Consider the following 57,671-nt stretch of genomic DNA (forward strand, 5'->3'; position numbering starts at 1 on the left):
GCCCCGACGGCGGGCAGGGCTTACCGTCGGCGCCGGTGGGCGGGGGCAGCGGCTTGCCGTCCACACCCCGCGGCGGCGGCAGCGGGCGACCGTCCGGGCCGGTCGGCGGCGGCGGGCAGCCGTTCTGAGCAGCCGACGGGTCGAGAGCCTGATGCTGTGCCGGAGCGAGCGGAGCCGCCGCCGCCCGACCGGCCGTCAGGCCGAAGCCCGCGATCGCGGCGCAGGCGAGAAGTGTGGCCGTAGTGCGTGTCATGGGCGAATCCTTGTCTCGAAAGATGTTGTCCGTCATGGGTTTGGACGCTCCCGAGTCGACGCAGTTCCACCGCACCGGCGATGTGAGTCAGCTCACAGCCGAGCGGTGGTGAGGACCATGGTGGCGTACGGCATCGTGAAGCCGCCCCCCATCGCGTCGATGGCCTCGCCGACGCCTGCGAGCACCTGATCCACCACCTCGGCCGGAGCTCGCGTCAGCGCGCCCTGGGTGGGCATCTGATCCAGCCACTCGTCACGGGTATAGCGGTGTTCCCAATCGAAGCGCCACCGCTGTACGTCGCCGAATCCGCCGGCATCGCGAATTCCGTTGGCGGAGTTGACGAGTATCGGCTCGTAGGGGTCCACCGCCCGGTCGGGACGGGCCGGCGGACGGAAGGGCGAATCCGGGAGCAGCCGGCGGTAGACCTCGGCGAAGGCCTCGGCCACGGCGGGCGGCAGTTCGAAAACGTGCCAGAACAATGCCAACCGCCCGGACGGGCGCAACGCTTGTGCCGCCTTGCGCGCACCCTCGACCGGATCGATCCAATGCCACGCCGTACCGGACACCACCGCATCGAAGACGCGCCCGGCCGGATCCCACTCCTCCAGCCGGGCCACCTCCACCTGCAGTCCGTCGCGGCGCGCGAATTCGGCCATCCGGGCGTCGGGTTCGACACCCAGCACGGTGCAGCCCGCGGCACGGAACTGCCGCGCTTCGATGCCGGTGCCGCAGCCGGCGTTCAGGTAGTTCGCGCCCGGGCTCGACGCGACGATGCGGTCGATCATCGCTTGCGGATAGGGCGGGCGGGTGCGGTCGTATCGGGCCGGATCGATGCCGAAGGATTCGCCGGTCGACCGGCGCTGGGCGGGCGTGATCGCGGGTGCGGTGGGTTCGGTGGAGGACATGCGGCAACGGTAGGTCCGGCGATGTCATTCGTCAACCATCGGTTGACGATGTTCTAATCGTCAATGCATGATTGACGCGACGGTCGTATCGTTGCTCGTGTCTGCGGTCCTCACCGTCCCCACGCGAGGGTTATCCGCGTCGTCGCGAGGAAGTCCGCCGTCAGTTCGCGCAATGCCAGGAACTGCCCGCCCGTCCCGTATTTCCTTCGCAGACTTCCGAAATCGGTGAACGCGGCCGCGGCGGCGATCTGATTGGAGTCGGGAATGCGGGTCGGGAACAATCGCGGCAGGGTGCGATTGGCCTGCAGAATCTCCAGGGTGGTGCGGTGGACCGCGGACGAACGGCGGTACTTGGTGACGACGACGCCGAGCTCCTCCAGCGGATCGCCCCAGCGTGCGGCGAGGTGGCGCAGATGCGCCTGCACCGGCGGAATTCCATAGGTGGACATGATGTCCGGGATGGTGGGGATCAGATAACCGTCGGACAGCCGCAGGCCGTTCTGGGTGATCGGGCCGAGATTCGGCGGACAGTCGACGAGGACGTAGTCGTAGTCCTCGAGTACGCCCGACAGCGCCCGGGCCAGCACCGTGGTGGGTTCGCCCTGCCGCAGCGCGGGCATCTCGTCCTGCAGCGCAATCAGTTTCGGCGAGGCGGGCAGCAGATCGACGGTGGTGACCGCATGCATGGGCGACACCTCGTGCTGAATCAGCGCGCGCACATCGGGAGCGGGGCGCCCGCCCAGAGCGGCGGCGAAGATCGCGGCCAGCGTACGGTCACCGGAATCCAGTTCCATCGCCCGGTTTTCGCCGACCATCATCGCGGTGAGATTGGCCTGGGGATCCAAATCGATCAGCAGGACCCGCTTGTCGAATTCGGCGGACAGGATTTCGGCCAGCGCGGCCGTGGTGGTGGTCTTACCCACCCCGCCCTTCAAGTTGAACGTCGCCACCACGTACGGCCGTGAGCGCCCCGGCGTGCGCTCGGCCTCCCAGATCCGTTGCGGCCGTTCCAACCGCAGAACACGGCCGGCCCGGGTGCGCCCCAGCCAGTCGAATCCGTCCTCGTCGGCCGCCGCATTCGCCGGCTGCGCCGCACCGAGCGAATCCACCTCGACCGATCCCGTGCGCTGCCCGGATGTTGTCTCGCTTCGTAACTCCACCAGCCCGAGACCCTCCATTCACACAACCGTCGGCACGGTGCGCTACACCTTAATGATCGACACCCGCTGCGGCACTGCACGACACCGGCCCGCGAGGCGGATATTCGATGACTTTTCCTGCGATATTGCACGTTCGGCCCGGCGGGCGGCGAAGATACCAGAGTGCGAACGAAATTCTCCTCCGAACTCGCGGCGCTCTCCGACGAGCTCGCTCATATGGCTCGGTTGGCACACGAGGCGGCCGAACGCGCCGCGGTGGCGATCGAGAACGCCGATCTGACCGCTGCCTACGAGGTGTTCGCGCTGGAGGAGAGAATCCAGACCGAGCACGCCAAATGCGAGGACCGGTCGGTGATCCTGCTCGCCCTCGAGGCGCCCGTCGCGCGGGATCTGCGCAATGTGGTGACCGCCATCCAGATCGCGGAGGATCTGTCCGGCATCGCGGGCGGGCTCAGCCGGGTGGCCGACGGTGTGGTGCGGAAATTCCCGGAACCCGTGGCGCCCGAGGACATCACGCATCAACTCTCGGCGATGGCCGCGGCGCTGGTCGACCTCACGGCCGCGGCCATCGCGGTGATCTCGGCCCAGCAGGTGGAACCGGACACCACCCTGATTCCGCCGGATCCGGCGATCGAACAGCTCCAGCAGCAACTGCTGCGCGCGGTCGCCGACGACGGCTGGCAGCACGGCAATGCGATGGCGGTCGAAACAGCGCTGCTGGCACACCATTTCGAACGCTGCGCCGCGCACTGCGTGCGGATCGGGCGGCTGATCCGGTTCTTCCACACCGGCGTACCGCTGTCGGCGCAGACCGACGAGGAGTGAGCGGAACGTACACGCGGGCAGGAGTACGCACGCCACATCGGGCTCCGACGCAGCGGTTTCGAATTCAGTCGGCGGAATGTCGCATCGCGAGATATTGCGGCAGGACCGCATCCACCAGCCAGACTCCGTTGCCGGTGCGGTAGAACGACTGCCCGTCGCGATACATCCGCTCGGCCGCGACGTCGAAGACCACCGGGCGGCCGTGCCGGCCACCCACCGTGCGTGCGGTTTCCACATCCGCCGACAGGTGGACCGCATGCCGCCACATCGGGCGCAGCCCCTCCGCCATGATCACATCGACCAGGTGCTCGGCCGTGCCATGGAACAGGATCGACGGCGGTTCCGTCGCGGTGTAGCCCAGATCGACGGGGATGGAATGTCCCTGCCGGGCGCGGATCGACGCCCCGGTCTCGTCGAATTCATAGCGCTGCTTGTTGTTCCGCGCGACCACCGCGTCCAGGTCCTCGCGGGTGATCGTGGTTCCGGCCCCGTTCGCCTGCCGCAGCAGTACGTCCACCCGCACCCAACCCGCGGCGTCCAGTTCCAAGCCGATCCCCTGCGGATCGTGCCGCAACCACTTCGACAGGCGCTTCGACAAGCGCACCAGTTCTCGATCGTTCATAGTCATCCACCACCACGATCGCACGGCGCCCGGCGCGGCACCAGCGAATTCCGGCCGCGTCGCTCCCGCCGATGGCCCCGAACCCCACCCCAGTAACCTGGGCGCATGACAGCTGTTGCAGATCGTTCACTCGGCCCGGAACTGGCACGTACCGAGAGCATCGGCCCCGATACCGATGTTCTCGTGGTGGGACTTCTGTCCACCGACGACGGGCCCGTGATCGCCGCGGCCGACGTATTCGACGCGGTGCTCGATGCCGGCACCCGGGAGCAGTTGCTGGCATCGCTGCTGGCCGTCGGCGCGAAGGGTAAGGCCGAGGAACTCACGCGGATCCCGGCGCCGGACGGGCTCGGCGCGACCAGCGTGCTGGCGGTCGGACTCGGCGGGCGCGACGCGCTGGACGCCGAGCAGATCCGCAAGTCCGCCGGTGTGGCCGCCCGCTCGCTCGCCGGCACCGCCACGGCCGTCACGACGCTGTCCGGACTGGATCTGGGCGCCGCCGCCGAAGGTTTCTATCTGGGCGCCTACACCTTCACCACGTTCAAGTCCGACAAGTCCGCACCCAAGCCGGCCGAACAGCCGCTGCAGCGCGTCGAATTCCTCGTCCCGACAGCCGATTCCGGCGAGGACGAACTGTTCCGCGCCCAGGCCGTCGCCGAGGCGGTGGCGACCGCGCGCGATTTCGTCAACACTCCCCCGAACGCCCTGTTCCCGGCCGAATTCGCCGAGCGCGCAGCCGAATTGGCGCGGGCGGCCGGACTCGACGTGGAGATCCTCGACGAGAAGCAGCTGGAGGCGGGCGGTTACGGCGGCATCGTCGGCGTCGGCAAGGGCTCCTCGCGCCCGCCGCGACTGATCCGCATCACCTATTCCGGCGGCGATACGAAGGTCGCGCTGATCGGCAAGGGCATCACCTTCGACACCGGCGGTATCTCCATCAAGCCGGCGGCCAATATGGAGAATATGACCTCCGATATGGGCGGCGCCGCGGCGGTCATCGCGACCACCCTGGTCGCGGCGCGACTCGGACTGCCGATCACGGTCACCGCAACGGTGCCGATGGCTGAGAACATGCCCTCGGCAACCGCCCAGCGTCCCGGCGATGTGCTCACCCAGTACGGCGGCACCACGATCGAGGTCATCAACACCGACGCCGAGGGCCGGCTGATCCTGGCCGATGCGATCGTGCGCGCGGGCGAGGACAACCCGGACTACCTGATCGACGTCGCGACGCTGACCGGAGCGCAGATGGTCGCCCTCGGCACCCGCACCCCGGGCGTGATGGGCACCGAGGAATTCCGCGACCGGGTGGCGCGGCTGTCGCAGGAGGTCGGCGAGAACGGCTGGCCGATGCCGCTGCCCGCCGAATTGCGCGCCGACCTGAATTCGAAGGTCGCCGATATGGCCAACGTATCCCCGCACCGCTGGGGCGGCATGCTGGTCGCGGGGACCTATCTCAAGGAATTCGTGCCCGAGGGTGTGCAGTGGGCGCATCTGGATGTGGCGGGCCCGGCCTACAACACCGGCGGGCCGTTCGGCTACATCGGCAAGGGCGGCACCGGTGTTCCTGTGCGCACGCTGGTCGCGGTGTTGACCGATATCGCGGGAAAGTAAGCGGCACAACAGCATTCGGGATCCCGGTCGGCGGCGCTCATAGTGGCCGACCGGGACCTACTCCGCGGGCAGATCCCGGAGATCGGCCTCCAGTGCCCGCTTGCGCTCGATGCGTTTGCGGGCGTCGTAGTCGCGCATGCGCTGTGGGTAGCCGGTGCGGCCGACGTCGTAGACGGGAACCCCGAGGCGGCTCGACAATTGGCGCGCGCCGCGCTCGCCCACGACTCGGCGCGTCCATTCCCCATCGGCGGCGATAAGAATCGCTGTGACATCGGTCACTGTCGTCTTGGGTTCGATATACGCCTCGACACCCCCGTGGGTGCGCACCCAGTCGGCCAGATAACGAATATCGGAGGCGTCGGCGCCTCTGCCCGCGCGGCCGCCGCGGAAACGATCGAGCAACCCCACGGCCGCCTACCTCCTGGTCGAATGTCGGGTGCGTGCGCTCCCGATCTATCGATAGTGCCAGCTGTCGGGCATTTCGGGCGCACGCCCAGCTCCCTGGAGGACACCGTGTCCGAACCCCGCGGCTCCGCGCGGGGTGTCGAACCAGACACGCCGAGCCGGACGCTCGACATCGAGGCAGCTCTCCGCAGCGGCGCGGATGCTGTGATGTCGCCACGGGCCCGCCGACCGCCCGCCCTGTGGTACGTATCGCAACGGCGAGTGCAAGGATGGAGAACCGGAACAAGAACCGCACGGATCTCCGGTGCCACAGGAATGTTCGGTGGCAGTCGGGTGCTCGCCGCGACCCGCGGCGCGTCCCGCCGAGAGACGAACTGTTGTGAACCCGTCGAGCAGTTAGAGGAGTCAACGGACATGGCCTTCTCCGTCCAGATGCCAGCTCTTGGTGAGAGCGTCACCGAGGGCACTGTGACCAGGTGGCTGAAGCAGGAAGGAGACACGGTCGAGGTCGACGAGCCCCTGCTCGAAGTGTCCACCGACAAGGTCGACACCGAAATCCCGTCCCCCGCAGCGGGTGTGCTCACCAAGATCGTGGCCCAGGAAGACGACGTCATCGAGGTCGGCGGCGAACTGGGCGTGATCGGCGACGCCGGCGAGGCGTCCGCGTCCGCACCCGCCCCGGCACAGGAGGCACCGGCCGAATCCGCGCCCGCGCAGGAAGCGCCCGCCCAGCAGACCCCCGCGCAGGAGGCTCCCGCGCAGCAGCCCGCGCCCGCCGCGCAGTCCGGCGGTGCCGCCGACGGCACTCCGGTGAAGATGCCGGAACTGGGTGAATCCGTCACCGAGGGCACCGTCACCCGCTGGCTCAAGCAGGTCGGTGACCAGGTCGAGGTCGACGAGCCGCTGCTCGAGGTCTCCACCGACAAGGTCGATACCGAAATCCCGTCGCCGGTGGCCGGCACGCTGCTGGAGATCAGCGCGAACGAGGACGATGTGGTGTCGGTCGGCGGTCAGCTCGGCGTGATCGGCAGCGGCTCGCCCGCCGCCGCGCAGTCCGCGCCCGCCCCGGCTCCGGCGCCCGAGCAGCAGCAGGCCCCCGCCCAGGAAGCGCCCGCGCAACAAGCCCCCGCCCAGCAGGCGCCGCAGCAGCAGGCTCCTCAGCAGGCGCCGGCCAAGCAGGAAGCGCCCGCGCAGCCGGCCCCGGCCCAGCAAGCTCCTGCCCAGCAAGCTCCGGCGCAGCCCGCGCCCGCCGCCACATCCGGCAACGGCGAATCCCCCTACGTCACCCCGCTGGTCCGCAAGCTGGCCCAGGAGAACAACGTCGATCTGTCGACGCTGAAGGGTTCCGGCGTCGGCGGCCGCATCCGCAAGCAGGATGTGCTCGCGGCGGCGGAGGCCAACAAGGCCCCGGCCGCTCCGCAGCCCGCCGCCGCGCCGGCCGCTGCCGCTGCCCCCGCCGCGCCGTCGGCTCCCGCCGGCGCCCGTCCGCAGCTGCAGGCACTGCGCGGCACGGTCCAGAAGGCCAACCGCATCCGGCAGATCACCGCCACCAAGACCCGCGAATCGCTGCAGACCACCGCGCAGCTGACCCAGACCCACGAGGTCGACGTCACCAAGATCGCGGCGCTGCGGGCCAAGGCCAAGAGCGCATTCGCCGATCGTGAGGGCGTCAACCTGACGTTCCTGCCGTTCTTCGCGAAGGCCGCCGTGGAGGCGCTGGGCGTGCACCCCAACGTCAACGCCTCCTACAACGAGGACACCAAGGAGATCACCTACCACTCCTCGGTGCACCTGGGCATCGCCGTCGACACCGAGCAGGGTCTGCTGTCGCCGATCATCCACAACGCCAGCGACCTGTCGCTGGCCGGGCTGGCCCGCGCCATCGCCGATATCGCCAACCGCGCCCGCACCGGCGGCCTCAAGCCGGACGAGCTGGCCGGTGGCACGTTCACGATCACCAACATCGGCAGTCAGGGCGCCCTGTTCGACACCCCGATCCTGGTTCCGCCGCAGGCGGCGATGCTGGGCACGGGTGCGATCGTCAAGCGCCCGATCGTGATCTCCGACAACGGCAGCGAGTTCATCGGCATCCGCTCGATGTGCTACCTGCCGCTGACCTACGATCACCGCCTCATCGACGGCGCCGACGCCGGCCGCTTCCTGACCACCATCAGGCACCGGCTGGAGGAGGCTGCGTTCGAGGCCGATCTCGGTCTGTAAAACGCTGCGCGACACGACGATTCGGTGACGACATGAAAGTTGTGATCGCCGGTTCGTCCGGACTCGTCGGGACGGCGCTGGTCGCCGCGCTGCGCCGGGACGGGCACGAGGTGGCCCGCCTGGTGCGCCGTCCCGCCGCGGCCGAGGACGAGTTCAGCTGGGATCCGGTGCGGGCGCAGGTGCCCGCACCGGCTCTGCGCGCGGCGGATGCCGTGGTCAACCTGTGCGGCGCCGGACTCGGCGCGCGGCGCTGGAACGGCAGTTACAAACAGCAATTGCGCGACAGCCGCATCGGCCCGACCGATGTGCTGGCCACCGCGGTCGCCGCCGCCGGCGTGCCGACGCTGGTGAACGCCAGCGGCGTACATTTCTACGGCGGTGACACCGGCGACCGGGTGATCACCGAATCCGATTCCGCCGGAACGGGTTTCCTGGCGACGCTGTGCCGGGACTGGGAGGCCGCCACCCAGCCCGCGGTCGACGCCGGGGTACGGGTGGTGCAGGTGCGCAGCGCGGTGGTGCTGTCGCGCCACGGCGGCATGCTGGCCCTGTTGCGGCCGCTGTATTCGATCGGCCTGGGCGGGCGGCTGGGCAGCGGGCGCCAATATCAGCCGTGGATCTCACTCGATGACGAGGTCGCCGGCATCTCGTTCGTCCTGACGAATTCGTCGGTGCGCGGACCGGTCAACATGGTCGGCCCGGCGCCGGTGACCAATGCCGAATTCAACCGCGCGCTGGCGCGGGCGCTGCGTCGTCCGGCGCCGTTCATCGTGCCCGCCGTCGCCTTGCACGCCGCGGTCGGCGAACTGGCCCAGGAGGCGATCCTGCGCGGCCCGCGCGCGATTCCCACCGTGCTCGAGGACGCGGGCTACACCTTCCGCCACGAAACCATCGGACAGGCGCTGGCGTCGGTGATCGGCGACGACCGCTGATCGACCGCCGGCCGCGCTGGTGTTCCCCGGCCACGCCGCCGTACGCTCGAATGGCGTAATCGGCTCGGTCGCTGTCCGGCCTCCGGCACCTCGCGAGAAGTCGCACAACGCAAGCCGGCGGCAATCGGGTCATCGCGCGAAGAAGGTGACCGGTGGTGGCACAGACGGCTCCCCAGGCTTCGCCCGGGCCGCAGACGCGCTCGGCTTTCGTCCCGGCGGCGGCCCGGCAGGCCCTGCTGCACGACGGTGTTCACCTCATGCCCGCCGCCGTCACCATGTCGTGTCTGGGCGTGGGCGAACGAGCATGGGCCCACTTCCGCACACACTGGGACTCCCTGAGCCCGGACGGGTACGCCTCCGAGCGGGGAACCCGCAGACTGCGGCGTTACGGCCGGTTCTCCTTCTCGGCAGCGACCGGGCAATTCCGTCGGCTTCCGCAGGAATACTTCGTGCAGCCGGAGGCCACCAATCCGCTCTACATCGGCAGAGACCGCATCTTCGAGCCCCTGACGGATTCGTTCGTCGCCGCACCGGTTTTCGGGGCTGTGCTGCGGCTGCTCGGGCGATTCGCGACGACACTGGACGGCCCGCCGGAGTGGACCGTGAGGGTGCACCCCTTCCGAGTCGTCGCCTCGACCGACGCGCGGGGGCTGCCCACGCCGGAGGGCCGGCACCGCGACGGTGTCACCCTGGTCGCGTCGCTGCTGATCGGGCGGCAGAACGCCACGGGCGGGGCGAGTTCGGTCTTCGACACCGACGGCGGCCAGTTGGTGACGACGACGCTGAGAGAGCCCGGAGATCTGCTGCTGGGAGACGACCGCCGCACTCTGCACAGCGTGTCGCCCCTGTCTCCGGTGGACCCGAGCCGGCCTGCCTACCGCGACGTGCTGGTCGTGACGTTCGCCCCGAGACCGCACGGGAGGTGAGGCGATGGTGCCGCCACGGTCAGCGACGGATACGAAGATCCTGCCGATCATCGTCGGACTGGCCTTCGCCTTCACCATCACGGTGGTGGACCCGCTGGTGCTCAGCCTGAACCTGCCGCAGGTGAGCCGCGCTCTCCACGTTCCGCCGCATCTGGTCGGGCTGCTGGGCGGAACCGCGACGCTGGTGATGGCCGCCGCCGTCCTCGCCGCGGGCAACCTCGGCGACGCCTTCGGACTCGAGCGGCTGCTCACGCTGGGGCTGATCGTCGTCACGGTCGCCGACGTGTTGTCCGTCTTCTCCCTCAGCTTCGGATTCCTGCTGGGGATGCGAGCTCTGGCCGGACTCGGCATGGCCACGCTGCTGGGCGGGCCCCTGGCCATACTGAAAACGTCGGTGCCGGAAAGCAAGCGGGCGGCGGCCATCGGCATGCTCATGGCCGTCGAAATGGTCCTGTGTGGCGTCACCCCCGCACTCACGGGCTGGGTGGTCGCGACCGCGGGCTGGCGGTTGCTGTTCCTACTCACTCCGCTGCTGGCCGTGGTCTCGCTCGTGCTGACCGCGCGCTACGTCCCGGAGGCTTCTCGGACCCAGCGCCGACGGCTCGACGTCGTCGGGATCAGCCTGTTCGGGATGACACTGACGACCCTCGTCATCGGCCTGGCGGCAGCGCAGAACGGGATCACCCGCCCGCAGACCTGGCTGACACTGGGGATCAGCGCGACCGCCGCCCTGCTCTTCGTCCGCCACGAACGCCGTGCCCGCGAGCCCGCTCTGGACCTGGCACTGTTCGGCAGCTCCGGATTCTGCGTGGCATTGACGGCGGCCCTCACGCTGAATCTGCTTGCCGCCGGGCTCGGTTTCGTCCTCGGGCAATTCGGCAGTGTGGTGCTGGCGTTGTCCCCCGAAGCCATCGGCCTGCTGTATCTGCCCGGCACCCTGCTGATCGCCGGGGCGGTCGTTTTCGCGGGCCGCGTGGTCGGCAAGACCACGCCGTGGCCGGCGATGATCACGGGTCTGTTGCTGCTGGCGGCGAGCGGATTGTTGCTGGCGGCTACCGCGAGCCCCACGATGGCGCTGTGGCTGCTGGTGGCGGTCGTCTGGCTGTGCAACCTGGGATCTCTGGTCACGTCCGTCTCGGTGTCGGAGGCGGTCCTCGCCGAAGCGCCACCCGGGCACTCCGGGACGGTCGCCTCCACACAGCTGGCCTTCGGCATGATCGGCTGCGCGTTCGGGCCCACCGTCTATCTGCTGTTGTTCCAGGTCTTCTTCCGGCAGGCGTGGTCGGCCGACGCCGAGGCCCGTGGCATGGCGGTAACGCGCGCCGAGCAGGCCGTCGACGCGGTCCGCAGCGGCATGGCGCTCAGCCCGGGCAGTACCTACGATCCGAATCTGCTGCGGCAGACCAGCGGCCTGGAGTTGGGACTCGACGTCGCCGGCGGATTGCGACTGACCATGCTGACCGTCAGCATCCTGCCGCTCGTGGTGGCGGGTCTGACCTGTCTGCTGCCGCTGCGCCGGAAGCCGCGGAGGTAGACGCACGTCACCCCGCACCCGCGACCGAGTCGGCTCGCCGCCGCCGCTGGTTGCGGATAGTTTGAGGCGGTGACCGATATCCCATCGGGTGGACCGCGCATTCGCGATGCCGAGGAACGCGACATCCCCACCATCCTCGCCATCCACAACGACGCCGTGGCCGAGACGACCGCCATCTGGGACACCCAGCCGGTCGACCTCGACGATCGCCTGCAGTGGTGGCGTGACCGGGTGGCTGCCGGATATCCGGTGCTCGTCGCCATCATCGACGGTCAGGTGGCAGGATATGCCAGCTACTCGCAGTGGCGGCCCAAATCCGGCTATCGGTACTGCGTGGAGAATTCGGTGTACGTCTCGGAGCGGTTCCAGCGCCGCGGCGCGGCGACCGCGCTGCTGACGGCCCTGCTGGGGCGGGCCGAGGAGTCCGGGCGGGTGCACACCGTGATCGCGGCGATCGAAACCTCCAACAAGACCTCGATTCTGCTGCACGAGAAGTTCGGCTTCCGGATCGTCGGCCAGCTGCCCGAGGTGGGTCACAAGTTCGGCGGCTGGATGGATCTGACCTTGATGCAGCGCACGCTGCCGGGCCCGATTTCGGCGGGCGTAGAGTCGTTCGAGTGACCTCCGTCGATACCCCGACATCGAACAGCGGCCCGGCACACACCGCCGCGCCGGCCACGTCGTCCTCCGATTCCCTGGTACGGGAATCGGGCGGTCGCAAATTGCTTCGCATCGAGGCCCGCAACGCGCAGACCCCGATCGAACGCAAGCCGAAGTGGATCCGCACCCGCGCCACCATGGGCCCCGAGTACTCCGAGCTCAAGGGCCTGGTCAAACGCGAAGGGCTGCACACGGTCTGCGAGGAAGCGGGCTGTCCCAACATCTTCGAGTGCTGGGAGGATCGCGAGGCCACCTTCCTCATCGGCGGCGAACAGTGCACCCGCCGCTGCGATTTCTGCCAGATCGACACCGGTAAGCCCGCCGCGCTCGACCGCGACGAACCGCGCCGGGTGGCCGAGAGTGTGCAGGCGATGGGCCTGCGGTATTCGACGATCACCGGTGTCGCGCGCGACGACCTCGAAGACGGCGGCGCCTGGCTGTACGCCGAAACCGTGCGCGCCATCAAGCAACTCAACCCGCACACCGGCGTGGAGTTGCTGATTCCCGATTTCAACGCCGAACCCGATCAGCTGGCCGAGGTGTTCTCCTCGCGGCCGGAGGTGCTGGCGCACAACGTCGAGACCGTGCCGCGCATCTTCAAGCGGATCCGCCCGGCATTCCGCTACGAGCGTTCGCTGGCGGTGCTGACCGCGGCCCGCGAGGCCGGTCTGGTCACCAAGTCGAATCTGATCCTCGGCATGGGCGAGACCCCCGAAGAGGTCACCCAGGCGATGCGTGACCTGCACGAGGCCGGTTGCGACATCCTCACCATCACCCAGTACCTGCGGCCCTCACCGCGCCACCATCCGGTGGACCGCTGGGTGAAGCCGGAGGAATTCGTCGAACATTCCCGCGTCGCAACCGAACTCGGCTTCGCCGGCGTGATGGCGGGGCCGCTGGTGCGCTCCTCCTACCGCGCCGGCCGGTTGTACGCGCAGGCGATGGCGCATCACGGGCGGGAGATCGCACCGGAGATGGCGCATCTGGCCCAGGAGGGCTCCGCGAGCCAGGAGGCGAGCTCGGTCCTCGCCCGATTCGGCAGCTGAACCGAACCTCAGCCACCTCGTAGCGACCGGCCGAATTCTCCTTCGGCCGGTCGTTCGTCGCATACGGGGTGCGGATTCACCACGGATGGGGTGCGGATCCCCGGAACGGGTGACACAGCCGCGCGCCGGTGGGAAGCTCGAAGCAACCGCACGTGTCGACTCCGGGAAGTGAAGAGACATGGCCGAGAAAGCGAGCACCGCCGCCCGTAACAGTTCCGCCGGGAGAGTCATCGAGGCGTCCCGGCCGGACGGTATCCGCAATGTGGTCCTGGTCGGGCACACCGGCTCCGGCAAGACTACGGTGGTGGAGGCACTGGCCATGGAGGCCGGGGCGCTCACCCGAGCCGGCCGCGTAGAGGACGGCACCTGTGTGTCGGATTACGACGATATCGAGCAGCGCCAACACCGCTCGGTCCAGTTGTCGGTGGTGCCGGTCGCCTGGAACGGCGTCAAGGTCAATCTGATCGATACGCCAGGATATGCCGATTTCGTCGGCGAACTACGGGCCGGTCTGCGAGCTGCGGATGCGGCCCTTTTCGTGGTCTCGGCCGCCGCGGGCGCCGACAGTGTGGACGGGCAGACGCTGGCGCTGTGGGAGGAGTGCGCGAGCGTCGGGATGCCGCGGGCGCTGGTGATCACCCATCTGGACGCGGCCCGCGCCGATTTCGACCTGATGGCCCAGACCTGCGCGGATCTGCTCGGCGACGGCGATTCCGACGCGATCCTGCCACTGCAACTGCCGGTGTACGGCCCGAAGGGCCCCGACGGGCACCGTCCGGTCACCGGTGTGATCGACCTGCTCACCGAGCAGGTCTTCGATTGTTCCGGCGGGGCGCACACCCGCACCGACGCCACCGCCGAACAGACCGCGCAGATCGAGACCGCGCGCAACCGGCTCATCGAGGGCATCATCGCCGAGAGCGAAGACGAAACCCTGATGGACCGCTACCTCGAGGGCGAACGGATCGACCTCACCACCTTGATCGCGGATCTGGAACGCGCGGTGGCGCACGACCGCTTCCACCCCATCCTCATCGCGGCGCCGCCCCCCGAGGGCACCCGCGAGGGTCTGGGCATGGTCGAGATCCTGGAGTTGATCACCCGCGGCTTTCCCACGCCCGCCGAACACGCGGTCGCGGCGCGCTGCCCGAGCAACGGGGCGGCGCCGCAGGCACTGTCCTGTGATCCGGATGCGCCGCTGGCCGCCGAGGTGATCCGCACCGCCTCCGATCCGTACGTGGGCCGGGTGTCGCTGGTGCGGGTGTTCTCCGGCACCCTGCACGCCGACGACACCGTGCACATCTGCGGGCACAACGACGGCAACGGGCACGATGTCGACGAACGGGTCGGCGCGGTGACGGCGCCGTTCGGTAGACAACAGTTCCCGATCGGCCAGGCCATCGCCGGCGATATCGCCTATGTCACCAAACTGGGGCACGCCGAGACCGGAGATACCGTGTCGGCCAAGGATTCTCCGCTGTTGATCGAGCCGTGGGCGCTGCCCGAACCGCTGCTGCCGGTGGCGGTGCGAGCCCACGGCAAGGCCGACGAGGACAAACTGTCGCAGGGCCTGTCCCGCCTGGTCGCCGAGGATCCGACAGTGCGCCTGGAGCAGAATCCGCGCACCCATCAGCTGGTGCTGTGGTGCCTGGGCGAGGCCCATCGCGATGTCGCGCTGGAACGGCTGCGGTCCCGGTTCGGCGTCCAGGTCGATGTCGACGAGTATCGGGTGGCATTGCGAGAAACGTTCGCGGGCAAGGCTTCCGGGCACGGGCGGCACGTGAAGCAGTCCGGCGGCCACGGCCAGTACGCGATCTGCGATATCGAGGTGGAACCGCTGCCGGAGGGCTCCGGGATCGAATTCGTCGACAAGGTGGTCGGCGGCGCGGTGCCACGCCAGTTCATCGGCTCGGTGGAAAAGGGCGTGCGCGCACAGGCCGAGCGCGGGGTCGCCGCCGGATATCCGCTGGTCGATGTGCGGGTGACCCTGCTCGACGGTAAGGCGCATTCGGTCGACTCCTCCGATGCCGCGTTCCAGACCGCGGGGGCGCTGGCCCTGCGGGAGGCGGCCGCGGCCGCCCGGATCGATCTGCTCGAACCGATCGCCGAGGTGCGGGTGACCGTCGCCGACGATTTCGTCGGCACCATCCTCGGCGATCTCGCCGGCCGGCGCGGCCGCGTGCTGGGCACCGAACCGGCCACCGCCGGGCGTACCGTCATCCGCGCCGAGGTGCCGGAACTGGAATTGAGCCGCTACGCCATCGACCTGCGCTCACTCTCGCGCGGGGCCGCCCACTTCGACCGCAGCTATGTGCGCCACGAACCGATGCCGAGCCAGATCGCCGCAGACCTGCGCAGTCGCAGCGAAGCCACCGTCTGAGGCGAGCGTCGCACCTGTTCCCGGCCCGTGCGGGGTATGTCCCGCTCGACCACTATCCTGAGAGGTATGGCAGCAGGTAAGGGCGGCACACCGTCGAAGGAAGCGAAGGCCGCGGCGAAGGCGGCGCGCAGGCAGGCGTCGAAGGAGCGGCGTCAGCAGCTCTGGCAGACGTTCCAGATGGTGCGCAAAGAGGACAAACTGCTGCTGCCGCTGATGATCGGCGCGCTGGTCGGCATCACCGTCGTGCTGTTCCTCATCGGCTTCCTTTTCGACATGCAGTGGTTCCTGCTGCCGGTCGGCATTCTGCTGGGCGCGCTGGTCGCGTTCATCATCTTCGGACGCCGGGTGCAGAAGAACGTCTACGCCAAGGCCGAGGGGCAAGCGGGTGCGGCCTGGTGGGTGCTGGACAACCTGCAGGGCAAGTGGCGCGCCACCCAGGCCGTCGCCGCCACCACCCAGCTCGACGCCGTCCACCGCGTGATCGGCCTGCCCGGTGTGATCCTGGTGGCCGAGGGTTCGCCGCAGCGAGTGAAGTCGCTGCTGGCGCAGGAGAAGAAGAAGACCGCCCGCCTGGTCGGTGACACCCCGATCTACGACATCGTGATCGGCAACGAGGAGGGGCAGGTTCCGCTGAAGGGCCTGCAGCGTCACCTCACCAAACTCCCCCGCAATATCGACGCCAAGCGGATGGACCTCATCGAGGGCCGCCTCACCGCCCTGGCCACCCGCGGCGGACCGGCCCTGCCGAAGGGCCCGCTGCCCGCCGGCGCCAAGATGCGCGGCGTGCAGCGCACCATCCGCCGCCGCTGACATACGCACGACAGCACCGCCGCATGCGGGGAGGCTGCCGCACAGCCGCATCTCCGTCACCCCGACCATCGGCGCGCCTGCCTCGGTTACGTCGAGCGGTGGGCCGCCGAGCGTCAGCTGATCGAGGTACCGCCCACGTAGGATCTCCGCCATGCCGGCTCCCGACACCTCGCAGACCCTGAGCCGCGGACTCGACGTGCTGAAGTTGCTCGCCAGCAGCCCCCATGCCCGTACCCCCGCGCAACTGGCGCAGGAGCTCGGACTGTCCCGCACGATCATCTACCGCCTGGTCGGCACGCTGGTCGAACATGGGCTGGTGCGCCGCGCCGAGGACGGCACGGTCAGCGTCTCCGCGGGCGCGCTCGTGCTGACCCAGCACGTACTCGGATCGGTGCGCGAGGCCACCCGCGAGATACTCGAGGATCTGGCCCGCGAGGTGGAGGCCACGGCCCATTTCTGCGTCGCCGACGGGGACGACGTTCTCGCGGTCGCGGTCGTCGAACCGCCGTTCACCACCTTCCATGTCGCCTATCGGGTCGGCGCCCGCACCGCGCGCGGACAGGGCGCCCTCGGTGAGGCGATCGAGGCGTCCCGGCGGGGCGAGCGCGGGATCTTCGAGAGCGAGGGAAAGCTGGTGCCCGGCGCGCACGGCGTGGTCGCCTCGCTGCCCGGACTGCCCGGTCCTCCCGCCGCCGTCGGCGTGGTGACCCTGATCGGGCAGGAGACTCCGGCGATGGCCGACGCGGTGTGCCGGGCCGCCGAGCGGTTGTACGCCGCACTGGGCTGAACGCTCCGCGTAACCTCCGAGCCGATGATCGGACATGACCACACCGTCGGACGGGCGGGCCGGAAGCGGTATCGGCCTGGCGGTATCGAGGCCTGCACCAAGGAGAAGACGGTACAGATGATGTTCTGAGCCGCCGCTCAGGCCCGGCTGTCGAGCGCGGCGAGCATTCCGGCATCCAGCTCGACCTCTCGCGCCGCCATATTCTGCTCGAGATGGTCGATACTGCGGGTCCCGGGGATCAGCAGGACACGCGGATCGCGGGCCAGCAGCCATGCCAGACCCACCTGACTCGGCGTCGCCCCGAGGCGGCCGGCGATATCGCGCACCACGTCGTCGTCGGCGACCTTGGACCGACCCGGAAATCCCGATCCGAGCGGGAAGTACGGCACGAAAGCGATTCCCCGCGAGCAACATTCGGCCAACAGCGGCTCCTCGTACCGCTCCAGCAGGTTGTAGAGATTCTGCACGCACGCGATCCCCGCGGGAGCGGCGTGCCGGAGCTGGTCGACGCTGACATTGCTCAGCCCGATCGCCCCGATCTTGCCCTCGTCCCGCAACGAGACCAGTTCGGCCAGCTGGTCGTCGAGGTCCACGATCTGATCACCGGTCGCCACGATTCCGGGCGGACCGTCGACCCGGCGCAGGTTGACCACCGCCAGTTGTTCCGCGTCCAGCGCCCGCAGGTCCGCTTCCACCGCGGCCCGAAGTTGCCCGGGCTGCTGCGCGGGCACGAGTCCGCCGGCCGTATGCGCGGCGCCGACCTTGTCGACCAGCAGCAGACCGTCCGGGTACGGATGCAGCGCCTCGCGCAGGAGGGCGTTCACCGCACCGTTGCCGTAGAAGCCGGCCGTATCGATATGGCCGACGCCGAGCTCCACCGCCCGCCGCAGCACCGCGACCCCGTCCGCGCCGGATTCCAGCTGCATCGCGCCATAGCCGATCCGGCCGACCGCACGTCCCGCCAGTTCGCCGTCGCGCGGTTGCGTCATGACCGTCATTCGGTCTCCCTTGTTATCCTGCAGATAAACGGAGGATCCTCCGCTTACTTCCAGGGTAGTACAGAAACGGAGGACCCTCCACTTTGTCCGGACAGCCGCGCGGACGCCGCGACGCCCAGCGCAATCGCCAACTACTCCTCGACGCCGCGCTCACCGCGTTCACCGGCGAAGAAGGCACCGTCAGCCTGGAATCGATCGCGAAATCCGCCGGGGTGGGCATCGGCACGCTGTATCGGCACTTCCCGTCACGGGAAGCGCTCATCGAAGCCGTCTACCGCAGCGAACTGGAACAGCTGTGTGATCAGGCCGCGAACCTGCTCGGCCACCACACCCCGGAGGTCGCACTGCGGATCTGGCTCGGCCGCTACGCCGACTTCGTGGCGACCAAGCGCGGCATGGCCGAGGCATTGCGCGAGGTGATCGCCTCCGGGGCGGTGACATCGGCACAGACGCGCGAAAGACTCAGTGCCGCAATCGGTTCCGTGCTCGCTGCGGGAGTCGCGGCCCGCACGCTGCGCGACGACGCCCGGCCCGAGGATGTGACGGCGGCGATGGCGGGCGCGACGCTGGCGGGTATCGACCGCGAGCAGATCGATCGCCTCCTCGACCTTCTGCTCGACGGTCTGCGCTCAGGCACCGCTCGGCCGGGCGCGGCGGCGACCGTTACCGAGCGCGGATGAGCGCCGTCCCGGTCGCCCGGTCGTGCATACCGCGGCGATCCCCGTCGGTGAACAACGCGGGCACCACGAAGGTCAGCAACACCTGCCGCGCCACCGAGCGCACGAAGCCGACCGGCGCCGACGCGTCGATCCGCACGGTGCGCATGCCCAGGAAGTACTGCCCGGGCGTGAACCCGAACAGCATGACCGTCACCACGCCGATCACGAACCAGATCAGATAGGTGACGGTGTTGAGCGAGCCGGCGCCGCGCACGATCAGCGCGGCGATACCCATGGCGATGAAGTAGTCGACGAACAGCGCGACGATGCGGCGCGACATGGGCGCCAGCGACCCCACACCCTCCTGCGGCAGGCCGAGCAGCTTGCCGGGATAGTCGTCGGGCTGCGGCTCGCCGGGGTGGGCCGCATTCGGGCCGGACAGCCAGGAACCGGTAATTCGCGCCATGCTCCCAGCGTAGGCGTAACGGCGGTGAGGATTACGTCACACCCGGACGGCGCATGCACCCGCGCGTAACACCGGCGATCGGACGCCGCCGTCCGCGGGCGGCATCGCTCCCTCGGCTTCGCGGGCCCGCCGTGGCGGCAGCACGATGCCCCGCCGGGGCTATGCACCAAAGCGGTTGCGGGCGGGAAACTCTCGGGGTCGCGCGCACCGATCGGCGACGATGCGCGGTCCTCGAATCGAGCGCCGGATGCCGTGGTGGCAGGATAACGGTGCTGGTCCGGCACCGCATCGTGAACGAACCGTCGAGTGGTGTTGCCCGGGGAGGCCGCCGACCCGTCCAGCAGCACGTGTAACACTGGCGAAACACAGCCTTGATTGCGGGGAAACACCGCATCCATACCGTTCAGCGCTGAAACCCAGCAATCGGCACAGGCTGGGAACCGATCCGTAAGGAGTACTAAGTGGCGTTCAGCACGGCCGACGAGGTCATCAAGTACATCAAGGAGGAGGACGTCGAGTACGTCGACGTACGCTTCTCGGACCTTCCTGGCGTTCAGCAGCACTTCTCCATCCCGGCGAAGTCGTTCACTTCCGACCTGGCCGAAGAGGGCCTGGCGTTCGACGGCTCCTCGGTGCGCGGTTTCCAGTCGATCGACGAGTCGGACATGCTGCTGCTGCCCGACTTCTCCACCGCCCGGATCGACCCGTTCCGTGCCGCGAAGACGCTGAACCTGAACTTCTTCGTGCACGACCCGTTCACCCGTGAGGCCTACTCCCGCGACCCGCGCAACATCGCGCGCAAGGCGGAGGAGTACCTGCGTTCGACCGGTATCGCCGACACCGCGTTCTTCGGCGCCGAGGCCGAGTTCTACATCTTCGACGGCGTGCGCTACGGATCGGGCATGAACGGCTCGTTCTACGAGATCGAGTCCGTCTCGGGTTCGTGGAACACCGGCAAGGAGTTCAACCCCGACGGTTCCCGCAACCTGGGTTACAAGGTTCGCAACAAGGGTGGCTACTTCCCTGTCGCGCCCTACGACCACTACGTGGACCTGCGCGACAAGATCTCGACCAACCTGCAGAACGCGGGCTTCGAGCTCGAGCGCGGCCACCACGAGGTCGGCACCGCCGGTCAGGCCGAGATCAACTACAAGTTCGGCACCCTGCTCTCGGCAGCCGACGACCTGCAGCTGTTCAAGTACATCGTGAAGAACACCGCGTGGCAGGAAGGCAAGTCGGTCACCTTCATGCCGAAGCCGCTGTTCGGCGACAACGGCTCGGGCATGCACGTGCACCAGTCGCTGTGGAAGGACGGCAAGCCGCTGTTCCACGACGAGGCCGGCTACGGTGGCCTGTCCGACCTGGCCCGCCACTACATCGGCGGCATCCTGCACCACGCGCCGTCGCTGCTGGCGTTCACCAACCCCACGGTGAACTCCTACCACCGTCTGGTGCCGGGCTACGAGGCCCCGATCAACCTGGTGTACTCGCAGCGCAACCGCTCGGCCGCGGTCCGCATCCCGGTCACCGGCAACAACCCGAAGGCCAAGCGCATCGAGTTCCGCGCGCCGGACTCCTCGGGTAACCCGTACCTGGCCTTCGCCGCCATGATGATGGCCGGCCTGGACGGCATCAAGAAGAAGATCGAGCCCAAGGCCCCGGTCGACAAGGACCTCTACGAGCTCCCGCCGGAGGAGGCCAAGAACATCCCGCAGGCCCCCACCTCGCTGGCCTCGGTCATCGACCGCCTCGAGCAGGACCACGAGTACCTCACCGAGGGCAACGTCTTCACCGACGACCTCATCGAGACCTGGATCCAGCTCAAGCGTGACAACGAGATCGCGCCGGTGAACCTGCGTCCGCACCCCTACGAGTTCGAGCTGTACTACGACGTGTAAGTCGTTACAGCACAGTCGAATTCACGAAGCCCCAGCCGAATCCGGCTGGGGCTTCGGCTTTTTCGCCTGGCTTGTCCAAGCACTCCTGGCGACCATCCTCAAACTGCATCCCCTAAGGTCGCGCAAGCCATGACGTGATGGGGTACGATTCGCCGCTGGTGGCGAATGCCGTTGCCAGACAAGACGCTAACCATCCCGGGGGTATCGTGAGTTCAACATCCAGCCCAGACTGGTTGAACGCTTTCAGGACCATGCAAGACGACCACAGCCTGACCGACGACGCCATTGGGGTGTTCGCCATCAATCTTCGGTTCGGTGTAGACGACATACAGTCGGTCGCCACCGAAGCGATTACAGGCGGCGGCGATGACAAAAAATGCGATGTACTGTATGTAGATAAAGAACTACAAGCAGCTGTTATAGCGCAATGCTACGTTTCGCAGAAACCCCGGGCCCAAGCGCCCGCAAACAAGGCATCGGACCTGAATACCGCGCTCACCTGGCTTCTGGGCACCGAACTCGAACGGTTGCCGGTATCTCTCCGGGGACGAGCAGATGAGCTGCGATCAGCGATTTCCGGTGGGGAAATTAAACAATTCTATATCTGGTATGTACATAACCTTCCGACTTCCAATAATGTAAACAATGAGTTGCGAGCCGTGGAAGGAACCGCAAAAGCCCTTCTCAGCAAATTCGAATCCAGTCGAGAAATCAATATCTTCGCCGAGGAGATAGGCGACTCTCAATTCGAAAGGCTATACGCGCAGGCGGAGCGGACAGTTATCGTAACGGACACGTTCCAGGTGACCGTCCCCGGCACTGTAGAGATTGTCCAGAGCGATTGGAAGTCACTCGTCACCACAGTGAGCGGCGCATGGCTTCACGAGCTCTACTCCACATACCGAACCGACCTGTTTTCAGCGAATCTGCGCGGCTATCTCGGCTCGCGAGAGAGCGACTCGAACATTAATAACGGAATCAAGAAGACAGCTTTAGAGCAGCCCAAGAACTTTTACGTTTTCAACAACGGAATCACAGCGCTGGTCCTCGACTATAAGATCAGCAGAAAAGCACGAGGGAGTCAATCCGTCACAATTACAGGCATCTCGATCGTCAACGGCGCCCAGACAACTGGGTCCATAGGAAGCTTGCCGACAGCTCCTCCGCCGGACCTCCAGATCCCAATTCGGTTCGTGAAGGCAGCAAGCGATGCCATCATCGCTAATGTCGTGCGGTTCAACAACTCTCAGAATCGCATTCAAGCCGCCGATTTCAGAAGTACGGATCAAATTCAGCAAAGGCTTAGAATACAGTTCGAAAGCATTCCTGACGCCGAATATGAGGGGGGACGAAGAGGAGGTGCCAGTGACGCAATCCGTCGGAGCCGGTTCACAGTACCATCGTACACGGTAGGCCAATCGCTCGCTGCGTTCCACGGGGACCCGGTGACTGCATACGATAAAAAGTCCGAAATTTGGACCGATGAAAGTAAGTATCGCCGAATATTTACCGACCGAACCAGCGCTCGCCATGTTGTCTTCTGCTACGGGCTTCTCAGCGCGATCAACGAGCGAAAATTGGATCTAACGCGAAAGCAGCGACAAGATCCGAGCTCCCTGACAGAGGAAGAGGTTAGCAGTCTTGAGTTCCTGAACAACAAGGGATCGAACTATCTTCTCGTATACGTAATATCACAATGCATCGAAGCGATTGTGGGAAAACCGATACCAAACCGATTCGATTTGGAGTTTAAAGATAATCTGAGTCCGGCGGCAGCAGGCGACCTGTGGACTCCAATTATCACTTTGGTCTTAGCCCTCTCCAATCAACTGGCCGATGCGTTCTCGAAGAACAGAATATCGAACGAAAGCGTAGCCAGAGCTGTGCCGACGTTCGTAGGGGTATTCAACTCGTTGAAGACGCTATACAAGAACACGTTCGACACCTTCGCTGAGCAAGTGAATATTTAGCACCAGATCTCTCGCGGTTTGCGGGCGCTATCTGCCGATGGGCTGCAGGCTTTGCCACCGGCCCGATCGCGGAGTGGTGGGCAGTGCCGAGTTATCATCCTGACGAATTTGAGGCGCGACCGACTGGCGGCCCAACGGCTTGCGGCCATGTAACGGGCGTCGCCCGCCGTCGCATGCAGGCAATAGCGACTCACGGGCATCAACAATGTCCGTGAGTTCAACCGCCAGGTCTTCTCACCGTTCCGCCTACGCGCAAGCTCTCGTATGCGTTCCGGGCTCGTCACAGATGCGGGTGGCTACCCAGGGAGGCGCTGTAGACGGCCGGATGAGCTTGGGCGGCAGCGAGATTGCGGCGTTCCTCGGCGGTCAGGGTATGGCGGGCCAGCGCCCGGCGGGCGTAGGTACGCAAGGTCCCCAAAAACGAGGGGTGGGCGTGAGTGTGGATCATGGCTGGATCCCTCCTCCCTGAACTTTCGATGTGGCGAGGACCCCATTCTTCCATCAGTTCACCGAGATTTCAGGTTGTGTTCACTTCCGGTTGCCCGGCGAGTCGGCGGCGAGCACCCGGTTGCCAAGATCGAAAGATGATGAGATGATTCGCATGTAATCCTCTCATTATATCGAGTGGTCAAAGGAGATCACGGATGACCGCCTCCGTCGCCCGCGCCGAGCGCACCGAACACGAACTCGGCCCCCGGAAGCCGATCGAGCCCGGAACCCGTATGTGGGACCAGGTCGGACTGATCACCTTCTCCCTCACCGCCGGGTCGGCGTTCCTGCTGCAGACCATGGAACCGACGATTTCCGCGGTCGTCGACGAGCACTCCACCTTCCGCACCGACCCGATGGGCCGCGCGATGCGCAGTCTCGCGGCGGTGATGACCTGGACCTACGGCGGTGACGAGGCCGTCGCCGAGGCCGATCGCCTGCGGCATATGCACGCCTCGCTCAACACCGTCGACGCCCAGGGCAAACGCCATTCCGCGCTCGCCTCCGGCCCGTGGGCCTGGGTGCTGCACACCGGCACCTACGCCTTCAACGAGGGTTCGAAGTACTTCGGCCGCACCCCGCTCACGTATGCGGAGAAGGAGCAGTACTACCAGGAGGTGCTGCAACTGCTGCGCATGTTCTCGGTGGCCCCCAAGGAGATTCCGCCGACCTACGCCGAGTTCGAGGTCTTCTTCGCCGACACCGTGGAGAACCACCTGGTCGCCACCGACACCGCGCGCGACTACCTGAAGACGATCCGCCACGTGGCCCCGCCCAAGTCGCTGCCCACACCGCTGGTGCCGCTGTGGAAGCTGGCCGCCTCCCCGATCGGCCGCATGCAGTACTTTTGCACGGTCGGCACCACCCCCGAACCTGCGCGCCGCAAACTCGGACTGACCTGGACCGCGCAGGACGAGCGCAACCTGCGCATCCTGGGCTGGGTGCTGGCGCGGCTGGTTCCGCTGCTGCCGGAACGGATCCGCTACTTCCCCATCGCCTACGAGGCGCGCAAACTCGAGCGCGACCGGGCCCGGCTGCGCAAGGTGCTGGATCTGCGCCCGATGTGATCGAGGCGCCGGGGCCGGGTGACCGGGCGGTTTCCCGACCCCGGTTCTGAGGTCTGGACGGGTGGCGGTGCAGACTCGATAGTCCTATGGTGCTCGAGAATTCATCGCCACGCGCCCGGCGCGTGCTCACGCGTGTGCTGTGCGGGCTGGTCCTCCTGATCGCCGCGGCCGCGCCGGTCACCGCGACCGCCGCACCGGCCCCGGCGTATCAGTGGCGCCAGGAGTTCCTGACCACCCCCGACGGCGTGCGGTTGCACGCGGATATCCTGCGACCCGCGGGCATGGCCGACGACGTGCGCACCCCCGTCGTCATGACGGTGAGCCCCTACCGCAATCACCTGGCGTTTCTCACCGAGATCTATCCGGAGGGCGGGCCGTCGCTGCGCGATCTGTATCCGGAACTGTTTCTCGATGCCGGCTACACCTATGTGATCGTGGATCTGCGCGGATTCGGCGGGTCCAGCGGCTGCCCCGACTTCGGCGGTCCCGGCGAGCAGAGCGATGTCCGTACCGCCGTGGAATGGGCTGCGGCACAACCGTGGTCGACCGGCCGAGTGGGTCTGACCGGCACCTCCTACGAGGCGTGGACCGGCATCATGGGCCTGGCCACCAACCCGAAGGGGCTGGCCGCGGTGGCCGCGTTCGAACCCGATGTCGATCCCTACAGCTATCTGTACATGCAGGGCATCGCGTGGAAGTTCTCCGGAAAACCGGTGACCGAGGACGGAATTCGCCCCGGCGATATGGCGGGATTCGAACATCTGCTGATCTCCTCCACCCCCGCGCATCCCTCCGATTCCCCGGAGTACAAGGCCAACGCCGCGCGGTTGCCGATCGAATGCGCACAGCCGTATCTGGCCGGTATCACCGACCACGACGGCGGCACGCAGTTCTGGCGCGACCGCGATCTCACCGATCGCGTGCGCGGCAGCAGGATTCCGCTGTTCCTGGGCCAGGGCTTCCTCGACTACAACACCCGCGCCTACCGGGTCTTCGACGTCTGGAACAACCACGATCTGCCCGAGGACAAGGGCTGGTTCGGCCAATGGGGTCACCAGAACTGCCACGAGGGCTGCGGCACACCGCAATTCGACAGTGAGCTGCTCGCATTCTTCGACAAGTACGTGGCCCGGCGCGACGTCACCGTTCCGGGCCCGCGGGTGACGGTCGGCAGCTTCGACGGCCGCTGGCGCGGCGAAAAGGCGTGGCCGCCCGCCGATTCCGCACGGGTGGCGATGCCGGTCCGACCCGGCGAGTACACCGATCGCGGCCTGCTCCCCGGGCCGGATCGCGAGTACTGGTCGCTGTCGCAGCCATTGCCCGCCGATCAGCATCTGTCCGGAATCCCCACCGCCACCCTGGCATTGAGCGGCCCGCCGAACGCCACGGTCGCCGCGGAACTCTACGATGTGGCGCCCGACGGCTTCAGCACCGTGATCACCCGCGGCATCGCCCAGGTCGCCGAGACCGCGACCATCCGGCTGCTGGCCCAGGACTGGACCGTGCCGGCCGGACACCGGATCGGCGTGCGGATCACCGATGTGGTCGACTCCGTGTGGGCGCACCCCCCGGCGAATGCGCGGGTGAGCGTGCGTTCCGGCACCGTCGAGCTGCCGTTGCTCACCGGCATCCGGAATTTCGATCTGACCGGCGGCAGCAGTGAGGCGCTGGGCAAATGGCGCGCCCGCCGGGTGACCACGATCGCGCCGGAGATCCTGCGCGATTCCGGTGTGACCGTGGACTTCCCGCAACGACGAGGAGATCGATGACAGCGACCGGTACGACCACGACCACCGTCGACGACGCGACCGCGCAGCGGCTCGCGGCCGCCCTGCGCTGCGTCACCGTCTCGCGTGACGACGCCGATGCCGACGAGGTCGAATTCGACCGGCTCGCAAGCCTTCTCGACAACGAATTCCCCCTGGTGCACGAACACCTGGAACTGGAGCGATTCGGCCACAGCCGGTTGTATCGCTGGCCGGGAACCGAACCCGGGACGGCGGCCGTGCTGCTCGCCCACCAGGATGTGGTTCCGGTCGACGACGAGCAACGCTGGACCCATCCGCCGTTCGCCGGTGTGGTCGACGACGAATTCATCTGGGGCCGTGGCGCGATCGATGACAAGAGCCGGGTGCTGGCGATCCTGGAGGCGGCCGAATCGCTGGTCGCCGAGGGCCGCCGTCCGCGCCGCACCGTCTATTTCGCCTTCGGCCACGACGAGGAGATCTTCGGCCGCGCCGGCGCCACCCGGATGGCGGCCCGGCTGCGCGAGCTCGAGGTGCGCGCCGACCTGCTGCTCGACGAGGGCGGGGTGATCACCCAGGGCGTCGCCGACGGCGCCACCGCACCCGTCGCCTCCATCATGATCGGCGAAAAAGGCTGGGCCACCGTACAACTGCGCACCACCGACACCGGCGGCCACTCCTCGATGCCCGGCCGCGAAACCGCCGTGGGCCGGATCGCGCGGGCGGTCGCGCGGATCCAGGACCATCCGATGCCGCTGCGCATGACGCCGGTGATCGCCGACATGCTGGCCCGGATGCGGCCCGCCATGGCCGAACCACGCCGGTCCGCCCTGCGCCTCGCACCGATCGCGGGCCGGCTGAGCACCCGCATGATGGCGGCGCGGCCGCAGACCGAGGCCCTGGTCCGCACCACCACCGCACCGACCGTGATCCGCGGCGGGGTGAAGGCGAACGTACTGCCGCAGCGCGCCGAGGCGCTGGTGAATTTCCGTATCCTGCCCGGTGATTCGGTGTCCGATGTGCTCGATCACTGCCGCCGCGTGGTCGCCGACCCGCGCGTCGCGATCGAGGTGCTCGGCACGGCCTCCGAACCCTCGCGGATCACCGGCCCCGGACCGGCCTTCGACGTGATCGCCGACATCACCCGGGCCGTGGTGCCCGACGCGGTGGTCACCACGGGCATCGTGCCCGGCGCCACCGACTCCCGCCACTACGACGGGCTGGCCACCACCCGATGCAACTTCGCTCCGATCGTGGTCGACGCGGCGGATCTGGAGCGCATCCACGGCACCGACGAACGGCTCTCCCGGGCCAACTACGCGCGGCTGATCGAATTCAACCGCCGCGTCCTCGCGCACTACACCAGCGCCGGCGGCTGATGCCGGGAATGTCGGTGTTCGCCGCTACGCTCAGCGGGTGCGAGCTACAGCAACGTTCACCGTCAAATCCTTCGTCGCCACGGACGTCCTTCCCGATCCGGACATCCCCACCGCGACGCCGGTCGGAATCGCCCGGCTGGAAAAGCATTTCGAGGGTGAGGCGGTCGGACGCTCGGCCACGTTGTTCACCGCCGCGTTCGACCAGCTGTCGGGCCGGGGCACCTATGTGGCGATGGAGTCGTTCGAAGGTTCGCTCAACGGTTTGGCCGGCACGTTCAACTTCGCCCATTCGGCGACCACCGCGGGTGCGGACCGCAGTGCGGAATTCTTCACCATCGTGCCCAGCAGCGGCACCGGGGAGCTGAGCGAGATCACCGGGACCGGCGGACTGGCGGTCGACGCCGACGGCACCCACCGGATCTGGTTCGACTACGACCTGGGCTGACCGCCGATCACGGCGCGGCGGGCCGATGCGCGACGCTGCGGCCCGCCGTGCGCGACAATGGCGGCGCAGCGACGGCGCAGACGGAGGCAGCGATGACAACAGGCGATACCGGCGAATTCGACGCCCACGGCGGACAGGTCTTCTGGCGGGCCTGGCTGCCCGACCGGGCGCGAGCCGTCGTGGTGCTGGTGCACGGCGTCGCCGAACACTCCGGGCGCTACGACCATGTGGGAAAACGATTGGCCGACAGCGATTTCGCGGTCTACGCCTTCGACCACATCGGGCACGGCCGCTCCGGCGGCGGGCGGTCGAATATCGAATCGCTCGACGCGGCCGCCGACAATGTGAACACCATGCTCGATATCGTGAGCGCGAAGCATCCGGGCCTGCCCCGGTTCGTCCTCGCCCACAGCATGGGCAGCCTGATCACGCTGTATCTGGCGACACGAGCGCCGCTGGACGTCGCGGGGATCGCCGTATCGGCGCCGCCGGTGGTGATCGAGGCCGGTAACCCGGTGCAGCGGCTGCTCGCCCCGGCCCTGAGCCGCTGGGCACCGAATCTGGGTGTGCTGCAACTGGATTCGGCGCAGATCAGCCGCGATCCGGAGGTGGTGCGCGCCTACGATCAGGATCCGCTGGTCTACCGCGGCAAACTGCCGGCCCGCACGGCGACCGAAATTCTGCGCGGCGCGGACTTCGTGCTGGGCCACCTCGACGCGCTGCGGGTGCCGACGCTGGTGCTGCACGGCGGCGACGATGCCCTGGCCGCCCCGGTGGGCGCCGATCGGATCGAGGCCGGAGCCACCGCGACCGATCTCACGGTGCTGCGTTATCCGGGCCTCTACCACGAGATATTCAACGAACCCGAGCGTGAGAAGGTACTCGGCGACCTGGTGCGCTGGTTGGAGGAGCACACCGGCGCGCAGTAGCATCCGAGGATGAGCAATACCGACCAGGGACGCATCGCATTCATCCGGGCCAACTGGCACCAGTCCATCGTCACCCAGGCCCACGAGGGTTTCCTGGCCGAGTACGGCGATCTGGGGTATTCGGCGGATGCCGTCGAGGTGTTCGACGTGCCCGGCGCGTTCGAGATCCCGCTGCACGCGCAGCGACTGGCCCGCACCGGCCGGTACGCGGCGGTGGTGGCCGCGGCGCTGGTCGTCGACGGAGGCATCTACCGGCACGATTTCGTCGCCTCGGCCGTGGTCGACGGGCTCATGCGGGTACAGCTCGAGACCGACGTCCCGGTGTTCTCCGTGGTGCTGACCCCGCATCACTTCCACGAGCACAGCGAGCACGTGGACTACTTCACCAAGCACTTCCACACCAAGGGCGCCGAGGCCGCCCGCGCGGTCGCGACCACGCTCAGCTCCCTGCGCACCCTCCCCACCGGCGCTGTCTGAGCGAACGTGCGAGATGGGCGACCGGATGTCCGGTCGCCCATCGGCCTCACTTGTAGTTGTTCAGACAGGCGGCTTCGCCGTCGAGCACGCCGGTGCGGTAGGCGTCGAGTCGCTGATAACCGCTGGGCACGACCTTGCCGTCGGTATCGCTGGCGGCCAGTCCGTCGGCGAGCAGGCCGGATACCGCCGCGTCCAGATCACCGGCGGTCAAGCGGGGATCGCTGACCGGGTCGCTGAGCTTGGTGGTGATCACCCCGGACAGACAGGCCGTCCGCAGACCGGCGGTCTCCGGGCCCGACAGTGACAGATGCCGCTCGTTCTCCACCGCGAGCGCATAGCGGGAAATGAAGACCACGTAGGCGTTGTAGTTGCCGTCCACGACCGCCGACAGCGGTTCGTCGTCACCGGGTTGGGCGCCGGCGCGTTTGGCCAGCTCCGGCACATCGGTTCCGATCCGGTTCATCCACGGGCAGTACGAAACCGGTTCCACCGCTTGGTTTTTCAGGCACAGTTTCACGATGCCGGAGTAGTCGAAGGCCGGCGGGTGCTGGAGCGGATAAATCCGCCCGAGCGCGGCGGCGACGGCAGTGAGACCGTCGACGTCGACACCCATCTGGTTCTCCTCGTCGCCCGGTTCGAAGGTCGTCGGAAGACCGCCGCGGCGCTCCTGAATCTCCTTCTTGGTGATGCTCTTACATCCGGCCGCACCGTCGGACCAGCCGATCTGCACCGCCGTCACGCGCTCGAACGCCGACCCGTGCACATTCTTCGGATTGTCGGGGTCGCGGTCGCGCACGGCGACCGCCGCACCCAGAACACCGTTGAGCCCGTCGGTCATGTTCAGCGTGAAATGCGCCGAACCGCCCTCGGCCACATGTCGCAGGAACACCCCGGCGAAGCAGTCGGCCTGCTGTTCGAGCACGATTCCGGGCGTGAAGAATCCGTTGAGCCGGGCCTGATCCTGCAGTGAGTGGCCGTACTCGTGCGCGAGCACCATCACCACGGCCATCTTCCCGTACTTGTCCGAGATCAGCGGTAACAGTTTGCCGCGGTCCCAGCCGACGGTCTTGTCGATCTTGCAGTAGGCCGCGTTCACCACGTGGTAGGTGCTGGAGCGGCAGAAGGTGACCGATTGCTCCTTGGGCGCGTTGGCATCCCAGGAAATGAAGTGGTCGACCGGCTTGAAGGTGCCCGGGAAGTTCTTGCCGTATTCGCCACCCCAGTAGTCCTGCAGATCCGACAGCGTGTTGAGTGCCAGCCGGTCCATCTCGCCGCCGTCGCCGTTGTCGGCATGCAGCGGCGCGTCGGGCACGCCCGGTCGCGGACCGCTGGGCCCCGAGGCATTGGGCGCGGCGCCGCTCAGCGCCCACGGATTCTCGTTCGTCGCGGCAACATCATGTGCCACAGTCGTTTTCGCATCGGTGCCGCATCCGGCCGATACCGCACCGAGCGCCAGCAGCGCGGCCGTCGCGGCCAGCCGCAGCCGCCTGTCGTATTTCATCTCGCATCCTCCCCGAATACCACTGTCCACGCCCGGACCGACGACGATCCGGATTCCGCACAGCGGTCCCCCCGTCTCCCCGAGCGCTCACATCGTAATCGGGCGCCCGCGCGAATGCGCAACGTATATCTCGATATCGGCACGGATGGCGCACGGTGACGACCACGACATGGCGCGCACACCGTTCGTTCAACTACTATTTACCTACGTAGATAGTAGATGCTCAACGGCGAGCAGAGAGGCCGATACCATGCCCCGGCACCCCCGCGCATCGTTCACCCTTCCCGCCCTGGCGGCGCTCACCGCCGCGGGTCTCGGCTTCACCGCGGCGCCCGCCGAAGCCGAATCCAGGCGATCGGCCGACCGACCCGCCACCGGCTGCCTGTGGGCCGGAACCACCCACCCCGCCGGCGCCACGGTCGTCGCAGGTGGACGCGGCTACACCTGCGGCGTCGACGGCCGCGGTACTCCGATGTGGTCGGCCGGCGCGACGTCGGACCGGCCCGATACCGTCGCCAACCCCGGTTCGGCCGGCGACCCCGCCGCCCACTTCAGTTTGGGCGCACGCCAACCCGGCACCGCCTACAACGACTACTGCGTCGGCAACCAACTGATCGAGGGCACCGACGACGTCTATCAGGTGGTGCGCGGCCACGACGGCCGGTTGTTCTGGAAGGCCGCCGAACCGGTCAGCGCGTGGCGCTTCGATCGCGGAACCGTTGCCCCGCAACCGACCTGGCGCGGAACCGGCCTGTGCTACGAGGGCAATCTGGCGTGATCGCAGCTCAGCCGTGTTTGCGGTGCGGAACGAATTCCAGGGTCAGCAGCGCGAGTGCGGTGAAGACGATCTCACGCCAGCGGATGAGAACGAAGCGCTGATTGCCGAAGGAGTTGAACTTGCGCAGGAACCGATACAGCGATTCCAGCCGGATCAACGGGTCCAGCGTGCGGGCCAGCACATAGATGGCCTGTTTGGAGCGCGACCTTTCCTTGTCGGCGAACAGTTCGGGGAACGCCGCGAACGCCAGCGAGATGCGGTGCACGTCGTTGTCGCGGCCGTAGTCGACGAGGTCGACGATCATCCGCTCGTCCAAGCCGTTCGGGGCGTCCTTGCGCCGCCACGGCACATCGAGGCTCAGTTCGCTGCCGTGATTGGAGGACCCGTAGCGCTGGAATCCGGCGACCCGGCCCTCACCGTCGCGGGCGATCACCACGAGCATGCCCGGATTCCGGCCGTCGAGCAGATGGTCCAGGATCATCGAGAAGCCGCGGGTCTGATGACCGCTCCCCCACTCGTCGACGATGCCCAGCAGCGTGTCGCGCATCTCGCGGTCGAGTTCGCGTTCGGGGATCACCTCGGTCTTGACGCCGAAGTTGCGGGTGCGGCTCACCGCCTGGCGCAGGTTGCGGAATTTGCGGCCGACCATATCGAAGGAGTCGACCTCGACCACCACGTCGCGACCGATCGGAATGGCATGCAGGCCATGGTGATCGGCCGCGCGGGTGCGCCACAGTTCGGTGACCGCGGGGCTGGCGCCCAGCACCGCGATCCGCCAGCCGCGGGCGGAGGCGAATTCGGAGAACTCGGCGATGAGCCGGCCGAATTCGGCGCAGCTGCCGACCGGGTCGCCCGCGACGACCGCGATGCCGAAGCGGGCGCGATATCCGATCGCGGCGTTCGAATCCGCGCTGAAGAAATAGGATTTCGCCGAGTGCAGGGCGAACGGGGCCAGCGGATCCTCGACCGTGCGGTCGACCAGTGCGGCGATGCGATGCTGCTGATCCGGTTGCGGGCGCGATGCCTGCGGCAACATCAGGATCAGGCCGGTCGAGGCGAGGCAGACGAAGCCGACCGTGCCGTGGTCGCTGCGGTAGGCGATGTTGGAGACCCCGAGCACGATCACCGCGACGGTGAAGTGCGGCAGTGTGATCGGCCGCCGCAGATGCAGACCGCGCGCCACGAACAGGCCCGACAGCGACACCGCCACGAACCAGCCGCGATTGACACCTTCGCGGGAGGCACGGTCGGCCGCGTAGAGCAGCACCACCCCGACCAGCAACAGCACCGCGATCAACGGAACCCGCACGGCGCGGGTCGGATTCAGGGCGGCGTGCCGATAGGTGCGGTAACCGGTGACGGCCGAATTGAGTTCAGCCATCACGGTCTCCGCTCACACAGCGCATCGCGTGTGCCGTCGAGCAGGTGGGCGTACCGCACGTCCACGAACATCCTCACCATGGTGGTCCTCCCGAATGGTCGCGTACGGATACAGTATGCGGAACGCTCGTTCCGGCTCTGCGGGGCCCCTCGCACAGTGACGACGGCACACCACACTCCGTACCAACCGATATCGCGCACGGTCTGTTCCCCGCAACACGTTTTCGGCCCGCAGATCCGCAGGTATCGCGGGAATTCATCGCCGGTCCACGAAAACGTCGCCCATCACCCCCGGTGAGTCCCGCGACCACGGCAACCGCCGCGATCACGCATCGGTGTCATCCGTCGCCTACCCGGCCGCGACGGATCTACGCCCCGCTCACCCGCCGAAGACGCGCTCGACGACCGTCTTCGCCCGCCGTGTGACGCGCATGTAGTGGTCGAGGAATTCGCTGCCGTCGTCGGTCGGCCAGCCCGCGACCCTGGCCACGGCCGAGAGCAACGGCCCGGGCCCGGGCAGCTGGTCGGCGGGTTTGCCGCGCACCAGCACCAGCGCGTTGCGGGCCTTGGTCGCGGTGAGCCAGGCATCGCGCAGCAGCTGCACATCGAGGGCGTCGAGCAATTTCTCGCGCTCGATCACCGCGAGGCATTCGAGAGTGGAGGTGTTGTGCAGATCGGGACACTCGTGCGCGTGCTGCAGTTGCAGCAGTTGCACGGTCCACTCGATATCGGCGAGACCACCGCGGCCCAGTTTGGTGTGCGTGGCCGGATTCGCACCGCGTGGCAGGCGCTCGGAGTCGACCCGCGCCTTGATCCGCCGGATCTCGCGCACGGCGTCCTCGGAGACACCGCCCTTGGGATAGCGGACCGGATCGATGGAATGCAGGAACCGCAGACCCAGCTCCTCATTGCCGGCGACCTGATGCGCGCGCAGCAGCGCCTGCACTTCCCACGGCTGCGCCCACTGCTGGTAGTAGGCGCGATACGCGGCCAGGGTGCGGACCAGCGCACCGTTGCGGCCCTCCGGCCGCAGCCCGGCGTCGACCTGCAGCGGCGGATCGGTACTGGGCGCGCCGAGGAGCCGCTGCACCTGTTCGGCCACGCCGATCGCCCACTTCACCGCGACCGTCTCGTCCGCGCCGGGACGCGGATCGCAGACGAACAGCACGTCGGCGTCGGATCCGTAGCCCAGTTCCATCCCGCCGAGCCGCCCCATGCCGATCACCGCGAAATCCGCGGGCGCGGGCGCGGCGTGTTCGGCCTCCCAGGCCCGGATCACCGCCTGCAGCGACGCCTCGAGCACCGCGACCCACACCCAAGACAGCGCCCGGCACACCCGCGGCACCTCCAGCATGCCGAGCACATCGGCGGAGGCGATGCGGGCCAGCTCGTGGCGGCGTAGCGAGCGGGCGGTGGCGACGGCGCGCCGGGGCTCGTCGTAGCGGGCGGCACCGGCCAGGATGCTGGCACGCACGTCCTCGGCCTTCGGGCTCAGCAGCAGCGGCCCGTCGGGTCCGTCGGCGAACATCCGGATGGTCTCGGGCGCGTTGATCAGCAGATCCGGCAGATAGGCCGAGGAGCCGAGCACGATCATCAGCCGCTGCGCGATCGCGCCCTCGTCGCGCAGTTCGCGCAGGAACCAGATCTGGTCGTCGAGGCCCTCCGACACCCGCCGATAGGCCAGCAACCCGGCATCGGGATTCGGTGTGTCACCGAGCCATTCGAGCAGGGTCGGCAACAGCAGCGCCTGGATGCGACCCTTGCGCCCCACCTCGCCGGTGAGTGCCTTGAGATGGCCGAGGGCGTTCTCCGGGGCGGCGTAGCCGAGGGCGGCGAGCTGACGGACCGCGGCCTGCGGACTCAGCCGCAACGCGGCGGCGTCGAGGCGGGCCACCGATTCCAGCAGCGGGCGGTAGAACAGCTTCGCGTGCAGCCGGCGCACCCGCAGCGTGTTGCGCTTGATCTCGCTGCGCAGCACCCCGACCGCGTCCTGGCGGCCGTCGGGACGCATATGCGCGGCGCGGGCGAGCCAGCGCATCCCCTCCTCGTCGTCGGGTGCGGGCAGGGTGTGCGTGCGCTTGAGCCGCTGCAGTTGCAGGCGATGCTCGAGCAGGCGCAGGAATTCGTAGGAGGCGGTGAGGTTGGCGGCATCGTCGCGGCCCACATAGCCGCGCGTGGCCAGCGCGGTCAGCGCCTCGACCGTACCCGGGACGTGCAGCGATTCATCGGCCTTACCGTGCACCAACTGCAGCAGTTGCACCGCGAATTCGACGTCGCGCAGGCTGCCGTGGCCGAGCTTCAGTTCGCGCTCGCGCATGTCCTCGGGCACCAGGCTCTCGACCCGGCGCCGCATCGCCTGCACGTCGGAGACGAAATCCGGTCGTTCCGAGGCGCTCCACACCATCGGCATCAGCGCCTCGCCGTACCGCCTGCCGAGTTCCAGATCGCCGGTGGCGGGGCGGTTCTTCAGCAGCGCCTGGAATTCCCAGGTGCGCGCCCAGCGCTTGTAGTAGGTGATGTGCGAATCCAGGGTGCGCACCAGCGCGCCGGCCTTGCCTTCCGGGCGCAACGCGGCATCGACGTCGAAGAACGCGCTGCCGGCGATGCCCATCATCTCCGCGGCCAGCCGGGTCGCGGTGGTGTCGGCGGGTTCGGCGACGAACACCACATCCACATCCGAGACGTAATTGAGTTCGCGCGCACCGCATTTGCCCATCGCGACCACCGCCAGCCGGACCGGAACCGGCTCGTCGGGGCAGATCCGCGCCACCGCCACCGAGAGCGCGGCGGTGAGTGCGGCATCGGCGAGATCGGTGAGATGGTTGCCGACCTGCTGATACGGCAGCACCGGCTCGTTCTCGACGGTGGCGGCCAGATCGTGGGCGGCCAGCACCATCAGTTGATCGCGATATCGCTTGCGCAGCAAGGCGATCGCGTCGGGTCCGGCATGGGCGGCCCGATAGAGCATCGGGGCGGCGTTCGGCCCCGTCTCGGGCGTGGCGCCGACCACGTCGAGCAGATCGTCGAGGATCTCCCGCGTGCTCGGCAGTTCCCGCCGCAGCAGCTGCCAGCTCGCCGGATCCGCGACCAGATGATCGGCGAACGCGCTCGACGAGCCGATCAGCGCGAACAGTCTGCCACGCAACGACAGATCGGTGCGCACCGCGGAATCCAGTGCGGCCCAATCGGACCCGAGCGCCTCGCGCAGGCGGACCAGGGTCAGCAGCGCCAGATCGGCGTCCGGCGACCGCGACAACGCCCACAGCAACGAAACACTGTCGACATTGTCCCAGGCGAGCTCTCGTAACGACGCGGCTGCCGTCGGCTCCAGCAATCCCAGCCGACCGGCACCGGGCACTGCGGGACGTGCAGTCGGTGGCCGGACCATTCTCTCAAATTACCGTTACGGCCGAGCATGCGGAAGTTGCCTGCTCGCGGCGGTGGCGGGAGTGCTCGGCAGACGTTCGCCGAGGCACGATTCCTCGCCGTCGATCCGCCCACCGCAGTGCGGCCGCGGCAACCGCGCGGTGAAGTGGGTCGACCGCAGGCCACGCGCACGCAGCCCGCGGTCGACCCGATCCTCAGAAGCTGTGTTCCGGGCCCGGATAGGTCCCCTGCGCCACCTCGCGCGCGTATTCCGCCGCGGCGCTGCGCAATTCGTCACCCACGCGGCCGAAGCGCTTGACGAACTTGGCCGTCTTGCCGCTGGTGTAGCCGGCCATGTCCTGCCAGACCAGGACCTGGGCGTCGCAGTCGCTGCCGGCGCCGATGCCGACGGTCGGGATGGTCAGCTTGTTGGTGACCTGACCGGCCAGTTCGGCGGGCACCATCTCCATCACCACGGCCACGGCGCCGGCCTCCTGCACCGCGATGGCGTCGGCGATCAGCTGTTCGGCCCCGTCGCCGCGGCCCTGCACGCGGTAGCCGCCGAGGGTGTTCACGCTCTGCGGGGTGAAGCCGATATGCGCCACCACGGGGATACCGGAGACGGTGAGCCGGGCGATGTGCTCGGAAACGCGTTCTCCGCCTTCGAGTTTCACCGCGTGCGCACCGCCCTCCTTCATGAAGCGGGTGGCGCTGGCCAGCGCCTGTTCGGGCGAACCCTCGTAGCTGCCGAACGGCAGGTCGGCCACCACCAGGGCGTGCGGCGCCCCGCGGACCACGCCACGGACCAGTGGCAGCAGTTCCTCGATCGTGATCGGCACGGTGGTGTCGTAGCCGTAGACCACGTTGGCCGCCGAATCGCCGACCAGCAGCACGGGGATGCCGGCCTCTTCGAACAGCCTCGCGGTGGAGTAGTCGTAGGCGGTCAGCATCGCCCACTTCTCGCCCGCGGATTTCCATTGCTGCAGGTGCTGTACTCGCGTCTTCCGCCGGGAAGTTGTCGGTGCGGCGCCGTAAGCGGTGGTTTCGGAAGCAGGATTGTCCTGAGCAGCGGACATCATCGTCCCTTTCGTCTGTCCTCGAGGCCCGACCGGGTCCCCGGGTTGCTATGACCCGTCCAGTCTGCCACCGCGGCACGGCCGCTTTTAAGGCGTGCCCAGGATGGGATTTGTCACAGCGGTGGGAGCGACGTGGCCGGAGGAGGCAACCTGTGTCACCACGAGGCCGCCGCGGACACCGCCGAGGAACACAGGCGGAGATGGAAGGATGGCGCGCATGTCCTTGTCGCGATCCGGTCGCGTCGCAGCCGCGGTGGCCCTGATGTGTGTGGCCGCCGCCTGCTCGTCGACGTCGAAGAATCACCCCGTCGCCCCGCCGTCCGCACCGAGTCCGGCCGCGCTGCAGAAGTACTACACCCAGGTTCCGTCGTGGGGTAGCTGTGACGGATTCGGCGATTCCTCGACTCGATTCCCGCAGGGCACCGAATGCACGCACATCTCGGTGCCGATCGATTACGACAAGCCCGAGGGCGCGACCGCGCAGATCGCGGTCTCCCGGATCAAGGCGACCGGGCAACGCATCGGATCGCTGCTGTTCAACCCGGGCGGTCCCGGCCAGGCCGGACTGTGGATGGCCGCGCAGGGCCAGGACACCCCGCTCGCGCAGCGGTTCGACCGGATCGGTTTCGATCCGCGCGGCGTCGGCGCGTCCACGCCACTGATCGAATGCCTGACCGGGCAGCAGTGGGATGCGCAACGCGCCGAACCGCCCAAGGACTACACCCCCGCCGGCATCGCGGCCGCCGAGCAGGAGAACAAGGATTTCGCGGCGCACTGCACCGAGAAGACCGGCAACGAGCTCCTCGCCCACGTCGGCACCCGCGAGGTCGTGCAAGACATGGACATCATCCGGGGAGTGCTCGGCGACGACAAGCTGAACTACGTCGGCTACTCCTACGGCACCCGGCTCGGCTACACCTACGCCGAGAAGTTCCCGGACAAGGTGCGGGCCATGGTGCTCGACGGCGCTCTCGATCCGGACGCCGATCCGGAGAAGGAATCGGTGCAGCAGGCCGCCGGATTCCAGAAGGCGTTCGACGCCTACGCCGCCGACTGTACGAGCAAACCGGACTGCCCGCTCGGCCAGGACGCGAGCCAGGCGGTGGCCCGCTTCCACGCTCTGGTCAACCCGCTCTGGGACCACCCGGCCGAGACCCGCGACGGCCGGGGCCTCACCTACAGCGACGCCGTCACCGGTGTGCAGAACACCCTCTACGCCGAGGACAGCTGGAATGTGCTGAGCGCGGGCCTGGCTCAGCTTGCCAAGGGCAAGGGCGACATCCTGTTGCAGCTCGCCGATATCTACGACGGCCGCAGCAAGGACGGCAGCTACGACAATTCACAGGACGCGTTCCTCGCCATCCACTGCGTCGACGATCCGGCCATCAAGGACCGCGCCGAAACCGATAAGCAGGACGCCGAATACCGCAAGGTTGCCCCGTTCCTCGACGACGGCCACGCCACCGGGCAGGCGCCGCTCGAGATGTGCGCGTTCTGGCCCGTGCCCAACAGCGGCTCCCCGCACAACATTTCCGCACCCGGCCTGCCCAAGACCGTGGTCATCTCCACGACCGCGGATCCGGCCACGCCGTATCAGGCCGGTGTCGATCTGGCCCATCAGCTGGGCGCGGCACTGATCACCAACAAGGGAACCCGGCACACCGCGTTCCTCTCCGGCGGTGTGCCGTGCGTCGACGATGCCGTATTCGCCTACCTCACGGATCTGAAGACACCGCCGGAAGGGCTCACCTGCGGCTGACGCCACACATGCGGACCGGCGGTTGTTGCACGATGTAACACGGATTTAACCGCGGGTGCCTACGCTCGCGCGTATGGATCGCCAGAAGGAATTCGTGCTGCGGACGCTCGAGGAGCGGGACATCCGCTTCGTGCGACTCTGGTTCACCGACGTCCTGGGATATCTGAAGTCGGTGGCGATCGCCCCCGCGGAGCTGGAAGGCGCCTTCGAGGAGGGCATCGGATTCGACGGCTCGGCGATCGAGGGCTTCGCCCGGGTGTCGGAGGCCGATATGGTCGCCAAGCCCGATCCGTCGACGTTCCAGGTACTGCCCTGGTCCACCAGCAAGGGCCATCAGCATTCGGCGCGCATGTTCTGCGATATCGCGATGCCCGACGGATCGCCGTCGTGGGCCGATCCGCGCCACGTGCTGCGCCGGCAGCTGAACAAGGCCGGTGACCTGGGCTTCAGCTGCTACGTGCATCCGGAGATCGAATTCTTCCTGATCCGTTCGGCACTCAAGGACGGCCGCCCGGTGCCCGCCGACAACGGCGGGTTCTTCGACCAGGCCGTGCACGACGAGGCGCCGAACTTCCGCCGCCACGCCATCGACGCGCTCGAATCGATGGGCATCTCGGTGGAGTTCAGCCACCACGAGGGCGCACCCGGCCAGCAGGAGATCGACCTGCGCTACGCCGACGCGCTGTCGATGGCCGACAACGTGATGACCTTCCGCTACCTCATCAAAGAGGTCGCCATCGACGAGGGCGTGCGGGCCTCGTTCATGCCCAAACCCTTCTCCGACCACCCGGGTTCGGCCATGCACACCCACATGAGCCTGTTCGAGGGTGAGCACAACGCCTTCGCCGATCCCGACGACCCGAACAACCTGTCCGAGACCGCCCGCGCGTTCATCGCCGGCATTCTCGAACACGCCAACGAGATCAGCGCCGTCACCAACCAGTGGGTGAACTCCTACAAGCGCCTGATCCACGGCGGCGAGGCGCCGACCGCCGCGTCCTGGGGCCGGTCGAATCGTTCTGCGCTGGTCCGCGTTCCGATGTACACGCCGAACAAGCAGTCCTCACGGCGAGTCGAGATCCGCAGCCCGGATTCGGCCTGCAATCCGTACCTGGCCTTCGCGGTGCTGCTGGCCGCGGGCCTGCGCGGTATCGAGAAGGGGTACACGCTGCCGCCCGAGGCCGAGGACGACGTGTGGTCGCTGACCACCGCGGAACGTCGCGCGATGGGCTTCCGCGAGCTGCCCTCGACCCTGGACGAGGCGCTGCGGGCGATGGAACGGTCGGAGCTGGTCGCCGAAACGCTGGGCGAGCACGTGTTCGACTTCTTCCTGCGCAACAAGCGCCACGAGTGGGCCACCTACCGCGCCCAGGTCACGCCGTGGGAGCTGGGCGAGTACCTGACGCTGTGATCGACTGTGCGAGACCGGCTTCGGCCGGCCGCACCGACGATCGGCGAGCGGGTTAGGTTGTCCCGGTGAACGCGCCTGTATCGGTGGCCGATCAAGCACTGCAACCGCTGATCGACTGGGCCACCGCGGAACTCGGGAACCTGGGACTGACCGTGACCGGCGCGCAGGAGATGCGACGCCGGGACTGGACGCTGCTCGCGCGCATCGACATCGACGGCGGAGCCGTCTGGGCGAAGGCGAGTGCGCGCGCGTTCGCCCACGAGGGCCCGCTGCTGGAGGCGCTGGATCGGCTCGTACCGGGTTCGGTGCCGAAACCCCTTGCGGTACACCGTGAGAACGGGTGGTTCCTGGGACCCGACGGTGGCGAGACCATGCGAACCGGACCGCTCGACCGGCAGTTCGCCCTCGACGGCACCGATGCGCCGCCGCCGCGGCCGCCGGGCTGGGAGTCGGTGCTGCGCTCCTATGCCGCCATGCAGCACACCCTGTGCACGCACGCGGAGTCGTTGCGCGACACCGGAACTCCGCACCTGCCACCGGCCCGCCTGATCGAGGTCTACCGCCATTTCGCCGATCGCGCGCCGGGACTGGAGTACGCGATCGAGTCGACCGCCGCGGAACTCGCGCAGTACGACCGGCTGAGCGTGGAACACAACGACCTGTATCCGGGCCACGTCTTCCGCACCACCGCCGCGGTGTTCGACTGGGGCGATGCACTGCTCACCCATCCCTTCCTGTCCGTGCGCACGTTCCGGGACCCGCAGCGAGCGGCCTATTTCGACGCCTGGCGTGAACTGGCCACCGTCACCGACCGCGAGATCGAGCTGGCCGAACGCCTCGCGCCCCTGACCACCCTGCATTCGTGGCTGACCATCGACACCGCACCGGGCCGGCCGGCCGAACGGTTCGCGCCCTTCGTCACCGAGATGCTGGACCAGCTGCGCGCGAACTTCGCCTGAGCCACCCGGCCACCCGCGGCGAGGTGGCAGACTCGTAGGTCCACAGCAGGAACGTCGGATGAACTCCGAATCGAACAAAGGGAACTGATGTCGCAGAGCCGTTGGATGACTCGCGGAGCGCTCGCCGTCGGTGCGGCGCTGGCCGTCGCGCTGGTCGCCGGATGTGGTGGCGCAAGCACGGGTTCGGCCGGGCCCGAGAAATCCGGCGCCTCGGCGACGTCGACGGCCGCGCGTCCCAGCGGTTCGGCCGGCGTCACCGCCAAACCGGGACAGACCAGTCCCGTGCAGGTTCCCGACCCGGTCGCGCAGAAGCTGTGCGACGCCATCTCCCCGCAGCTGTCGGATTGGCGGGTGCAGGGCCCGACGCTGGGGAAGGTGGCGCTCAACATCACGGTGCATCAGTGGGCCGCGGAGAACGGCGGCATCAACCTCGCGGTACTCGGCGACAAGGCGGTGGTGGACCGGATCACCACCAAGACTTGCTCGGATACTCGTACTCAGGCGCTGCAGGCGCTGGAGCTGCCCGATCTCGCCTCCGGGATCGCCTTCTGATGCGCACCCTGTACCCGCCGCTGGAGCCCTACCGTGAGGGCATGCTCGACGTCGGCGACGGGCAGCACCTCTACTGGGAGGAGTCGGGCAACCCCGAGGGCAAGCCGGTGGTGTTCCTGCACGGCGGCCCGGGTGGTGGCACCAATTCGACGCACCGGCAGTTCTTCGATCCCGCCGCCTACCGGATCGTGCTGTTCGATCAGCGCGGGTGCGGGCGTTCGACGCCGCACGTGGCCGACGGGGCGAGCCTGGAGGTCAACACCACCTGGCATCTGGTCGCCGATATCGAGCGGCTGCGCACCCATCTGGGTATCGAGCGCTGGCAGGTTTTCGGCGGGTCCTGGGGTTCGACACTGGCGCTGGCCTACGCGCAGACCCACCCCGAGCGTGTGACGGAGATGGTGCTGCGGGGCGTTTTCCTGTTGCGGCGCAAGGAAATCGACTGGTACTACAACGGCGCCGCCGGATTCGTCTACCCCGACGAGTGGGAGAAGTATCTGGCGCCGATCCCGGAGGCCGAGCGCGACGGGGATCTGGTGGCGGCCTATCACCGGCTGCTGCACTCCCCCGACGACGAGATGGCGACGGCCGCCGCGGTGGCGTGGTCCAGTTGGGAGGGCGCGACGAGTTCGCTGCTGCCGCAACCGGAACGGGTCGCCGAATCCGCCGAACCGCGCTTCGCACTGGCCTTCGCCCGCATCGAGAACCACTACTTCGTGCACGGCGGATTCCTGGAAGAGGGCCAGTTGCTGCGCGATATCGACCGGATCGCACATATTCCGGTGGTGATCGTGCAGGGCCGCCACGATGTCGTCTGCCCGGCGGTCAGCGCCTGGGATCTGCATCGTGCCTGGCCCGGTTCACGACTGCATCTGGTGGCCGATGCCGGCCATGCCGCGGCCGAACCCGGCACCACCCATCATCTGATCGAGGCGACCGACGAATTCCGGGATCGGCGATGAGCGGGGCAGCCGGCCCCGCCGTCGTCGCCGCCCTCGGCGAGGACGTGGACCGGCTGCTGGCCGCGGAACCGAAGGTCCGCGCCGACGAATCGGATTCGGTACATCAGATGCGGGTCGCCACCCGCCGGTTGCGGTCGGTGCTGCGGTCGTATCGGAAAGTGTTCCACCGCGACGAGATAGACGCGATCCGCGACGAATTGCGCTGGCTGGCGGGCCTGCTCGGCATCGCCCGCGACGCCGAGGTGCGCGCCGACCGGTTCGCCGCGCTGCTGGACGAATACCCCGATGTGCAACGCCATCTCGGGCGGCGGCTGGTGAGCGCGGAACGCGCGGCCTACACCGCCGCCCATCGCACCGTGCTGCGCGAACTCGACGGTGAGCGCTATGCGCTGCTGCGGGCGCGGGTGGTCGGCCTGCGCACCGATCCGCCGTTGCGCCGCAAGCGCGCCCGCCGCGACGCCGACCGTGTGTTCACCGCGGCCGTGCGCGCGGACCTGCGCCGGCTGAAAGCCCGCGTCGACGCGGAACGAGACGTCGAGGAGCCCGACCGCGTGGAGGCGCTGCACGATATCCGCAAGGCCGCCAAGCGTTTACGCTACAGCGCCGAAGCCGCCACCGATATCCTCGACGGCCCCGCCGAGGACCTGGCCCGCCGCGCGAAGAAGGTGCAGGGCGTCCTGGGCGACCACCGCGACGCCATCGAGGCGCTGGCCACCATCACCGCCCGCGCCGAGGTCGTGCGCGGCCACGGCGCCGATACCGCCCCCTACGAATTGCTGTGCGCCGCCGAAGTGGAAGCCGCCCGCACCGCCCTCACCCAGTACCCGTCCCTCATCGAATTCCTGAACTACGACTACCTGTCCTGATCGGAGCCCTCGCGCGCGTCCGCCGGAAAGGTGAAGCCCACTACGCGTTTATCAGGGTCCGCGATGTCCAGGCGCACCCGCACTCGTTGCCCCTCCGGCGGCGATCCGGCGCATTTGGCGAGGACCGGCGGGTCGGCGACGAAGATTTCGGCGGATCGGTTGCCGTTGCCCTCGCGGATGACCACGGCCTCGAAGATGTCGCCCAGACGTGGTGCGAGAACGGTGGATTCGGTGAGGTCGATGCACGCGCGTTCGAGTTTGCCGCCGACCGCGTCGCTGCGCCGCATCGTGTCCGCGGCGGCGCCGAGTCCGTCGCGAACCCAGTGCGGTACCGGGGTGCCGGCGCAGCGAGCCAGGCAGATTTCGGTGGCGTACCGGTCGGCGAGGCGGCGCAGCGGCGCCGTCACATGGGCGTAGGCCGCGCCGATGCCGCTGTGCTGCACCACATCCGGCGTTTCGCCGTCGAGCACGGTGTAGGACGCGCCGCGCAGCAGGCTGGTCGCCTCGGAGTTGAGCACCAGCGCGGCGGGGGTGTTGGGATCCAATCCGGCCAGCATCCGGCCCACCGGCATTCCGGCCGGCCAGCGCACGCCGAGCGCGGCGGCGGTGCGGCGCATGGACGCGATCGCGGAGGCGGGTGGCGCAGGCATGGTGCGCAGTAGTCCGATGCGGGGGTCGGAGCCGTTGTCCGCCAACATGATTCGAGCAGCACAGATGCCGGTGAGCAGGGAGACCTGTTCGTTCCAGTCGTCGGCGGCGGTGCGCGGTTCGACCGCCAATTGCCAGTGTTCGGTGTCGTGGTCGCGCCCGTCGGGGATCACCGATTGCGCGGGCAGCCGCAGTTCGATCGCGCCGCGGGCCAGGCCGGCCTCGATGCGCAGGCGGCCGAATTCCGGCAGTGCGGCGATCGAGGGATGCAGGCGGCCGGCGTCGGCGTCGGCCTGGACGCCGGGGTAGTCGAGGCGGGCGCGGGAACGAACCAGGGCGCGTTGCACCGAGAAGCGTTGCGGTTCGGCCTTGTCGTCACAGTCGATGGTCCACAGGGCGACGGGACGAACCGCGCCGGGCAGCAGACTGGCCGACCCTTCCGAGAGCACCGGCGGATGCAGGGGCACGGTGCCGTCGGGGAGATAGAAGCTTTGGCCCCTCGCGAGGGATTCCCGCGCGAGCGCGCCGTCGGGCGCGACCACCGCGCCCACATCGGCGATGGCGTAGTGCAGCAGGAATCCGGTCGGGGTGCGTTCGAGATGCAGCGCCTGGTCGAGATCCATGGCGCCGGGTGGGTCGATCGTCACGAACGGGATGTCGGTGCGATCGGCCCGGACGCCCGCGAACGCATCGGCTGCGTCGCGGGCCTCCGAGACCGCCTCGGATGGATATTCCGAGGCGAGTCCGAATTCGGATCGCACGACACCGAAGTCCACCGGTGCCGAGACGATCCTGGGATGCAGTTCCACGCGGGGCGCTGAACCTTACTTGAGCGCCAGCATGGTGCCGTTCAGCTGATCGAACGGACCGTACACGGTGAAGACGACGCGGCCGTCGGGGTACTGCGACGACAGGGTCGCCGCGGCATCGAGAGCCTGGCCGAACGAGGCCGCCGACGGGTGCGGCAGCACCGCGATCGTCTGGCCGACGTGGGACTGGTGGACCCACTGGGTGTCACCCGGGCTGAGGTCCACCTGGACGCCGCCCGGCAGCGGAGTGACCGCGACCGCAGACGCCGATCCCGCGCCCAGCACCGCAACACCCGACGCAGCTGCGGCGATCAATGCACCGGCCGCCAACTTGCGAACTACTCGCATATATACAGAACCTGCTTTCCGACACTCGTAGCACCCGTTAGCCACTGCCACCCCCGGCAGCGACACTTCCAACGGCCAACACTTTATGACGTCCATCACGGTTCCGGCCACTCCGGGGCGGTTCGTCGCACGGGACACGCCGGGACCAGCCGATTCGCCCGCATTTGCCGAGAGTGCGCCCGCCCGTCCGACCGGGCCGCAACCGCAGCCTGGACCGCGCGAACCGTCGGTGCCTGCGATTTCGCGCTCCCGCCGCGACGGCGGCAATGCGGTCTTCACGTGTGCAACGGGGGTCGACGAATCGGCTCGAGCACGGCCCGCACCGGCCGTCGAACCGGATCATTCCGGAAGGAAATAGCACGCCATTCAGAGCGAACAGTCATAACTCGAACTACTCGGACCTACGTCCAGATCACGCTACCGCACACCGAATCCCCCGGTCGAGTCCGTTTTCCGCTGGGCCTGCGACTGTCGGAGCGCGCTGTTACTGTTGCCGATGGTGACAGGCCACGGCGTACCCACGGATTCGGGGGTCCGTGCAGTAACGAGAGTGCGCCGCGCGGCGAGAGTCGTCGAGTAATAGTTCCTCGAGTACAAGGAGTTCCACACCGCATGTCGTCCATCGTCTTCGACTACCTGCTGCCTCTCGTCGGTCCCGAGCAGGCGGCCTACTGGGCCCAGATCCTGGTGATCAACCCCGCCGGCTGATCACCGCGCGACCGCACCCGGTGCCGGCGGCCCGCCGCGGGCACCGCATGCGGTCGCAAGGCCCGGCTTCGACGACGATCCGACACAGGAGGCCTCCACCATGACCACCGATCACGTCTGGTTCATCACCGGCACCAGCAGCGGCTTCGGCCGTGCGATCGCGGAGGCGGTGCTGGCCGAGGGCGGCAGTGTGGTCGCCACCGCGCGCACACCCGAATCCCTTGCCGACCTTCGAGATCGCGATCCGGAGCGGGTCCTCGTCGCACAGCTGGACGTCACCGATCCGGCGTCGATCACCGCGGCGGTCGAGGAGGCGCGAGTCCGGTTCGGCCGCATCGACGTTCTGGTCAACAACGCCGGGTACGGACTGCGCGGCGCGCTCGAGGAATGCGACGACGAACAACTGCGCACACTGATGGAAACCAATGTCTGGGGCCTGATTTCGGTCACCAGGGCGGTACTGCCGCTCATGCGGGCCCAGCGCAGCGGGCATATCGTGCAGCTGTCCTCGGTCGGCGGTGTGCGTGCCCGCCTCGGCGGAACGCCTTACGCACTCAGCAAATTCGCGGTCGAAGGGCTGTCGGAAGGTTTGTCGTACGAGGTTGCGCCGTTCGGCATCAAGGTCACCATCGTGGAGCCGGGACCGTTCCGCACCGACTTCGCCGGCCGGTCCATCCAGTGGGCCGAACCGATGCCCGAATACACACCGATCTTCGCCGAGGAACGCGAGCGCTTCGAGGCTCAGAACGGCGCCCAGCCCGGCGATCCGGCCCGGGCCGCCGAGGCCGTTCTGCGCGCGGTGGCCATGGACGAACCGCCGTTGCGGCTGCCGCTCGGCCCCGAGGCATTCGCCGGCATCCGCGCCACCCTGACCCAGCGCCTCGCCGATCTGGACGAGCTCGAACCCTGGGCCGCCGACACCGGTTTCCGCTGATCACTTCCCGACCGCCGGAGGACCCGACATGCTGTCCGCGGACGACCGCTTCGCGATCACCGACCTGATCAACCTGCACGGCCACCTGACCGACAACGGCGATTTCGACGGCTGGCCCGCACTGTTCGCCGAGGACATCGTCTACGACGTCACCGCCATGGGCGGCGGCGTCCTGGTCGGCATCTCCGCTTGCCGAGACGCCGCGCTCGCACTGGGCGAGAACAACCCCGTCGCCCACCACGTCACCAATATCGTCGTCAACGAGGTCGCCGACGGCACCGTCCGCGCCCTGTCCAAGGGGTTCGGCGTCCTGACCGACGGCACGGTCGGCAGTGTCACCTACGAGGACACCATCCAGCGCATCGGCGCCGGCTGGAAGATCACCCACCGCATCCTGCGCCCACGGCGTACACCGCTGCACCCGTAGACGCGGGTCCGACGCCGACCGGTCGGCGTCCGAACCGCCGGTTGCCGAATAGTCGCGAAATATGCGCTGAAGTGCCCGGCACGGGTGATCATGGATGCATGACTGCGGAACCGCTACCGCACGCCCCCGGCCTGCGACGCGCACTCGACGAAGCCGCCGGGATCGCGCGCGAGGCCGGCCACACCGCCCTCGACACCGAACATCTCGTCCTCGCGTCGCTGCGTCACCCGAGTTCGCCTCTCGCCCGGGCCTTCCAGCGCACCGGCGCCAATCTGGCGGCGATCTCGGACGCCTTGCACGAAACCCTGCGCAACGGGCCGTATCCGAATCCGAACGAACATCCGGACAACGGCGAGGGCTGCGCGCGCTAGCCGGGAAGGCCGGTCAGCGCGGGAGGGTTTCGTCGCCGACAGTGAACTCGGTGACCTGCGCTTCGCGGATCATCGCGCCTTGCTCGCCGGAAACACCCGCGCCGCGGAACGCGTCCAGCTCCGCACGGCCGCTCCACCGCTCCAGAATGTTGATGCGACCGGCGTCGACCAGATCGGCCGACAACGCGAAATCGAGACATCCGGGGGTCCGCCGAGCCGCATTCACCACCTCGACACAGGTCGCCAGATACCGGTCGCGATCGGCCGGATCCACCCGGAGATGACCGGTGACGATGATCTGTCGAGGCGTCGCATCCACGCGGCCAGGATCCCACGTCCGGAACCCCGGAGGGGACGAGTCGGTCTGTAAGCCGGATCCTGTTCCCGGTTCGCACCGGGAGGCGACCATCCATCTGGGTGCACCGTCACCGGGCACCTCGAGCAGCCAACCCGCAGGCTCGGGCGAGCAGCCCTCGGGCACCTGCGCAGCCGCACTCGCGAGAGTGCGACCTTCGACCTTGCTCCGGGCGGGGTTTACCGAGCCGCCCCGGTCACCCGGGGCGCTGGTGCGCTCTTACCGCACCGTTTCACCCTTACCGGCGGACCTCCGGAGAGACCGCCGGCGGTCTGTTTTCTGTGGCACTGTCCCGCGGGTCACCCCGGGTTGCCGTTAACAACCGCCCTGCTCTGTGGAGTCCGGACTTTCCTCGGCGACGGGCAGCGGCACAGCCGTGCCCGTTCCCGTCGACGCGGTCGCCCGACCGACTCGTCGCGCACCATTGTGCCGTGCGAGCGGCGCCGAGCGCACGCCGCCCCGGCTATCGCACCGCACGTCCGCGCCACCGGCTCGGACGTCGCGCCCCACACCGACGACCACGGGTCGCGTCGGTGTCGCAGGGGCGAACCTCGGCGCCGCCCCGGGCGAGGCGAGATCGTGGCGCGGTACCGCCGGTTACGCATACAGTGAAGCCCGCATTCGCCGTCGAGCGCGCATACTCGCCGGCGAACCGACGGCACAGAAGGGCAGCGCACATGGGGTTCGGCGACTTCCAGAACGAGATCTACTTCCAGGGTCTGCGCGGTGTCGTACCGGAGTACCCGGTCGCGTTCGCCGAACTCGAACAGCGCGCGCAGGCGGCCATGCCGCCCTCGATCTGGTCGTATGTGGCCGGCGGCGCGGGCGACGAACGCACCCAGCGCGCCAATGTCGCCGCGTTCGACCACTGGGGGCTCATCCCCCGCATGTTCGTCGGCGCGAAGGAGCGCGACCTGTCGGTCGACCTGTTCGGAATGACGCTTCCCACACCGCTTTTCATGGCCCCGGTGGGCGTGATCGGCCTCTGCGCCCAGGACGGCCACGGCGATCTCGCGACCGCCCGCGCCGCCGCCCGCACCGGCGTGCCGATGGTCGCCTCGACCCTCACCGTCGATCCGCTCGAGGATGTCGCCGCCGAATTCGGTGACACCCCAGGCTTTTTCCAGCTCTACACCCCCACCGACCGCGATCTCGCGGCGAGCCTGGTGCACCGCGCGGAGCAGGCCGGTTACAAGGGCATCGTCGTCACCCTCGACACCTGGATCACGGGCTGGCGGCCGCGCGATCTGTCCACCGGTAACTTCCCGCAGCTGCGTGGGCACTGCCTCGCCAACTATTTCACCGATCCGGTCTTCCTCTCCGGTCTGCAGCGCTCACCGGAGGAGGATCCGATGAGCGCGGTGCTGCGGTGGGTGCAACTGTTCGGCAACCCGCTGCGCTGGGAGAATCTGGCCTGGCTGCGCTCGCTCACCGATCTGCCCTTGATTGTCAAGGGAATCTGCCATCCCGACGATGTGCGCCGGGCCCGCGACGGCGGCGTGGACGGCATCTACTGCTCGAATCACGGTGGGCGCCAAGCCAATGGCGGACTGCCCGCGCTGGACGTGTTGCCCGAGGTCGTCGCCGCGGCCGAGGGTCTGCCGGTGCTGTTCGATTCCGGAATCCGCAGTGGCGCGGATGTCGTCAAGGCGCTCGCACTGGGCGCCACCGCGGTCGGGGTGGGCCGGCCCTACGCCTACGGTCTGGCGCTCGGCGGCGTGGACGGAATCGTGCACGTCCTGCGCACTCTGCTGGCGGAAGCGGACCTGATCATGGCGGTCGACGGCTACCCGGCGCTGAAGGATCTGACTCGCGAATGTTTGCGTTCCGTTCACCCGTAATCGTGCCCTGAGCGGGGATCCACGTCTGCGGCCGGGCGCGCGCCCCGGTACGGTATTCGCCCATGGAGCGTGTCGAGGTGGGGTTCGGTTCGGGAAGCGAACAGTGTGCAGCGTGGCTCTATCTTCCGGACGGCCCGCCCAAACCACGTCCACTGGTCATCATGGGGCACGGGCTGGGCGCGAACCGGGAAATGGGTCTGGATCGCTACGCACGCCGGTTCGCCGCGGCCGGAATGGGCGTGCTGGTCTTCGATTACCGGCATTTCGGCGCCAGCGGTGGTGAGCCGCGCCAGCTGATCAACATCACGCGCCAGCGCGACGACTGGCGCGCCGCGATCACCTTCGCCCGCACCCTCAAGGGTTTCGATGCGACCCGAATCGCGTTGTGGGGCAGCTCCTTCGGCGGCGGACACGTCCTGTCCATCGCGCACGAGGACGACTATCTGGCCGCGGTCGTGGCGCAGTGCCCGTTCACCAGCGGCTGGTCCTCGGCGATGGCGAAGGGGCCGATCAGCCTCGCCAAGACCGGCACCCTCGCGTTCGTCGACCTTCTCGTGGGCCCGATCCGCCGCAAGCCGGTGGGCGTGCGACTGGCCGGGCGCAAGCGTTCGGCGGCGTTGATGAGCGCCTCCGACGTGCCCGAGGGCTTCGGCCGCCTCGCCGAGGAGAGCGCGCAGTACCAGCCGAAAGTGGCTGCCCGCGTGAGTATGTCGGTGATGTTCGATTCACCGTGGCGGCGCACCAAGGCCATCAAGGTGCCGGTGTTCTACGCGGTGTGCGACAACGATTCGATCGCGCCGGTGGGTCCGACGCTCAAGGCCGCCGAGCGCACCAAACACGGCATCGTGAAGCGATACCCCATCGGGCACTTCGACATCTACTTCGACGACTGGTTCGAGAAGGCCGTCTACGACCAGACCGAATTCCTGGTGTCGGTGCTGCGCCCCTGAACTCGCTGCCCTCGAACAGTGTTCAGAGGTACGAGGTGTCGTTGACCAGCCGCACCGACGATCCGCCGTCGGGATAGAACTCGGCGATCGACAGCGACGCCAGATCCAGGTGCAGCCGGTACAGCAGTGACGGGCCGACTTCCAACGCCAACTGCAGCAGCGTCTTGATCGGCGTCACGTGGCTGACCACGACGACGTTCTGTCCCGGATACAGCGCCAGCAGATCGCGGCGCGCGCCCTCGACGCGTTCGCGCACCTGAGTGAAGCTCTCACCGCCGGGAGCGGGCAGCGACGGATCACCGAGCCAGCGCTGATGTAGTTCCGGATCCCGTTGCGCCGCTTCGGTGAACGTGAGACCTTCCCATTCGCCGAAGTCGGTCTCGGTCAGCGCGTCCAGGACCCGCACCGGCACATCGAGCGCTTGGGCCGCGGCCTGCGCGGTCTCACGCGCCCGGCCCAGCGGCGAGCTCACGACCGCGGCGATATCGCCTTTGGCGGCAAGGTATTTCGCGGCACGGGCCGCCTGTTCGCGACCGAGTGCGGTGAGTTCCGGATTGCCGCGGCCGGAATACCGTCGCTCCACGGACAATTCGGTCTGGCCGTGACGCAGCAGCAACAGCCGGGTCGGCCGCCCGCGGGCGCCGGTCCAGCCCGGGCCGGATGCCGGGGCCGTCTCCTGCACGACCGGATCCTCGTGCGCGGCGCGGGCATCGGCCGCTTCGTCGATCCAGCTCGGCAGCTCGGCTTCGACGCCGCGTGCCGAATCCTGGACAGCCGATTCCGGTTCGGCCACGCTGTCGATCACGGGCCGCTCGGTATCCGCCTCGCGCACCTCCGCGACCACCACCGCATCGTCCATGGCCTCGTTGGCGAGCCGATCGGCGTGCGAATTCTGCTCGCGCGGAATCCATTGGAAATTCACCCGATCGAAGCCGGCGACCAGCTGCCGGGCTCGCTCTGCGAGCGGAATCATGGCCGCGTGCTTGACCTTCCAGCGTCCCGACATCTGCTCGACGACGAGTTTGGAATCCATCCGCACCTCGACGGTGCGCGCGCCCAGCTCGGCGGCGGCGGCCAAACCCGCGATGAGACCGCGGTATTCGGCGACATTGTTCGTGGTGACGCCGAGATATTCGCGACGTTCGGCGAGGATTGTGGCGCGATCGGAATCCCAGATCACCGCGCCGTAGCCCGCCGGACCGGGATTACCTCGCGAGCCGCCGTCGGCCTCGACGATCACCGTGCGTACCGTCATCGCCGGCCCGTCACAATCCGGACTGTTTGGTGCGCACCATGATCGCACCGCATTCGGGACAGCGGACCACGACCTGCGGATCGGTTTTGGCGATCCGGGCGATCTCGCCGCGGTCGAGTTCGATCCGGCAGGCGCCGCATCGGCGGGCCTGCAGCAGCGCCGCGCCGACGCCGTGCTGGGCGCGCTGCTTGTCGTAGATCGCGAGCAGTTCGTCCGGGAATCCGGCGACGAGCTGTGCGCGGTCGGCGTCACAGCGCTGCGCGGCCACATCCAGGTCGGCGACCGCGTCGTCGCGACGGCTCTGCGCGAGGGTCAGATCCTCCTCGGCGCGCGAGAGGTTGGCGCCCGCGTGCTGGTGATCGGCCTCGGCGGCCTCGCGCCGTTCCATCACCTCGAGCAGTTCGTCCTCGAGGACCCCGCGCCGGCGTTCCAGACTGCCGAGTTCGTGCTGTAGTTCCGAGAGCTGCTTCGCGCCGACGTTGCCGCCCTCGAGCATGCCGCGGTCGCGCGCCTCGCGTTTGCGCACGGCGTCGATCTCGCCCTCGAGTTTGCGAATGTCGCGGTCGAGATCGTCGAGCTGGATCTCGACCTTGACCGCCGCATCCTTGCGGTCGGTGCGTTCGGCTTCCAGCCGCTGCACTTCCTGCTGTTCGGGCAGCACCTTGCGGCGATGCGCGATCCGCGTCAACTCGGCGTCGACGGCCGCGAGGTCGAGCAGTTTGGCCTGGATCGGTGGTTCGACATTCAACGCGGGACGTACTCCTCGACACTATGGACGGTTGCGGAGCGACGGGCAGCGGGTGCGCGACGCCGGTGCTCAACCGTACTCTGCCTGCGGCCGGTTTCGCCCCAACCCCGCATCGCCCGCCCGCGACCACCGGATACGCGGCCGAACGCGATGCGCCGGGGTGCCGGTTCGCGGGCCGCCGACAACTCGGGTGCGGTGCCGACGCCACTGTGACACTCTGACCGGATGGCCGAACATCGTTATCGCGTGGACGTGGTGTGGACCGGGGCCACCACCGATTACCGCTCGTATTCGCGCAATCACGAGGTGCTCGCCGAGGGGCGGACGCCGTTGCAGGGGTCGGCGGACCCGGTCGTCGGCCGGGGCGACGCGACCCGCTGGAATCCCGAGCAACTCCTGGTCGCCTCGCTCTCGGAGTGCCACATGCTGTGGTACTTGCATCTGTGCGTCGAGGCCGGAATCGTGGTGATCGACTATCTCGACGAGGCCGAAGGCGTGATGAACGACCAGCGCTTCGAACAGGTCACCCTGCGCCCCCGCGTCACCATCACCGACGCCGCCCTGGCCGAGCAGGCTCGCGCACTCCACGCCGAGGCCCACAAGCGCTGCTTCATCGCCAACTCGGTCAATTTCCCGGTCGACCACGAGCCCGACATCCGGACCGAGTGAGATCGCGCCGGTCCACGGTCGCAGGAGAACGTCTGAGCCGGCCTCCGCCCTGGCGCCGCTCGCCTTCATACCGCACGGGACTGACGGCTCGTCACCGAACTCACCGACGCTGTGTGACCGCTGCTTACGTCAGTCGTCGGCGGCGCCCAGAGTCCACGGATCGGTGCGGAGGGTGCTGACCCGGGTTTCCATTCCCGGAAATGCCTCCCGCACAACGCCTTCCGCTTGGGCGCACCAGGGGAATTCGCTGGCCCAATGGGCGACGTCGACGAGTGCGGGACCGCCTGCGCGCAGGTGTTCGTCGGCGGGATGGTGGCGCAGGTCGGCGGTGACGTAGGCGTCGACGCCGCGCTTCGCGACCGTGCCCAGGAAGGAATCGCCCGCGCCGCCGCATACCGCGACGGTGCGGATCTCACGCTCGGGATCGCCGGCCGCTCGCACACCCCAGGCGGTGCCGGGCAGGGCGGCGCGCACGCGAGCGGTGAAGGCGCGCAACGTTTCCGGTTCCGGCAGCGTGCCGATGCGTCCTAGGCCCTGCGCCGAAGGCAGCGCCGCGCGCTCGGTGACGTCGAAGGCCGGTTCCTCGTAGGGGTGGGCGGCACGGAGCGCGGCCAGCACCGCGGCGCGGGCCGACGGCGGCGCCACCACCTCGACACGGTCCTCCTCGACGAATTCCAGGTCACCGACCTGCCCGATCGCCGGATTCGCTCCCGCCATCGGCCGGAACTGCCCCGTTCCCGGCACCCGCCAACCGCATTCGCGATAGAACCCGGCGCCGCCGGCGCCCGCCTCGAACATCGCCGCCAGCACAGCGTCGGTGTGCGCGCGCGGAATGAACACCACCCAGGTGTCCACCGGCGCCAGCGATTTCTGTTCCAGCGGCCCGGTCACCGTCAGCCCGAGCGTGTGAGCGAGGGCATCGGACACTCCGGGATCGGCCGAATCGGCGTTGGTGTGCGCGGTGAACAACGCACAGTCGTTGCGGATCAGCCGATGCAGCAGCGCACCCTTCGGGGTACTCGCGGCCACAGTGTCGACGCCGCGCAGCAGCAGCGGGTGGTGCACGACCAAAGCCTGTGCGCCCCAATCGATCGCCTCGTCGACCACGGCGGCGGTGGCGTCGACCGCGAACAGCACCCGCGAGACGGAGTCCGCGGGATCACCACAGACCAGCCCCACCGAATCCCAGGACTCCGCCAGCCGAGGCGGGTACGCGCCGTCGAGAACACCGATCAAGTCCTTCAGCGTCACAACAGAATTCGTCGCTGTCACCACCGCACCTCCACCGTTTCGCCGTTCCGGTCATTATCCACGCCGATGCCGCCGGCCGGGCCGGACCGCGCCGCGAGCCACCCGGCCGCCTGGGCGCCGATCCTCACAGCCCGGCGGCCTCGATCGCGGCGATCAAACGATCGACGGCGGCGTGGTCGCGGACCGCCAGGCGCAGAAATTCGGTGCCGAGCCCCGGGAAGGTGTCACCCCGTCGAACACCGATGTTCTTGTCTGCCAGATGTTTCCGCAGCAACTCGCCGTCGGGCACGCGGATCAGCAGGAAGGGGCCGGTGGCCGGTTCGTGCACGTCGATGCCTAGGGCGCGCAGGCGGGGAATCATCGCCTCCCGCTCGGCAACGATCCGGGACGCACTCGCCTCGGCCTCCGCGATCGCATGTGCTTCGCAGGTCGCCGCGATCGCCTCGAGCTGCAACGTGCCGAGCGGCCAATGCGCGCGACCGTGGTTCAACCGGGCCAGCACCTCGGGCGGACCCAGCAGGTATCCGCACCGCAACCCGGCCAGCGCCCAGGTCTTGGTCAGGCTGCGCAAGACCAGGACATCCGGATAGGACTGTCCCGCAAGCGATTCCGGTTCACCGGGCACCGCATCGGCGAACGCCTCGTCGACCACCACGATGCGACCGGGCCGCCGCAGCGATTCGATCACGGCGCGAGGATGCAGCACCGAGGTCGGATTGGTGGGATTACCGAGTACCACCAGATCGGCGTCCTCGGGGACCCGCGCCCCGGCGAGCTCGTAGGGCGGCGCCAGCACCACCCGCGCCACCGGAACATCCGCCTCACGCAGTGCGAGTTCCGGTTCGGTGAAGGACGGATGGATGACGGCCGCCAGCCGCGACGCCAGCCGCGGCAACAGCGCGAATCCCTCCGCGGCCCCGGCCAGCAGCAACACCTCCTCCGGCGCGCGCCCGTGCCGTGCCGCCACGATCGCGCGCACCGCCTCGGCCTCCGCCTCGGACGGATATCGCCCCAGCTCCGGCAATCGCGCGGCCAGCCGCCACAGCAACCACTCCGGTGGCGCGTCGCCGCGCACATTCACCGCGAAGTCGAGCATCCCGGGCCGCACATCGCGGTCCCCGTGATGCCGCAAGGCCGAACGATCGACCGGCGAAGCACCGAACCCGTCACCGAATCCCGCGACAGCGAACTCCGGGCCCTTGCCCGCACCGCCGCCGGGCACGCCCTGCGCCCGGGTCGCCGCACCGTCACTGTCGGGGCGTTCGGCGGCATCGCGAGCGTCGTCGTCCACGAATATCGATACCTCCCCCGGCGTCCTCAGGCCACCGACGCTCTCGTGAACGCCCACGGCGAAATCCGCACGTGTCGCATCCACGTCGGCTGCGGGTCCGCCGGGGCGCGTGTCGCTCGGGCGGCTCGGGCCTGCGTGCGACCGCGTGCCGGCGGTCGTGGGGGTGTCCTCGGGCACAGCCACCTACCCTACGTGGCCGCCGCCCGCACCGACCGGCCACAATGGGTGCGTGGGCGAGCTGCACGTGACCTTCATCTGCACCGGCAATATCTGCCGGTCGCCGATGGCCGAGAAGATCTTCGCCGCGCATCTGGAACGAGCCGGACTGGCCGATCGGGTGCGCGTGAGCAGCGCCGGCACCACCGCCTGGCACGTCGGCTCGGACGCCGACCCGCGCACGACCGCCCTGCTCACCCGGCACGGATATCCGATCGGGCACGTCGCGGCCATGATCGGGCCCGATCATCTGGACGCCGATCTGCTGATCGCCCTCGATTCCAACCACGATCGGGAACTGACCCGGCTGCGGATTCCGGAAGCGCGGCGGCGACTGCTGCGCAGCTTCGACCCCGGCGCCGACGATCACGACGTCCCCGATCCCTACTACGGCGACGACACCGATTTCGAGCTCGTGCGCGAACAGATCGAGGCGGCCGTTCCGGCGCTGCTGGCCTGGGTCCGCGAACAACTCGGCGAACCCGCGACGACCGGACCGCGGTGATGAACATCCTGCGCCGGCTCACCTTCCTCCTGCGGCCCAGCTGGGCGATTCTGGCCGTCATCGTCGTCGCGTTCGCCTACCTGTGTTTCACCGTGCTCGCGCCCTGGCAGCTGGGCAAGAACACCTCGACGTCG

The 57,671-nt window shown here is 68.2% G+C and carries 54 protein-coding genes and 1 other RNA gene (1 of these 55 running past the window's edge); 35 read left to right on the forward strand and 20 right to left on the reverse strand.

The features are described 5' to 3' along the window. The 3 genes from C8258_RS17900 to C8258_RS17910 form a co-directional block, all read right to left on the reverse strand. The coding region (locus tag C8258_RS17900; protein WP_106956295.1) for a hypothetical protein at positions 1-253 on the reverse strand (253 nt) is incomplete at its 3' end. 92 nt (positions 254-345) lie between these two features. Beyond that, entirely contained in the window at positions 346-1,158 is an 813-nt protein-coding gene (locus tag C8258_RS17905; protein WP_106956167.1) for a trans-aconitate 2-methyltransferase, read from the reverse strand. Between the two features lie 110 nt (positions 1,159-1,268). Beyond that, positions 1,269-2,336 (reverse strand): ParA family protein, encoded by a 1,068-nt coding sequence (locus tag C8258_RS17910; RefSeq protein WP_106956168.1) that lies wholly within the window; start codon positions 2,334-2,336, stop codon positions 1,269-1,271. Between the two features lie 144 nt (positions 2,337-2,480). On the opposite strand from C8258_RS17910, the gene C8258_RS17915 reads away from it, so the two are divergent. Beyond that, entirely contained in the window at positions 2,481-3,143 is a 663-nt protein-coding gene (locus tag C8258_RS17915; protein WP_106956169.1) for a phosphate uptake regulator PhoU, read from the forward strand. Positions 3,144-3,207: 64 nt separating this feature from the next. Here C8258_RS17915 and C8258_RS17920 read toward each other — a convergent pair whose 3' ends face one another. Further along, positions 3,208-3,765 carry an RNA 2'-phosphotransferase gene (locus C8258_RS17920; protein WP_106956170.1) on the reverse strand — a complete coding sequence of 186 codons (558 nt, stop codon included), beginning with the start codon at positions 3,763-3,765 and terminating at the stop codon, positions 3,208-3,210. Positions 3,766-3,870: 105 nt separating this feature from the next. Here C8258_RS17920 and C8258_RS17925 point away from each other — a divergent pair, with 105 nt between their 5' ends. Beyond that, positions 3,871-5,379, forward strand: a complete 1,509-nt coding sequence (locus C8258_RS17925; RefSeq protein WP_106956171.1) for a leucyl aminopeptidase — start codon at positions 3,871-3,873, stop codon at positions 5,377-5,379. 57 nt (positions 5,380-5,436) lie between these two features. On the opposite strand, the gene C8258_RS17930 is transcribed toward C8258_RS17925, so the two are convergent. Next, positions 5,437-5,787 carry an oxidoreductase gene (locus C8258_RS17930; RefSeq protein ID WP_106956172.1) on the reverse strand — a complete coding sequence of 117 codons (351 nt, stop codon included), beginning with the start codon at positions 5,785-5,787 and terminating at the stop codon, positions 5,437-5,439. A gap of 411 nt (positions 5,788-6,198) precedes the next feature. On the opposite strand from C8258_RS17930, the gene sucB reads away from it, so the two are divergent. The 9 genes from sucB (at position 6,199) to C8258_RS17975 (ending at position 17,079) form a co-directional block, all read left to right on the forward strand. Next, positions 6,199-8,004 (forward strand): 2-oxoglutarate dehydrogenase, E2 component, dihydrolipoamide succinyltransferase, encoded by a 1,806-nt coding sequence (sucB, locus tag C8258_RS17935; protein ID WP_106956173.1) that lies wholly within the window; start codon positions 6,199-6,201, stop codon positions 8,002-8,004. A 32-nt stretch (positions 8,005-8,036) separates the two neighbouring features. Then, a complete protein-coding gene (locus C8258_RS17940) occupies positions 8,037-8,936 on the forward strand; it encodes a TIGR01777 family oxidoreductase (protein WP_106956174.1) in 900 nt (299 codons plus the stop codon). A gap of 257 nt (positions 8,937-9,193) precedes the next feature. After that, the gene (locus C8258_RS17945) at positions 9,194-9,862 is read left to right on the forward strand and encodes a 2OG-Fe dioxygenase family protein (RefSeq protein WP_106956296.1); all 669 of its coding nucleotides are present in this window, start codon (positions 9,194-9,196) and stop codon (positions 9,860-9,862) included. A 4-nt stretch (positions 9,863-9,866) separates the two neighbouring features. After that, a complete protein-coding gene (locus C8258_RS17950) occupies positions 9,867-11,396 on the forward strand; it encodes an MFS transporter (protein ID WP_106956175.1) in 1,530 nt (509 codons plus the stop codon). A 69-nt stretch (positions 11,397-11,465) separates the two neighbouring features. Then, a complete protein-coding gene (locus C8258_RS17955) occupies positions 11,466-12,017 on the forward strand; it encodes a GNAT family N-acetyltransferase (protein ID WP_269750177.1) in 552 nt (183 codons plus the stop codon). Positions 12,018-12,091: 74 nt separating this feature from the next. Beyond that, entirely contained in the window at positions 12,092-13,102 is a 1,011-nt protein-coding gene (lipA, locus tag C8258_RS17960; RefSeq protein ID WP_036500035.1) for a lipoyl synthase, read from the forward strand. A gap of 178 nt (positions 13,103-13,280) precedes the next feature. Beyond that, positions 13,281-15,482 (forward strand): elongation factor G-like protein EF-G2, encoded by a 2,202-nt coding sequence (locus tag C8258_RS17965; protein ID WP_106956176.1) that lies wholly within the window; start codon positions 13,281-13,283, stop codon positions 15,480-15,482. A 66-nt stretch (positions 15,483-15,548) separates the two neighbouring features. Further along, positions 15,549-16,292 (forward strand): DUF4191 domain-containing protein, encoded by a 744-nt coding sequence (locus C8258_RS17970; protein ID WP_036500017.1) that lies wholly within the window; start codon positions 15,549-15,551, stop codon positions 16,290-16,292. A gap of 151 nt (positions 16,293-16,443) precedes the next feature. Then, the gene (locus C8258_RS17975) at positions 16,444-17,079 is read left to right on the forward strand and encodes an IclR family transcriptional regulator (protein ID WP_106956177.1); all 636 of its coding nucleotides are present in this window, start codon (positions 16,444-16,446) and stop codon (positions 17,077-17,079) included. Between the two features lie 137 nt (positions 17,080-17,216). Here C8258_RS17975 and C8258_RS17980 read toward each other — a convergent pair whose 3' ends face one another. Next, entirely contained in the window at positions 17,217-18,077 is an 861-nt protein-coding gene (locus C8258_RS17980) for an aldo/keto reductase (RefSeq protein WP_106956178.1), read from the reverse strand. Between the two features lie 83 nt (positions 18,078-18,160). Between C8258_RS17980 and C8258_RS17985 the strand changes: the two genes are divergently transcribed. Then, a complete protein-coding gene (locus tag C8258_RS17985) occupies positions 18,161-18,757 on the forward strand; it encodes a TetR/AcrR family transcriptional regulator (protein ID WP_106956179.1) in 597 nt (198 codons plus the stop codon). Here C8258_RS17985 and C8258_RS17990 read toward each other — a convergent pair. Beyond that, the gene (locus C8258_RS17990; RefSeq protein WP_036500011.1) at positions 18,741-19,202 is read right to left on the reverse strand and encodes an RDD family protein; all 462 of its coding nucleotides are present in this window, start codon (positions 19,200-19,202) and stop codon (positions 18,741-18,743) included. The genes C8258_RS17985 and C8258_RS17990 overlap by 17 nt on opposite strands. A 461-nt stretch (positions 19,203-19,663) precedes the next feature. Between C8258_RS17990 and glnA (C8258_RS17995) the strand changes: the two genes are divergently transcribed. Both glnA (C8258_RS17995) and C8258_RS18000 read left to right on the forward strand, forming a co-directional pair. After that, the gene (gene glnA, locus C8258_RS17995) at positions 19,664-21,100 is read left to right on the forward strand and encodes a type I glutamate--ammonia ligase (protein ID WP_036500008.1); all 1,437 of its coding nucleotides are present in this window, start codon (positions 19,664-19,666) and stop codon (positions 21,098-21,100) included. 158 nt (positions 21,101-21,258) lie between these two features. Beyond that, positions 21,259-23,070, forward strand: coding sequence for an AIPR family protein (locus tag C8258_RS18000; protein ID WP_158271277.1), 1,812 nt, complete (start codon positions 21,259-21,261; stop codon positions 23,068-23,070). Positions 23,071-23,350: 280 nt separating this feature from the next. On the opposite strand, the gene C8258_RS32655 is transcribed toward C8258_RS18000, so the two are convergent. After that, the gene (locus C8258_RS32655) at positions 23,351-23,518 is read right to left on the reverse strand and encodes a hypothetical protein (RefSeq protein WP_157104288.1); all 168 of its coding nucleotides are present in this window, start codon (positions 23,516-23,518) and stop codon (positions 23,351-23,353) included. Between the two features lie 196 nt (positions 23,519-23,714). Here C8258_RS32655 and C8258_RS18005 point away from each other — a divergent pair, with 196 nt between their 5' ends. The 6 genes from C8258_RS18005 (at position 23,715) to C8258_RS18030 (ending at position 29,601) form a co-directional block, all read left to right on the forward strand. Next, complete coding sequence (locus C8258_RS18005; RefSeq protein WP_106956181.1) at positions 23,715-24,626, forward strand: oxygenase MpaB family protein; 912 nt, start codon at positions 23,715-23,717, stop codon at positions 24,624-24,626. A gap of 89 nt (positions 24,627-24,715) precedes the next feature. Continuing rightward, positions 24,716-26,395 carry a CocE/NonD family hydrolase gene (locus C8258_RS18010; protein WP_233225166.1) on the forward strand — a complete coding sequence of 560 codons (1,680 nt, stop codon included), beginning with the start codon at positions 24,716-24,718 and terminating at the stop codon, positions 26,393-26,395. After that, a complete protein-coding gene (locus tag C8258_RS18015; protein ID WP_106956183.1) occupies positions 26,392-27,750 on the forward strand; it encodes a M20/M25/M40 family metallo-hydrolase in 1,359 nt (452 codons plus the stop codon). Before C8258_RS18010 ends, C8258_RS18015 begins: the two co-directional genes overlap by 4 nt. 37 nt (positions 27,751-27,787) lie before the next feature. Further along, positions 27,788-28,195, forward strand: a complete 408-nt coding sequence (locus C8258_RS18020) for a DUF3224 domain-containing protein (RefSeq protein WP_036500003.1) — start codon at positions 27,788-27,790, stop codon at positions 28,193-28,195. Positions 28,196-28,287: 92 nt separating this feature from the next. Beyond that, a complete protein-coding gene (locus C8258_RS18025) occupies positions 28,288-29,124 on the forward strand; it encodes an alpha/beta hydrolase (protein ID WP_106956297.1) in 837 nt (278 codons plus the stop codon). Between the two features lie 9 nt (positions 29,125-29,133). Next, positions 29,134-29,601, forward strand: coding sequence for a 6,7-dimethyl-8-ribityllumazine synthase (locus C8258_RS18030; protein WP_036500001.1), 468 nt, complete (start codon positions 29,134-29,136; stop codon positions 29,599-29,601). Between the two features lie 46 nt (positions 29,602-29,647). On the opposite strand, the gene C8258_RS18035 is transcribed toward C8258_RS18030, so the two are convergent. Beyond that, a complete protein-coding gene (locus C8258_RS18035; protein WP_106956184.1) occupies positions 29,648-31,102 on the reverse strand; it encodes a metallopeptidase in 1,455 nt (484 codons plus the stop codon). Between the two features lie 250 nt (positions 31,103-31,352). On the opposite strand from C8258_RS18035, the gene C8258_RS18040 reads away from it, so the two are divergent. Further along, the gene (locus C8258_RS18040) at positions 31,353-31,880 is read left to right on the forward strand and encodes a hypothetical protein (RefSeq protein ID WP_106956185.1); all 528 of its coding nucleotides are present in this window, start codon (positions 31,353-31,355) and stop codon (positions 31,878-31,880) included. A gap of 7 nt (positions 31,881-31,887) precedes the next feature. On the opposite strand, the gene C8258_RS18045 is transcribed toward C8258_RS18040, so the two are convergent. The 3 genes from C8258_RS18045 to panB all read right to left on the reverse strand — a co-directional run bounded on the left by C8258_RS18045 (position 31,888) and on the right by panB (position 37,705). Next, on the reverse strand, positions 31,888-33,261 hold the full coding sequence (locus tag C8258_RS18045) for a bifunctional lysylphosphatidylglycerol flippase/synthetase MprF (protein WP_106956298.1): 1,374 nt from the start codon (positions 33,259-33,261) through the stop codon (positions 31,888-31,890). Positions 33,262-33,639: 378 nt separating this feature from the next. After that, the gene (locus C8258_RS18050) at positions 33,640-36,648 is read right to left on the reverse strand and encodes a bifunctional [glutamine synthetase] adenylyltransferase/[glutamine synthetase]-adenylyl-L-tyrosine phosphorylase (RefSeq protein WP_106956186.1); all 3,009 of its coding nucleotides are present in this window, start codon (positions 36,646-36,648) and stop codon (positions 33,640-33,642) included. A gap of 193 nt (positions 36,649-36,841) precedes the next feature. Next, complete coding sequence (panB, locus tag C8258_RS18055) at positions 36,842-37,705, reverse strand: 3-methyl-2-oxobutanoate hydroxymethyltransferase (protein ID WP_106956187.1); 864 nt, start codon at positions 37,703-37,705, stop codon at positions 36,842-36,844. A gap of 205 nt (positions 37,706-37,910) precedes the next feature. On the opposite strand from panB, the gene C8258_RS18060 reads away from it, so the two are divergent. The 6 genes from C8258_RS18060 (at position 37,911) to C8258_RS18085 (ending at position 44,211) form a co-directional block, all read left to right on the forward strand. Further along, positions 37,911-39,461: an alpha/beta hydrolase gene (locus tag C8258_RS18060; protein ID WP_106956188.1), complete on the forward strand. Its 1,551-nt coding sequence runs from the start codon at positions 37,911-37,913 to the stop codon at positions 39,459-39,461. Positions 39,462-39,534: 73 nt separating this feature from the next. Next, a complete protein-coding gene (glnA, locus tag C8258_RS18065) occupies positions 39,535-40,872 on the forward strand; it encodes a type I glutamate--ammonia ligase (RefSeq protein WP_030515350.1) in 1,338 nt (445 codons plus the stop codon). Positions 40,873-40,937: 65 nt separating this feature from the next. Continuing rightward, positions 40,938-41,831, forward strand: a complete 894-nt coding sequence (locus C8258_RS18070; RefSeq protein WP_106956189.1) for a hypothetical protein — start codon at positions 40,938-40,940, stop codon at positions 41,829-41,831. Between the two features lie 105 nt (positions 41,832-41,936). Then, complete coding sequence (locus tag C8258_RS33235) at positions 41,937-42,383, forward strand: hypothetical protein (RefSeq protein ID WP_232329310.1); 447 nt, start codon at positions 41,937-41,939, stop codon at positions 42,381-42,383. Further along, positions 42,383-43,345: a prolyl aminopeptidase gene (gene pip / locus C8258_RS18080; RefSeq protein WP_106956190.1), complete on the forward strand. Its 963-nt coding sequence runs from the start codon at positions 42,383-42,385 to the stop codon at positions 43,343-43,345. Before C8258_RS33235 ends, pip begins: the two co-directional genes overlap by 1 nt. Next, positions 43,342-44,211: a CHAD domain-containing protein gene (locus C8258_RS18085; RefSeq protein ID WP_106956191.1), complete on the forward strand. Its 870-nt coding sequence runs from the start codon at positions 43,342-43,344 to the stop codon at positions 44,209-44,211. The genes pip and C8258_RS18085 overlap by 4 nt, the downstream gene beginning before the upstream one ends. Here C8258_RS18085 and C8258_RS18090 read toward each other — a convergent pair. Then, positions 44,199-45,668: an RNB domain-containing ribonuclease gene (locus C8258_RS18090; protein WP_106956192.1), complete on the reverse strand. Its 1,470-nt coding sequence runs from the start codon at positions 45,666-45,668 to the stop codon at positions 44,199-44,201. The two genes, C8258_RS18085 and C8258_RS18090, sit on opposite strands and share 13 nt — an antisense overlap. Before the next feature lie 15 nt (positions 45,669-45,683). Continuing rightward, the gene (locus C8258_RS18095) at positions 45,684-46,016 is read right to left on the reverse strand and encodes a hypothetical protein (RefSeq protein WP_036499952.1); all 333 of its coding nucleotides are present in this window, start codon (positions 46,014-46,016) and stop codon (positions 45,684-45,686) included. An 808-nt stretch (positions 46,017-46,824) separates the two neighbouring features. On the opposite strand from C8258_RS18095, the gene C8258_RS18100 reads away from it, so the two are divergent. The 3 genes from C8258_RS18100 (at position 46,825) to C8258_RS18110 (ending at position 48,456) form a co-directional block, all read left to right on the forward strand. After that, positions 46,825-47,658, forward strand: coding sequence for an oxidoreductase (locus C8258_RS18100; protein ID WP_106956193.1), 834 nt, complete (start codon positions 46,825-46,827; stop codon positions 47,656-47,658). Positions 47,659-47,686: 28 nt separating this feature from the next. Beyond that, positions 47,687-48,085, forward strand: a complete 399-nt coding sequence (locus C8258_RS18105; RefSeq protein WP_106956194.1) for a nuclear transport factor 2 family protein — start codon at positions 47,687-47,689, stop codon at positions 48,083-48,085. 98 nt (positions 48,086-48,183) lie between these two features. Further along, on the forward strand, positions 48,184-48,456 hold the full coding sequence (locus C8258_RS18110) for a Clp protease N-terminal domain-containing protein (protein ID WP_146161259.1): 273 nt from the start codon (positions 48,184-48,186) through the stop codon (positions 48,454-48,456). Positions 48,457-48,469: 13 nt separating this feature from the next. Here the strand turns inward: C8258_RS18110 and C8258_RS18115 are convergent, their stop codons facing one another. Both C8258_RS18115 and rnpB read right to left on the reverse strand, forming a co-directional pair. Continuing rightward, the gene (locus C8258_RS18115) at positions 48,470-48,775 is read right to left on the reverse strand and encodes a putative quinol monooxygenase (protein ID WP_233225168.1); all 306 of its coding nucleotides are present in this window, start codon (positions 48,773-48,775) and stop codon (positions 48,470-48,472) included. Positions 48,776-48,807: 32 nt separating this feature from the next. Next, an RNA gene (gene rnpB, locus C8258_RS18120) (RNase P RNA component class A) lies at positions 48,808-49,225 on the reverse strand. Between the two features lie 263 nt (positions 49,226-49,488). Between rnpB and C8258_RS18125 the strand changes: the two genes are divergently transcribed. Both C8258_RS18125 and C8258_RS18130 read left to right on the forward strand, forming a co-directional pair. After that, the gene (locus tag C8258_RS18125; protein WP_106956196.1) at positions 49,489-50,652 is read left to right on the forward strand and encodes a lactate 2-monooxygenase; all 1,164 of its coding nucleotides are present in this window, start codon (positions 49,489-49,491) and stop codon (positions 50,650-50,652) included. Positions 50,653-50,714: 62 nt separating this feature from the next. Then, positions 50,715-51,602: an alpha/beta hydrolase gene (locus C8258_RS18130; RefSeq protein WP_106956197.1), complete on the forward strand. Its 888-nt coding sequence runs from the start codon at positions 50,715-50,717 to the stop codon at positions 51,600-51,602. Positions 51,603-51,624: 22 nt separating this feature from the next. On the opposite strand, the gene C8258_RS18135 is transcribed toward C8258_RS18130, so the two are convergent. Both C8258_RS18135 and C8258_RS18140 read right to left on the reverse strand, forming a co-directional pair. Next, the gene (locus C8258_RS18135; protein WP_106956198.1) at positions 51,625-52,857 is read right to left on the reverse strand and encodes a bifunctional RNase H/acid phosphatase; all 1,233 of its coding nucleotides are present in this window, start codon (positions 52,855-52,857) and stop codon (positions 51,625-51,627) included. Between the two features lie 10 nt (positions 52,858-52,867). After that, positions 52,868-53,605, reverse strand: coding sequence for a zinc ribbon domain-containing protein (locus tag C8258_RS18140; protein ID WP_036499940.1), 738 nt, complete (start codon positions 53,603-53,605; stop codon positions 52,868-52,870). A 225-nt stretch (positions 53,606-53,830) separates the two neighbouring features. Between C8258_RS18140 and C8258_RS18145 the strand changes: the two genes are divergently transcribed. Next, positions 53,831-54,274: an OsmC family protein gene (locus C8258_RS18145; protein ID WP_106956199.1), complete on the forward strand. Its 444-nt coding sequence runs from the start codon at positions 53,831-53,833 to the stop codon at positions 54,272-54,274. Between the two features lie 129 nt (positions 54,275-54,403). On the opposite strand, the gene C8258_RS18150 is transcribed toward C8258_RS18145, so the two are convergent. Next, complete coding sequence (locus tag C8258_RS18150) at positions 54,404-55,546, reverse strand: Nif3-like dinuclear metal center hexameric protein (RefSeq protein ID WP_106956300.1); 1,143 nt, start codon at positions 55,544-55,546, stop codon at positions 54,404-54,406. A 103-nt stretch (positions 55,547-55,649) separates the two neighbouring features. Continuing rightward, positions 55,650-56,816: an Rv2231c family pyridoxal phosphate-dependent protein CobC gene (gene cobC / locus C8258_RS18155; RefSeq protein WP_255420426.1), complete on the reverse strand. Its 1,167-nt coding sequence runs from the start codon at positions 56,814-56,816 to the stop codon at positions 55,650-55,652. A 229-nt stretch (positions 56,817-57,045) separates the two neighbouring features. On the opposite strand from cobC, the gene C8258_RS18160 reads away from it, so the two are divergent. Together C8258_RS18160 and C8258_RS18165 are read left to right on the forward strand one after the other, a co-directional pair. Further along, positions 57,046-57,537, forward strand: coding sequence for a low molecular weight protein-tyrosine-phosphatase (locus C8258_RS18160; RefSeq protein ID WP_106956200.1), 492 nt, complete (start codon positions 57,046-57,048; stop codon positions 57,535-57,537). Further along, positions 57,537-57,671, forward strand: the 5' portion of a protein-coding gene (locus tag C8258_RS18165) for an SURF1 family protein (protein ID WP_369974766.1). It continues 897 nt past the right edge of the window; only the first 135 of its 1,032 coding nucleotides appear in the window; it begins with the start codon at positions 57,537-57,539; its stop codon lies beyond the right edge, outside the window. The genes C8258_RS18160 and C8258_RS18165 overlap by 1 nt, the downstream gene beginning before the upstream one ends.

Source organism: Nocardia sp. MDA0666, assembly GCF_003023875.1.
Taxonomy (GTDB): domain Bacteria; phylum Actinomycetota; class Actinomycetes; order Mycobacteriales; family Mycobacteriaceae; genus Nocardia; species Nocardia aobensis.

Coding starts and splice junctions, on each gene's coding strand:
- C8258_RS17920 (WP_106956170.1), bottom strand. CDS start 3,765: ATGAACGATCGAGAACTGGTGCGCTTGTCGAAGCGCCTGTCGAAGTGG.
- C8258_RS32655 (WP_157104288.1), bottom strand. CDS start 23,518: ATGATCCACACTCACGCCCACCCCTCGTTTTTGGGGACCTTGCGTACC.
- C8258_RS18060 (WP_106956188.1), top strand. CDS start 37,911: ATGGCGCGCATGTCCTTGTCGCGATCCGGTCGCGTCGCAGCCGCGGTG.
- C8258_RS18110 (WP_146161259.1), top strand. CDS start 48,184: ATGACTGCGGAACCGCTACCGCACGCCCCCGGCCTGCGACGCGCACTC.
- C8258_RS17950 (WP_106956175.1), top strand. CDS start 9,867: ATGGTGCCGCCACGGTCAGCGACGGATACGAAGATCCTGCCGATCATC.
- C8258_RS33235 (WP_232329310.1), top strand. CDS start 41,937: ATGACTCGCGGAGCGCTCGCCGTCGGTGCGGCGCTGGCCGTCGCGCTG.
- C8258_RS18125 (WP_106956196.1), top strand. CDS start 49,489: ATGGGGTTCGGCGACTTCCAGAACGAGATCTACTTCCAGGGTCTGCGC.
- C8258_RS17905 (WP_106956167.1), bottom strand. CDS start 1,158: ATGTCCTCCACCGAACCCACCGCACCCGCGATCACGCCCGCCCAGCGC.
- C8258_RS18145 (WP_106956199.1), top strand. CDS start 53,831: ATGGCCGAACATCGTTATCGCGTGGACGTGGTGTGGACCGGGGCCACC.
- C8258_RS18050 (WP_106956186.1), bottom strand. CDS start 36,648: ATGGTCCGGCCACCGACTGCACGTCCCGCAGTGCCCGGTGCCGGTCGG.
- C8258_RS17945 (WP_106956296.1), top strand. CDS start 9,194: ATGCCCGCCGCCGTCACCATGTCGTGTCTGGGCGTGGGCGAACGAGCA.
- C8258_RS18035 (WP_106956184.1), bottom strand. CDS start 31,102: ATGAAATACGACAGGCGGCTGCGGCTGGCCGCGACGGCCGCGCTGCTG.
- C8258_RS17910 (WP_106956168.1), bottom strand. CDS start 2,336: ATGGAGGGTCTCGGGCTGGTGGAGTTACGAAGCGAGACAACATCCGGG.
- C8258_RS18105 (WP_106956194.1), top strand. CDS start 47,687: ATGCTGTCCGCGGACGACCGCTTCGCGATCACCGACCTGATCAACCTG.
- C8258_RS18040 (WP_106956185.1), top strand. CDS start 31,353: ATGCCCCGGCACCCCCGCGCATCGTTCACCCTTCCCGCCCTGGCGGCG.
- C8258_RS17980 (WP_106956178.1), bottom strand. CDS start 18,077: ATGACGGTCATGACGCAACCGCGCGACGGCGAACTGGCGGGACGTGCG.
- C8258_RS18135 (WP_106956198.1), bottom strand. CDS start 52,857: ATGACGGTACGCACGGTGATCGTCGAGGCCGACGGCGGCTCGCGAGGT.
- C8258_RS18030 (WP_036500001.1), top strand. CDS start 29,134: ATGAGCAATACCGACCAGGGACGCATCGCATTCATCCGGGCCAACTGG.
- C8258_RS18045 (WP_106956298.1), bottom strand. CDS start 33,261: ATGGCTGAACTCAATTCGGCCGTCACCGGTTACCGCACCTATCGGCAC.
- panB (WP_106956187.1), bottom strand. CDS start 37,705: ATGATGTCCGCTGCTCAGGACAATCCTGCTTCCGAAACCACCGCTTAC.
- C8258_RS18015 (WP_106956183.1), top strand. CDS start 26,392: ATGACAGCGACCGGTACGACCACGACCACCGTCGACGACGCGACCGCG.
- C8258_RS18085 (WP_106956191.1), top strand. CDS start 43,342: ATGAGCGGGGCAGCCGGCCCCGCCGTCGTCGCCGCCCTCGGCGAGGAC.
- C8258_RS17990 (WP_036500011.1), bottom strand. CDS start 19,202: ATGGCGCGAATTACCGGTTCCTGGCTGTCCGGCCCGAATGCGGCCCAC.
- pip (WP_106956190.1), top strand. CDS start 42,383: ATGCGCACCCTGTACCCGCCGCTGGAGCCCTACCGTGAGGGCATGCTC.
- C8258_RS18025 (WP_106956297.1), top strand. CDS start 28,288: ATGACAACAGGCGATACCGGCGAATTCGACGCCCACGGCGGACAGGTC.
- C8258_RS18095 (WP_036499952.1), bottom strand. CDS start 46,016: ATGCGAGTAGTTCGCAAGTTGGCGGCCGGTGCATTGATCGCCGCAGCT.
- C8258_RS18130 (WP_106956197.1), top strand. CDS start 50,715: ATGGAGCGTGTCGAGGTGGGGTTCGGTTCGGGAAGCGAACAGTGTGCA.
- C8258_RS17965 (WP_106956176.1), top strand. CDS start 13,281: ATGGCCGAGAAAGCGAGCACCGCCGCCCGTAACAGTTCCGCCGGGAGA.
- C8258_RS17925 (WP_106956171.1), top strand. CDS start 3,871: ATGACAGCTGTTGCAGATCGTTCACTCGGCCCGGAACTGGCACGTACC.
- C8258_RS17975 (WP_106956177.1), top strand. CDS start 16,444: ATGCCGGCTCCCGACACCTCGCAGACCCTGAGCCGCGGACTCGACGTG.
- C8258_RS18005 (WP_106956181.1), top strand. CDS start 23,715: ATGACCGCCTCCGTCGCCCGCGCCGAGCGCACCGAACACGAACTCGGC.
- glnA (WP_030515350.1), top strand. CDS start 39,535: ATGGATCGCCAGAAGGAATTCGTGCTGCGGACGCTCGAGGAGCGGGAC.
- C8258_RS18100 (WP_106956193.1), top strand. CDS start 46,825: ATGACCACCGATCACGTCTGGTTCATCACCGGCACCAGCAGCGGCTTC.
- C8258_RS17970 (WP_036500017.1), top strand. CDS start 15,549: ATGGCAGCAGGTAAGGGCGGCACACCGTCGAAGGAAGCGAAGGCCGCG.
- sucB (WP_106956173.1), top strand. CDS start 6,199: ATGGCCTTCTCCGTCCAGATGCCAGCTCTTGGTGAGAGCGTCACCGAG.
- C8258_RS17940 (WP_106956174.1), top strand. CDS start 8,037: ATGAAAGTTGTGATCGCCGGTTCGTCCGGACTCGTCGGGACGGCGCTG.